The sequence below is a fragment of the Candidatus Thiodiazotropha endolucinida genome, assembly GCF_001715975.1.
Lineage (GTDB): Bacteria > Pseudomonadota > Gammaproteobacteria > Chromatiales > Chromatiaceae > Thiodiazotropha > Thiodiazotropha endolucinida.
In genome coordinates this window covers 1-57,671 of the sequence record NZ_MARB01000011.1, presented here as the reverse complement: position 1 = coordinate 57,671, position 57,671 = coordinate 1, and the positions used below count along the sequence as shown (strand labels likewise).

Annotated in this window: 41 protein-coding genes (1 of these 41 running past the window's edge); 16 read left to right on the top strand and 25 right to left on the bottom strand. The window is 53.8% G+C overall.

Features of this window, described 5'->3' with window-relative positions; genetic code table 11:
• The 3 genes from CODIS_RS10675 to CODIS_RS10665 form a co-directional block, all read left to right on the top strand.
• Positions 1 to 636, top strand: the 3' portion of a protein-coding gene (locus CODIS_RS10675; protein WP_069124809.1) for a DUF4126 domain-containing protein. The gene continues 69 nt to the left of window position 1, outside the view; 636 of the gene's 705 nt are visible here — the last part of the coding sequence; its start codon lies off the left edge, out of view; it ends in the stop codon at positions 634 to 636.
• Between the two features lie 84 nt (positions 637 to 720).
• A complete protein-coding gene (locus CODIS_RS10670; RefSeq protein WP_069124808.1) occupies positions 721 to 975 on the top strand; it encodes a type II toxin-antitoxin system Phd/YefM family antitoxin in 255 nt (84 codons plus the stop codon).
• Positions 976 to 997: 22 nt separating this feature from the next.
• Positions 998 to 1,252, top strand: a complete 255-nt coding sequence (locus CODIS_RS10665; protein WP_069124807.1) for a Txe/YoeB family addiction module toxin — start codon at positions 998 to 1,000, stop codon at positions 1,250 to 1,252.
• A 161-nt stretch (positions 1,253 to 1,413) separates the two neighbouring features.
• Here the strand turns inward: CODIS_RS10665 and prpF are convergent, their stop codons facing one another.
• The 6 genes from prpF to CODIS_RS10635 all read right to left on the bottom strand — a co-directional run bounded on the left by prpF (position 1,414) and on the right by CODIS_RS10635 (position 10,512).
• The gene (prpF, locus tag CODIS_RS10660) at positions 1,414 to 2,592 is read right to left on the bottom strand and encodes a 2-methylaconitate cis-trans isomerase PrpF (RefSeq protein ID WP_069124806.1); all 1,179 of its coding nucleotides are present in this window, start codon (positions 2,590 to 2,592) and stop codon (positions 1,414 to 1,416) included.
• Between the two features lie 95 nt (positions 2,593 to 2,687).
• Positions 2,688 to 5,273, bottom strand: coding sequence for a Fe/S-dependent 2-methylisocitrate dehydratase AcnD (gene acnD, locus CODIS_RS10655; RefSeq protein ID WP_069124805.1), 2,586 nt, complete (start codon positions 5,271 to 5,273; stop codon positions 2,688 to 2,690).
• 142 nt (positions 5,274 to 5,415) lie between these two features.
• The gene (gene prpC, locus CODIS_RS10650) at positions 5,416 to 6,570 is read right to left on the bottom strand and encodes a bifunctional 2-methylcitrate synthase/citrate synthase (protein WP_069124804.1); all 1,155 of its coding nucleotides are present in this window, start codon (positions 6,568 to 6,570) and stop codon (positions 5,416 to 5,418) included.
• A 180-nt stretch (positions 6,571 to 6,750) separates the two neighbouring features.
• Positions 6,751 to 7,641 carry a methylisocitrate lyase gene (gene prpB, locus CODIS_RS10645; RefSeq protein WP_069124803.1) on the bottom strand — a complete coding sequence of 297 codons (891 nt, stop codon included), beginning with the start codon at positions 7,639 to 7,641 and terminating at the stop codon, positions 6,751 to 6,753.
• Positions 7,642 to 7,763: 122 nt separating this feature from the next.
• Entirely contained in the window at positions 7,764 to 8,432 is a 669-nt protein-coding gene (locus tag CODIS_RS10640) for a GntR family transcriptional regulator (protein WP_235615194.1), read from the bottom strand.
• A 208-nt stretch (positions 8,433 to 8,640) separates the two neighbouring features.
• Positions 8,641 to 10,512 (bottom strand): propionyl-CoA synthetase, encoded by a 1,872-nt coding sequence (locus CODIS_RS10635; protein WP_069124801.1) that lies wholly within the window; start codon positions 10,510 to 10,512, stop codon positions 8,641 to 8,643.
• A 452-nt stretch (positions 10,513 to 10,964) separates the two neighbouring features.
• Between CODIS_RS10635 and CODIS_RS10630 the strand changes: the two genes are divergently transcribed.
• Positions 10,965 to 11,252, top strand: a complete 288-nt coding sequence (locus CODIS_RS10630; RefSeq protein ID WP_069124800.1) for a hypothetical protein — start codon at positions 10,965 to 10,967, stop codon at positions 11,250 to 11,252.
• Between the two features lie 256 nt (positions 11,253 to 11,508).
• Here CODIS_RS10630 and CODIS_RS10625 read toward each other — a convergent pair whose 3' ends face one another.
• The 4 genes from CODIS_RS10625 to CODIS_RS10610 form a co-directional block, all read right to left on the bottom strand.
• The gene (locus tag CODIS_RS10625) at positions 11,509 to 12,519 is read right to left on the bottom strand and encodes a porin (protein WP_069124799.1); all 1,011 of its coding nucleotides are present in this window, start codon (positions 12,517 to 12,519) and stop codon (positions 11,509 to 11,511) included.
• A gap of 499 nt (positions 12,520 to 13,018) precedes the next feature.
• Positions 13,019 to 14,008 (bottom strand): aminoglycoside phosphotransferase family protein, encoded by a 990-nt coding sequence (locus tag CODIS_RS10620; RefSeq protein WP_069124798.1) that lies wholly within the window; start codon positions 14,006 to 14,008, stop codon positions 13,019 to 13,021.
• Between the two features lie 86 nt (positions 14,009 to 14,094).
• Entirely contained in the window at positions 14,095 to 17,238 is a 3,144-nt protein-coding gene (locus tag CODIS_RS10615) for an efflux RND transporter permease subunit (RefSeq protein WP_083220687.1), read from the bottom strand.
• Positions 17,235 to 18,416 carry an efflux RND transporter periplasmic adaptor subunit gene (locus CODIS_RS10610; RefSeq protein WP_069124797.1) on the bottom strand — a complete coding sequence of 394 codons (1,182 nt, stop codon included), beginning with the start codon at positions 18,414 to 18,416 and terminating at the stop codon, positions 17,235 to 17,237. Before CODIS_RS10610 ends, CODIS_RS10615 begins: the two co-directional genes overlap by 4 nt.
• 164 nt (positions 18,417 to 18,580) lie before the next feature.
• Here CODIS_RS10610 and CODIS_RS10605 point away from each other — a divergent pair, with 164 nt between their 5' ends.
• The 3 genes from CODIS_RS10605 to pdxA are packed head-to-tail and all read left to right on the top strand — an operon-like array spanning position 18,581 to position 23,149.
• Complete coding sequence (locus CODIS_RS10605) at positions 18,581 to 20,830, top strand: LPS-assembly protein LptD (protein WP_069124796.1); 2,250 nt, start codon at positions 18,581 to 18,583, stop codon at positions 20,828 to 20,830.
• A gap of 5 nt (positions 20,831 to 20,835) precedes the next feature.
• Complete coding sequence (locus tag CODIS_RS10600) at positions 20,836 to 22,134, top strand: peptidylprolyl isomerase (protein WP_083220686.1); 1,299 nt, start codon at positions 20,836 to 20,838, stop codon at positions 22,132 to 22,134.
• Between the two features lie 10 nt (positions 22,135 to 22,144).
• A complete protein-coding gene (gene pdxA, locus CODIS_RS10595) occupies positions 22,145 to 23,149 on the top strand; it encodes a 4-hydroxythreonine-4-phosphate dehydrogenase PdxA (protein ID WP_305782108.1) in 1,005 nt (334 codons plus the stop codon).
• Positions 23,150 to 23,210: 61 nt separating this feature from the next.
• On the opposite strand, the gene pmbA is transcribed toward pdxA, so the two are convergent.
• From pmbA to rlmH, 7 genes are all read right to left on the bottom strand, one after another.
• Complete coding sequence (gene pmbA / locus CODIS_RS10590) at positions 23,211 to 24,536, bottom strand: metalloprotease PmbA (protein WP_069124793.1); 1,326 nt, start codon at positions 24,534 to 24,536, stop codon at positions 23,211 to 23,213.
• Between the two features lie 5 nt (positions 24,537 to 24,541).
• Positions 24,542 to 25,984, bottom strand: a complete 1,443-nt coding sequence (gene tldD / locus CODIS_RS10585; RefSeq protein WP_069124792.1) for a metalloprotease TldD — start codon at positions 25,982 to 25,984, stop codon at positions 24,542 to 24,544.
• A 188-nt stretch (positions 25,985 to 26,172) separates the two neighbouring features.
• Positions 26,173 to 26,991 (bottom strand): carbon-nitrogen hydrolase family protein, encoded by an 819-nt coding sequence (locus CODIS_RS10580; RefSeq protein WP_069124791.1) that lies wholly within the window; start codon positions 26,989 to 26,991, stop codon positions 26,173 to 26,175.
• Between the two features lie 162 nt (positions 26,992 to 27,153).
• Positions 27,154 to 31,029, bottom strand: a complete 3,876-nt coding sequence (locus tag CODIS_RS10575) for a YhdP family protein (RefSeq protein ID WP_069124790.1) — start codon at positions 31,027 to 31,029, stop codon at positions 27,154 to 27,156.
• Between the two features lie 24 nt (positions 31,030 to 31,053).
• Positions 31,054 to 32,508, bottom strand: a complete 1,455-nt coding sequence (gene rng / locus CODIS_RS10570) for a ribonuclease G (protein WP_069124789.1) — start codon at positions 32,506 to 32,508, stop codon at positions 31,054 to 31,056.
• Positions 32,505 to 33,116, bottom strand: a complete 612-nt coding sequence (locus CODIS_RS10565; RefSeq protein ID WP_069124788.1) for a Maf family protein — start codon at positions 33,114 to 33,116, stop codon at positions 32,505 to 32,507. The genes rng and CODIS_RS10565 overlap by 4 nt, the downstream gene beginning before the upstream one ends.
• A 134-nt stretch (positions 33,117 to 33,250) precedes the next feature.
• Positions 33,251 to 33,724 carry a 23S rRNA (pseudouridine(1915)-N(3))-methyltransferase RlmH gene (gene rlmH, locus CODIS_RS10560; RefSeq protein ID WP_069124787.1) on the bottom strand — a complete coding sequence of 158 codons (474 nt, stop codon included), beginning with the start codon at positions 33,722 to 33,724 and terminating at the stop codon, positions 33,251 to 33,253.
• Positions 33,725 to 34,135: 411 nt separating this feature from the next.
• Here rlmH and rhlB point away from each other — a divergent pair, with 411 nt between their 5' ends.
• The 3 genes from rhlB (at position 34,136) to CODIS_RS10545 (ending at position 36,881) form a co-directional block, all read left to right on the top strand.
• Positions 34,136 to 35,497 carry an ATP-dependent RNA helicase RhlB gene (gene rhlB / locus CODIS_RS10555; protein ID WP_069124887.1) on the top strand — a complete coding sequence of 454 codons (1,362 nt, stop codon included), beginning with the start codon at positions 34,136 to 34,138 and terminating at the stop codon, positions 35,495 to 35,497.
• Between the two features lie 5 nt (positions 35,498 to 35,502).
• Positions 35,503 to 35,865 (top strand): YkgJ family cysteine cluster protein, encoded by a 363-nt coding sequence (locus tag CODIS_RS10550; protein ID WP_069124786.1) that lies wholly within the window; start codon positions 35,503 to 35,505, stop codon positions 35,863 to 35,865.
• Positions 35,866 to 35,999: 134 nt separating this feature from the next.
• Complete coding sequence (locus CODIS_RS10545; RefSeq protein ID WP_069124785.1) at positions 36,000 to 36,881, top strand: ion transporter; 882 nt, start codon at positions 36,000 to 36,002, stop codon at positions 36,879 to 36,881.
• A 90-nt stretch (positions 36,882 to 36,971) separates the two neighbouring features.
• On the opposite strand, the gene CODIS_RS10540 is transcribed toward CODIS_RS10545, so the two are convergent.
• The 3 genes from CODIS_RS10540 to yrfG all read right to left on the bottom strand — a co-directional run bounded on the left by CODIS_RS10540 (position 36,972) and on the right by yrfG (position 40,844).
• Positions 36,972 to 37,598, bottom strand: a complete 627-nt coding sequence (locus CODIS_RS10540; protein ID WP_069124784.1) for a hypothetical protein — start codon at positions 37,596 to 37,598, stop codon at positions 36,972 to 36,974.
• 171 nt (positions 37,599 to 37,769) lie between these two features.
• Positions 37,770 to 39,812, bottom strand: a complete 2,043-nt coding sequence (locus CODIS_RS10535) for a putative bifunctional diguanylate cyclase/phosphodiesterase (protein WP_069124783.1) — start codon at positions 39,810 to 39,812, stop codon at positions 37,770 to 37,772.
• A 363-nt stretch (positions 39,813 to 40,175) separates the two neighbouring features.
• Positions 40,176 to 40,844 carry a GMP/IMP nucleotidase gene (yrfG, locus tag CODIS_RS10530; RefSeq protein WP_069124782.1) on the bottom strand — a complete coding sequence of 223 codons (669 nt, stop codon included), beginning with the start codon at positions 40,842 to 40,844 and terminating at the stop codon, positions 40,176 to 40,178.
• A gap of 17 nt (positions 40,845 to 40,861) precedes the next feature.
• Here yrfG and CODIS_RS10525 point away from each other — a divergent pair, with 17 nt between their 5' ends.
• Genes CODIS_RS10525 through cysQ form a run of 3 tightly spaced genes read left to right on the top strand, consistent with a single transcriptional unit; the run spans position 40,862 to position 42,909 of the window.
• Positions 40,862 to 41,533, top strand: coding sequence for a hypothetical protein (locus tag CODIS_RS10525; RefSeq protein WP_069124781.1), 672 nt, complete (start codon positions 40,862 to 40,864; stop codon positions 41,531 to 41,533).
• A 16-nt stretch (positions 41,534 to 41,549) separates the two neighbouring features.
• On the top strand, positions 41,550 to 42,116 hold the full coding sequence (gene nudE / locus CODIS_RS10520) for an ADP compounds hydrolase NudE (protein ID WP_069124780.1): 567 nt from the start codon (positions 41,550 to 41,552) through the stop codon (positions 42,114 to 42,116).
• A gap of 1 nt (position 42,117) precedes the next feature.
• A complete protein-coding gene (gene cysQ, locus CODIS_RS10515; protein WP_154723091.1) occupies positions 42,118 to 42,909 on the top strand; it encodes a 3'(2'),5'-bisphosphate nucleotidase CysQ in 792 nt (263 codons plus the stop codon).
• Between the two features lie 19 nt (positions 42,910 to 42,928).
• Here the strand turns inward: cysQ and CODIS_RS10510 are convergent, their stop codons facing one another.
• Entirely contained in the window at positions 42,929 to 43,483 is a 555-nt protein-coding gene (locus CODIS_RS10510; RefSeq protein ID WP_069124778.1) for a hypothetical protein, read from the bottom strand.
• A gap of 258 nt (positions 43,484 to 43,741) precedes the next feature.
• Between CODIS_RS10510 and CODIS_RS10505 the strand changes: the two genes are divergently transcribed.
• Both CODIS_RS10505 and CODIS_RS10500 read left to right on the top strand, forming a co-directional pair.
• On the top strand, positions 43,742 to 44,773 hold the full coding sequence (locus CODIS_RS10505) for a thioredoxin family protein (protein WP_069124777.1): 1,032 nt from the start codon (positions 43,742 to 43,744) through the stop codon (positions 44,771 to 44,773).
• 58 nt (positions 44,774 to 44,831) lie between these two features.
• Entirely contained in the window at positions 44,832 to 45,959 is a 1,128-nt protein-coding gene (locus CODIS_RS10500) for a GGDEF domain-containing protein (RefSeq protein ID WP_069124776.1), read from the top strand.
• A 30-nt stretch (positions 45,960 to 45,989) separates the two neighbouring features.
• Here the strand turns inward: CODIS_RS10500 and CODIS_RS10495 are convergent, their stop codons facing one another.
• On the bottom strand, positions 45,990 to 46,235 hold the full coding sequence (locus tag CODIS_RS10495) for a CDGSH iron-sulfur domain-containing protein (protein WP_069124775.1): 246 nt from the start codon (positions 46,233 to 46,235) through the stop codon (positions 45,990 to 45,992).
• A gap of 463 nt (positions 46,236 to 46,698) precedes the next feature.
• Here CODIS_RS10495 and bioA point away from each other — a divergent pair, with 463 nt between their 5' ends.
• The gene (gene bioA / locus CODIS_RS10490) at positions 46,699 to 47,988 is read left to right on the top strand and encodes an adenosylmethionine--8-amino-7-oxononanoate transaminase (RefSeq protein ID WP_069124774.1); all 1,290 of its coding nucleotides are present in this window, start codon (positions 46,699 to 46,701) and stop codon (positions 47,986 to 47,988) included.
• A gap of 43 nt (positions 47,989 to 48,031) precedes the next feature.
• On the opposite strand, the gene CODIS_RS10485 is transcribed toward bioA, so the two are convergent.
• The 3 genes from CODIS_RS10485 to CODIS_RS10475 all read right to left on the bottom strand — a co-directional run.
• A complete protein-coding gene (locus CODIS_RS10485; protein ID WP_162420192.1) occupies positions 48,032 to 49,066 on the bottom strand; it encodes an FAD:protein FMN transferase in 1,035 nt (344 codons plus the stop codon).
• 203 nt (positions 49,067 to 49,269) lie between these two features.
• Positions 49,270 to 52,278: a diguanylate cyclase domain-containing protein gene (locus CODIS_RS10480; RefSeq protein ID WP_069124773.1), complete on the bottom strand. Its 3,009-nt coding sequence runs from the start codon at positions 52,276 to 52,278 to the stop codon at positions 49,270 to 49,272.
• A partial coding sequence (locus CODIS_RS10475; protein WP_154723090.1) for an Ig-like domain-containing protein occupies positions 52,275 to 57,671 on the bottom strand: 5,397 nt, incomplete at its 5' end. The genes CODIS_RS10480 and CODIS_RS10475, both read right to left, overlap by 4 nt.

The window sequence follows — 57,671 nt, the reverse complement described above, 5'->3', positions numbered from 1 at the left end:
GCAGTCCTGGTCTTGGGCTATCTGGGTATGACCGGCCATGTGACATTGCCCCCCGGACTCGAAGTACTGAGTGATCCGCTGGTAATGGGCATCGCCGGCATCATGTATTTCATCGAGTTTTTCGCCGACAAAACACCAGGGGTCGACAGTGGTTGGGATGCCTTGCATACTTTTGTGCGCATCCCGGCGGGCGCCCTGCTGGCAGCCGGCGCAGCCAGTGGTTTTGAGGTCAACCAGGCCGCTGAACTCGCCGCCGCACTGGTCGGTGGAACCATGGCAGCCGGGAGCCATTTCACCAAGGCCGGCACCCGCCTGATGATCAATACCTCACCGGAACCGGTAACCAACTGGACCGCCTCCATCGCCGAGGACCTGGCGGTCATCGGCGGACTCTGGGCAGCACTGAACTATCCGCTGGCGTTCATTATCCTCCTGGTGCTGTTCGTCGCCCTGGTGATCTGGCTGCTGCCGAAAATCTGGCGGGCACTGAAATCCCTTTTTCGTCGTATAGGTGCGCTTTTCGCAAAAGAGCCACCTCCCGCTGATTCCTCCGTAGGAAACCAGTCAGAACAGCCCGATGTACTGAAGTCACTCTTTCATTCTGCAAATACAGGCGATCAACGCACAGAGAAATAGACTTCAATGACACATCATTGTGATACTTGATACACCCAAGTTTTATTGTACAATATATTGTACAACTTAAAACTGGAATCACCAATGGACGCCATCGCCTACAGTATCGCCCGTGCCAAATTAGCCAGCACCATGAACCAGGTTTGCGAGGACCATGCACCAGTCATCATCACACGTAAGGGAGCGGGATCAGTGGTGATGATATCGCTGGATGATTATCAGGCCCTCGAAGAGACTGCCTACCTGTTACGCAGCCCGAAGAACGCCCGTCGTCTGCTTGAATCGATTGCTGAACTGGAAAGTGGCGGCGGTAGCGAACGCTCACTATCACAGGAATGACGAATCTGACAGGGACGTCGGAATGAAACTCATCTTTTCCGAACACGCCTGGGAGGATTACCTCTTTTGGCAGCGGGCAAACAAGAAAACTTTACGCCGTATTAATCAACTTATTCAAGCCATCCAAAGGGAACCCTTTTCAGGGATCGGTAAACCTGAACCTCTCCGCCACGGTCTTTCGGGCTACTGGTCGCGTCGTATCGATGAGGAGCATAGAATCGTCTACAAAGTGGCGGACGATAGTCTTCTGATCGCTCAACTGAGATATCACTATTAAGATTTTCCGATCTCTTTTCCAGTTCCGAAAATCTGAAACAAACACTTTTAATTCCTGCACACGCCCCACCTATCTCATTGTATTTAAATAAAATAATTGAAAGGGTGTCTGCCGAAATGAAGTAAGTCCAGAGGTAATGCTTATAGCAACAAGGGACTGTCTTAAAACGCATCTCCCGGAATCCGCACCCAGCCCTCCATCAATATCCGTGCACTGCGGCTCATCACCACCTTTTCAACAATCCAGTTGCCGTTCTGTTCGCTGGCTGTGGCGCCTACCTTGAGGGTGCCGGAGGGATGGCCGAAGGTGACCGCTTCCCGCTCGCCGCCACCGGCGGCCAGGTTGACCAGGGTGCCGGGGATGGCCGCCGCGGTGCCGATGGCGACAGCGGCTGTACCCATCATGGCGTGGTGGAGTTTGCCCATGGAGAGGGCGCGCACATTGAGGTCGATATCGCCCGCATTGATCGCCTTGCCGCTGGAGGCGGTGTAGTCTGCCGCCGGTGCGACGAAGGCCACCTTGGGGGTGTGCTGGCGAGCGGCTGCCTCTTCCACCCTGTCGATCAGTCCCATTTTGATGGCGCCATAGGCGCGGATGGTCTCGAATCGCTCCAGGGCCGCCGGATCACCGTTGACCGCCTCCTGCAGCTCGATGCCGCTGTAACCGATCTCGTCGGCATTGAGAAAGATGGTGGGGATGCCGGCGTTGATCATTGTGGCCTGGAAGCTACCGATACCGGGTACTTCCAGCTGGTCCACCAGATTGCCGGTAGGAAACATGGTCTCTGAGGGGTCCACAGGACTCATGAACTCGATCTTCACCTCCGCTGCCGGGAAGGTGACGCCATCGAGTTCAAAGTCGCCGGTCTCCTGCACCCGGCCGTCAGTGATGGGTACATGGGCAACGATAGTCTTCTCGATATTCTTCTGCCAGATGCGCACCACTGCGATGCCGTTGTCGGGGATGCGACCGGTATCCACCAGGCCACTGGCAATGGCGAAGGCGCCAACGGCAGCGGTAAGGTTACCGCAATTGCCGCTCCAGTCGACAAAGGCTTTGTCGATGGCGACCTGACCGAAGAGGTAGTCGACGTCATGATCGGGCTTATTACTCCTTGCCAGGATCACCGTCTTGCTGGTGCTGGAGGTGGCGCCACCCATGCCGTCGGTGTGCTTACCGTAGGGGTCGGGACTGCCGATCACTCGCAATAACAATTTGTCCCGGGCCTGGCCCGGCACCCGGGCGGGTTCTGGCAGGTCTTCCAGATTGAAGAAGAGGCCTTTGCTGGTGCCGCCTCGCATATAGGTGGCGGGGATGCGGATCTGGGGTGCGTGTGACATATGTTTATCGTCCTGTCGAAACGGTAATCGATATCGTTAACCGCCAGTGACAAATGAGTGGGCCTCCCCTTCGGCTTGGCCCACCCTAGGTTTACCTAAGCCGTGGCGAGGAAGTCCTGGGCGAAGCGCTGCAGTACGCCGCCTGCGCCGTAGACCGATACCTCTTCGGCAGTGTCCAGGCGGCAGGTAACCGGTATCTCGACCGTCTCGCCGTTGCGCCGGCGCATGACCACCGTCAGTTCAGTACGCGGTTTGGGCTTGCCGACGACATCGAAGGTCTCGGTACCGTCGATGGCATAAGTATGACGATTCTCGCCCCGCATGAATTCCAGCGGCAGCACGCCCATGCCCACCAGGTTGGTGCGGTGGATACGCTCGAAACCTTCGGCCAGGATCGCCTCGACGCCTGCCAGGCGCACACCTTTGGCGGCCCAGTCACGGGAAGAACCCTGACCGTAGTCGGCGCCTGCGACGATGATCAGCGATTGTTTGCGTTGCATGTAGGTCTCAATCGCCTCCCACATGCGCATAGGCTCACCCTCCGGTTCCAACCTGGCCAGGAAGCCCTGTGTCACTTCACCCTGGTCGTCCCGGCACATTTCGTTAAGCAGCTTGGGATTGGCGAAGGTGGCGCGTTGTGCGGTGAGGTGGTCGCCCCGATGGGTGGCATAGGAGTTGAAGTCCTCCTCCGGCAGGCCCATCTTGGCCAGGTATTCACCCGCCGCGCTGCTCGGCAGGATGGCGTTGGAGGGCGACAGATGATCGGTGGTGATGTTGTCGCCCAACACCGCCAAAGGACGCATACCGCTCAGGCTGCGCTCACCCGCCAAGGCACCCTCCCAGTAGGGAGGACGGCGTATGTAGGTACTTTGCGGCCGCCAATCATAGAGCGGGCTCTCCGCCTGCTCCCGGTCACCCAGGTCGAACATGGGCTGGTAGATCTGGATAAACTGCTCCGGCTTCACCGACTGCTTGACAATAGCGTCGATCTCCTCGTCGCTGGGCCAGATGTCGTTGAGTGTGATCGGGTTGCCATCCTTGTCGCGACCCAGGACGTCCTGCTCAATGTCGAAACGCACGGTGCCGGCGATGGCGTAGGCCACCACCAGCGGCGGCGAGGCGAGGAAGGCCTGCTTGGCGTAGGGGTGGATACGGCCGTCGAAGTTGCGGTTGCCGGAGAGCACCGCGGTGGCGTAGAGGTCCCGGTCGATAATTTCCTGCTGGATCTTCGGATCGAGGGCGCCGCTCATGCCGTTGCAGGTGGTGCAGGCGTAGGCAACGATACCAAAGCCGAGTTTCTCCAGTTCCGGCAGCAGGCCCGCCTCTTCCAGATAGAGCTTGGCGACCTTGGAGCCCGGCGCGAAAGAGGACTTCACCCAGGGCTTGCGGGTGAGTCCCAGTTGATTAGCCTTGCGCGCCAGCAGGCCGGCGGCCACCACGTTACGCGGGTTGGAGGTGTTGGTGCAGCTGGTAATGGCGGCGATGATCACCGCCCCGTCGGGCATCACGCCCGGTTTTTCCTCCCAGGTACCGGCGATGCCACGCTCCGCCAGGGCAGAGGTGGGCAGGCGGCGGTGGGGATTGGAGGGTCCCGCCATGTTGCGCACCACGCTGGAAAGATCGAACTCCAGCAAGCGTTCGTAGTCGGCTGTTTCAAGGGCATCAGCCCAAAGACCTGTGGTCTTTGCATAGTTCTCCACCAGGGCTACCTGCTCGGGCTCGCGACCTGTCAGCTTCAGGTAGTCGATGGTCTGTTGATCGATATAGAAGAGGCCCGCCGAGGCACCGAATTCCGGTGTCATGTTGGAGATAGTGGCGCGATCGCCGATGGTGAGGCTCTCTACTCCCTCACCGAAGAATTCGAGATAGGCTGAAACCACCCGCTCCTGACGCAGGAACTCGGTCAGGGCAAGCACAATGTCGGTGGCGGTGATACCCGGCCGGCGCTGGCCGGTAAGATTGACGCCGACGATCTCAGGCAATCGCATCATTGAGGCACGGCCCAGCATCACATTTTCCGCCTCCAGACCACCGACACCGATAGCAATGACACCGAGGGCATCCACATGGGGGGTATGACTGTCTGTGCCGACGCAGGTATCGGGAAAGGCCACGCCGTCTCGGGACTGGATCACCGGTGACATCTTCTCCAGGTTGATCTGATGCATGATGCCGTTACCGGCGGGGATCACGTCCACATTGTCGAAGGCGGTCTTGCACCACTCTATGAAGTGAAAGCGATCCTCGTTGCGGCGATCCTCGATAGCCCGGTTCTTCTCGAAGGCGTCCGGCTCGAAGCCGGCGTGCTCCACCGCCAGTGAGTGGTCGACGATCAGCTGGGTCGGCACCACCGGATTGACCTTGGCCGGTTCTCCCCCCTTGTCGGCAATGGCGTCGCGCAGGCCGGCCAGGTCGACCAGGGCAGTCTGCCCCAGGATGTCGTGGCAGACCACCCGTGCCGGATACCAGGGAAAGTCCAGATCGCGCTTGCGCTCGATGAGTTGCTTAAGGGCGTCCGTCAGCAGGTTCGACTCGCAGCGTCGCACCAACTGCTCCGCCAGAACCCGTGAGGTGTAGGGGAGTCGGTCGTAGGCGCCGGGCTGGATCGCTTCGACCGCCATGCGCGTATCGAAGTAGACCAGGTCGCTACCCGGCATGGGCTTTCGATATTTTATGTTCATTGAGCTCTCGTTCGATGCGATAGCAGGGTAGTTATGAGTTTTTAGTTTCGGTGTGCGCTGCACGCACGGTTTTTTTAAAAAACCACGCGCGTAGCGAGTACCGACAACTCAAAACTCATCACTTAAAACTCAAAACTAATCCTCAGCCTCTTTCGTTGATCGGCACCCAGGCCCGGTTCTCCGGTCCGGTATAGTTGGCCGAGGGGCGGATGATCTTGCCGTCTTCGCGTTGTTCGATCACATGGGCACCCCAGCCGCTGAGGCGGGATATGACGAACAGGGGGGTGAACATATCAGTGGGCACACCCATCTGGTTGTAGGATACGGCAGAGAACCAATCCAGGTTTGGGAACATCTTCTTGATCTCCCACATTACCGACTCAAGGCGGTCGGCGACGCTGAACATGGTCATGTTGCCCGCCTCCTCGGAGAGCTCCTTGGCAACCTGTTTGATCACATCGTTGCGGGGGTCACCCACAGTGTAGACCGGGTGACCGAAGCCGATGACGATCTCTTTGCGTCCAACCCGCTCGCGGATATCAACCTCCGCCTCGTCTGCAGTGCGGTAACGGCTTTGGATACGGAAGGCTTCTTCGTTGGCGCCACCATGCTTGGGGCCGCGCAGTGCACCGATAGCCGCGGTTATTGCCGAGTACATATCGGAATTCGTACCGGCCACCACGCGAGCAGTGAAGGTTGAGGCGTTAAACTCATGCTCGGCGTAAAGTACCAGCGAGGTGTGCATGGCGCGTACCCAGGACTCTTTCGGCTTCTCACCATGCAACAGGTGGAGGAAGTGACCGCCGATGGAATCGTCATCGGTCTCAACGTCAATACGCTTACCGTTGAACGCATAGTGATACCAGTAGAGCAGGGCCGAGCCGGAGCTTGCCATCAAGCGGTCGACGATATCCCGCGCCTCTGAGGCGGGGTGACTCTCCTTCTCCGGCACACAGCTGCCCATTACCGAACAGGCGGTGCGCATCACATCCATCGGATGGGCGGAAGCCGGGATCGCCTCCATAGCCTGCTTCACCGCCTGGGGCAACCCGCGCATCGACTTAAGTTTGGTCTTGTATGCGGTCAGTTCAGCGGGGGTTGGGAGGGCGCCATGAATCAATAGGTAGGCGATCTCCTCGAATTCCGCCTTTTCGGCGAAATCGAGAATGTCGTAACCGCGGTAGTGCAGGTCATTACCGGTACGGCCAACGGTACAGATTGCGGTGTTACCGGCGGCAGTGCCGGAGAGTGCGACCGACTTTTTCGCCTTGGGAAGGATTTGATTGGGTTCGCTCATTGGGAAACCTCCTCTGATGCGATTGATAATTGGATAGTGTTTTACAAAACTGGTTTAAGAGAGTGGCCGCAAATGGACACTAATCACCGCGAATAAGCGCAAATGATATGATTGCTCAGAAAAATTTTTTTTGTTTTCATTTGCAGTAATTAGCGTTATTTGCGGCATGAATCGTTTACGTTAAGCCGTCTCCTCTGAAGCAAACAGATGGTCCAGCTTCTGTTCGAAATCGTGATAGCCGAGATAGTCGTAAAGATCGGCACGACTCTGCATCAACTCAACAACGCCTTGTTGGGTCCCTTCATCGCGCAGGGTTTGATACACCTTCAAAGCTGCAGCATTTGCCGCGCGGAATGCGCTCAGAGGGTAGAGAGCAATACTCACGCCCACAGACGCCAAATGTTCCGTGGTAAATAAGGGTGTGGCGCCAAATTCAGTGATGTTAGCCAATACCGGAACCTTGACCGCTGCCACAAACTCCCGATACTGATCGAGCTCGTTCATCGCTTCCGGAAAGATCATATCCGCCCCAGCCTCGACACAGGCAGATGCCCGGTCAATGGCTGATTGCATACCCTCCACAGCCAGCGCATCAGTACGTGCCATAATTACAAAATCATCATCCAGTCTTGCATCCACCGCCGCTTTGATGCGGTCAACCATCTCACTCTGGGTGACGATCGCTTTATTGGGACGGTGGCCACAACGTTTTTGTTGCACTTGATCTTCGATATGTACTGCAGCCGCTCCGAACTTGTTCATATTGCGAATAGTCCGCGCGATATTGAAGCCCCCCCCCCATCCTGTGTCGATATCAACCAATACAGGCAGGTCAGTCACTTCCGTCATGCGTCGCAGATCTGTCAGGACATCTTCCATCGTCGTGATACCCAGATCGGGGATACCGCATGAACCCGCAGCGACACCGCCACCCGAGATGTAGAGGGATTGATATCCCGAGGCTTCCGCCAGCCGGGCATGGTAGGCGTTGATTGCACCCACACACTGCAATGGTTTCTCTTGTTCGACGGCAGCTCGAAAGCGGGCGCCAGGATTTTGATGATTGGTCATTTCATATCCTCAACATAAAAAAGTCTTGAGTTATGGGTTTTTAGTTTTGAGTTGTGGCGTTCACTACACACACTTATTTCTAACTCAAAACTTATAACTAAAAACTCAAAACTCACGTATCGTTAGTTTTCCAGCAACATTCTTTCCACGTTTCTACGTGAGGAACGAATATGCTGACGCATCAAAAGCTCCGCCATTTCAGGGTCTCGAGAGGAAATGGCATTCAACAGATAGTGGTGCTCATCATAGGCCTGACTGGAGCGCTTACTGCGCATCCCGAACTGGTAACGGTACATACGCAACAGATGATAGAGATCGTTGCAAAGCAGACCGATCAGGTGGTGATTTTTGCTACCTTGAACAATACGGTAATGGAAGTCGAGGTCACCCTGCTTTTGGAAATACGCCTCACCATGCTGTTCTTCAATCTGCCGTCCATGCTGATCCAACAGCAGCTGTAGCTCCTCTATCTCCTTATCACTCATATTTTGTGCCGCCAATCTCGCAGCCATCCCCTCAAGGGCTTCACGTACCTGATAGATTTCAATCAACTGTTCGTATGAGAGCGTCACCACTCGAGCACCCAGATTGGGTTTACGCTCAACCAGCTTCCTCGCTTCAAGTCGTCCGATCGCTTCTCTCAATGAACCTCGACTGACGCCATGCTGTCGAGCAAGTTCCGGCTCACTGATCTTACTTCCAGACGGAATATCTCCTTCAACGATGGCACGCTGAATCGTATCGAAGAGACGATCTGTTAGTGTGATAGTGATCGGATCGTTCTTTTCCACTCGCGACTGACTCCGTATAAATATCTCAGTATGTCGACACATTGATTCAAATAAAGCAAATATTGACCAAAATATAGCCTATACTGCTTAATATGTCGACACTTTATTGAATTTAGTGATTTTGGTGCCCTACCCGATTGCCTCCTTGGCGAGGTAGAGCACCCTCTCTAAGCCAATCTATCCCGTTTTATTTTGCATAACCCAGGGTTTATAAGGAGGACGAGATCTCGTCCAAAATCGCAGGATCATCGATCGTAGCGGGCATCTTCCACTCCTGACCGTCGGCGATCTTCACCATCGTTCCCCGCAGGATCTTTCCTGAGCGTGTCTTGGGCAGACGTTTAACAATGGCGATGTGCTTAAATGCCGCGACCGGACCAATCTGCTCTCGAACCCGCTTCACCAATTCAGCAGCCAACTCATCTGCAGAACGTTCGACACCCGACTTCAAGACAACAAATCCCAAAGGCAATTGCCCCTTCAAGGTATCGGATACGCCGATGACAGCACACTCCGCCACATCGGCATGGCCCGCCAATACCTCTTCCATCTGCCCCGTGGAGAGGCGATGTCCCGCAACGTTGATAACATCATCGGTCCGGCTCATGATCCACAGATAGCCGTCTTCATCCTTGTATCCGGCATCACCCGTCAGGTAATACCCGGGATGAGCGCTCAGATAGGAGTCGACGAATCTTTGTTCGTTATTCCAAAGAGTAGGCAGGCACGCGGGAGGCAATGGCTGTTTTATTACGATATCTCCCATCTCTCCTGCAGGTTTTTCGACGCCCTGGTCATCGAGCACACGCACGTCATAACCCACCATGGATACCGTTGGAGAACCGGCCTTTATCGGAAGCGGTTCAATACCCATGGGATTCGCGGCAATAGCCCAGCCAGTCTCGGTTTGCCACCAATGATCGACAACCGGTTTATCGAGCATGGTTTCAGCCCAGTGAAGCGTATCAGGATCGCAACGCTCACCCGCAAGAAACAAGGCATCCATACAGCCGATATCATACTTCGACATATAGGCGCCTTGCGGATCCTCCTTCTTGATTGCCCGGAACGCGGTTGGCGCAGTAAACAGCACTTTGACTTTATACTCACTGATCATTCGCCAGAATGCGCCGGGATCGGGGGTACCGACCGGCTTGCCTTCGTATATGACGGTGGTGCAACCGGCTAACAGGGGACCATAGACGATATAGCTGTGGCCAACCACCCACCCGACATCGGATGCCGCCCAGTAGACATCACCCGCCTCGACATTGTAGATATTCTTCATCGACCAGAGCAGTGCAGCGGCATGTCCACCGTTGTCACGCACCACGCCCTTGGGCTGGCCTGTAGTACCAGAGGTATAGAGGATATAGAGAGGATCTGTTGCCTCAACCGGAACACAATCGACGGGATCGGCCTGTGACAATGACCCTTCCCAATCGAAATCCCGTCCGTCCTGTAATTCAGCCGCCAATTGAGTCCGCTGTTTGATGATGCACGTGGTAGGCTTATGCCGGGCTATATCAATCGCCTCATCAAGCAGTGGCTTGTACGCGACCAAGCGACTGGGTTCGATACCGCAGGATGCGGAAAGTATCATTTTAGGTTGGCAATCATCGATCCGTGTTGCCAGCTCTTTTGCCGCAAATCCACCAAAAACAACCGAATGAATAGCACCGATCCGGGCACATGCCAACATGGCAATGGCCGCTTCCGGTATCATCGGCATATATATAATGACCCGATCGCCCTTTCCCACACCGTGGGACGCTATCACACCGGCCAGCCGGGCTACCGTATCCCGCAGTTCGCTGTAGCTGTAAGTGCGCTTCTGCTCTGTTACCGGACTGCCGTAAATCAACGCCAGGCGATCACCATTTCCCGCTTCCACATGGCGATCCAAAGCGTTATAGCAGGTGTTGAACATTCCGCCACTAAACCAGCGTGGCGAAGGTTTGGCCGATTCATCCAAAACCTTATCCCAATGCTCGTACCAGTGCAGACCCTTGGCGACTGTACCCCAGAATACCTCAGGGTCATTCAACGACTGTTGATAGATCTCGGCATAACGTGACATGTGTGGGAGCTCCTCTGGTGTTGTCTATCTGATTAAGTGTCGACATATTTTGTTGTATTATGCGATTAGAACCTATTTTATAGTAAAATTTTTCTAAATTGTCGACACATTTCTGTAAATTTCTTTTTTTTACCCGACATGACTATGCACATAAAAGCCCCAAACAGGTCAGGGCCTGAGATGCTCGGAAAGCGATATCCGTTTGATTAAATTAAAAAAAAGAAAGAATATCCCGGACTCAACTTAATATGCCCCAATCATGGCGCGGTGAGAGAAATTTGGTGATTCCAAATGAACGACGAGCAACACAGAGTGACGCTTTTTCTGGCGCAACGCGTCGGTTTATGACTACTTCTCCGCCCAGCAACGTTACCATTCGTACATGCTTGGTTTACAGGACGAAAAAATGTCCGTGCGTGGAGAATTCGTGTTGAAAGGGCCTATATAAACCCATGGAAACGCATAAAGTCGTGGCAATGGCCATCTATATCAGCGTGGCGCTCTACTCCGTGTATAGAGATGACGTCGATGAGGCTCTTCCCGGCCTAATCATCCTTTTGGCTTTTCTGCTGCCTATTCTGTTTTATCGGATCATCGCGTTTTTTTCAGGCTTCGGTTTTCCCGAATATTTCGCCAAAGACTTCAAATCCGAGAACCATCCCGGACCCTACGCCCTTTTTTTCTGGATACTCTATCTGATTGCCTGTGCTTTTATCGTATTTGATTGGCAACTCTATTGAGTGCGTAAATTGTAATTTGACTGCAATACACGAATATCCGCCAATCGCGCAAAGACATTAAGCCTGTGATATGGGCCTAGGGCCTGTTAACACTAATCCAATACGCCCTGCTGGGGCGTATTGGATTAGTGTTAACAGGCCCTAGAAGAGAGGTAGTTTTTATATGAAACAGCGGGGATTGGAAGTATAAAAACCTGAAAAAAAAAAACGGGGCCGATAGGCCCCGTTTCTCAACTCGAAATAGTCTTGTGAACTATTAGAAGTTGTGGATCAGACCAGCGAAGAATGCATCAGATTCAACATCGGTCTCGTCTTCTTCATAAGAGGTGAAGCCAACGTGAGCTACGGTGCGCTTGCTCATTGCATGCTCGTAACCAACGCTGAACTGAGTGACTTCGTTCTCAGGATCGGCAACAGGCATACCAACGTTTACATTCGGTGAAAAACCAGGTACCAGCGCAGTAACACCACCATTGGTGGAATCACCCATCAGGTACTGAGCCTTGATCTTGCCAGCGCCGCCAACTTTGACGTGACCGCTCAGACCGAGGTAATCAGGATCGTCCACACCGTCGAGGTCCAGATCCATGGAAGCAAACATGACACCAGCCTGCCACATTCCGCCATTCCAGACAGCGGTAGCGCGCAGCAGTGAAGGTTCAGCGTCTACTGCAGAACCGAGGTCATAGCTGTTGTAGGCCAGAGATGCGAAGAGCGGGCCATTGCTGTAGAGACCGGCCAGGGAGATATGATCGGCAATACCGTCCAGATCGAGGTCACCTCTCTCACCGGGGACCAGAGCGCCGACGAAGGTCAGACCGCCCATGGCAGGAGAGACGTATGCGATGACGTTCTCAAGGCGGTCATCGCCAGGAATCACGTTGGCAAGGTCACCATTCGGCAGATCGCCGAACTCGTCGAATTTACCCTGGGACATCTTCATTGGGGTGTCATGAGTACCCAACAGAGCGGTACCGAAACCACCGGACAGGCCGATGAACTGATTACGATCGCCAAGACCGTCAGCGCCGTCATCATTGTGTACTTTGAATTCGAAGTGATAGAGAGCCTTGAGTCCGCCACCCAGGTCTTCGCTGCCTTTCACACCAACGCGAGAGTGGATGCTGTCCACGCCCCAAACGTCTTGATCACCATCATCAACATTTTCGATGATGAAGTGTGCTTTACCAAACAAAGTGGCATCAGCCATGACTGCGGCAGGAGCCACCAGTGCAGCTGCAATTGCCAGAGAGAGTACTTTTTTCATTGAGTTAACTCCGAGAATTGATGGGTAGAAAATTGACTACGATGCGAATATTAGTCAACAGCGTGGCAAATTGCAAGTGTTTCTTTGCAAAAAAGACACAGAAAAAATAGCTGTTGTAAATTTACGACACCAACGATAAGGCAAGACTCAAAAAACAGAACATCAATGGGTTATAAAAATTAGTTTAAAGAATTTCTAGGAATTTACCGGTTTATTCCTGAGTGCATCACTCAGTTATTGTTGCGGTAATTTTAGGCCGGAAAGAGCAACAACAACACACGCCGTAACACCCTGTCAAGTCACAGAAAATCAGAGGATTAGATTATGATCGTAACAGGCAACATAAAAAACTGGCATGAATTGTCTGATTGATAGGATAACCTTGTAGCCTGTTACCACTAATCCAAGCCTCTCTGGCGCAGCTGAAAAGCGCTTCCCAAGGTGCGGGGAGTGAAGTTGCTGATACAAAATGAACAATGGCAACGCACAGTGGCATTTTTCAAGCGGCTTTCAGGTATGGCAAGACCCGGACCTGGATAAATTCACCAAGCTCTTGCAGCGGTAGGGACTCGGTTTTCAGTTGGGTGATATAGCCGAGTGTTCGCGGAATCTCTTTCAAATAACCCGGTTTGCCGTCACGCCTGTATAACCTGGCGAATATCCCACTCGCTTTGAGATGACGCTGTACGCCCATCAGATCAAACCAAGTCAGAAACCGCGCTTCATGCTCGGAACCTAATATTCCGGACTGAACCGCAAGCTCGTAATACCCTATCGCCCAGTCACGAACCCGCCCATCCGGCCAGCTTACATAGCAATCACGCAACAGCGACACTAAATCATAGGTAACCGGGCCTATCACCGCATCCTGGAAATCGAGAATACCTGGATTATGCCTTGCCGTTACCATCAAATTGCGCGAATGGTAGTCACGATGCACGCAGACCTGCGGTTGCTGCAGAGCACTATCCACCAGCAGTTCGAATACCCGTTGCAACATCGAGTGTTCTTCATGTGTCAAAGAGAGGCTCAGTTCCTGCAGTAACAGCCAATCCCGAAACAGCGCCATCTCCTGCATCAACAGGGCCCGGTCATATTTCGGCAGACCATCACGCGGCCCACAGGCCTGCAGCGTGGCCAATGCACCCAGGGCATCACCGTAGAGCCTGTCGACGGTTTCCGATGACAGCCTGTCAAGATAGAGCTCAGTGCCGAGATCCTCGAGCAGCATAAATCCCTGGGTGAGATCCCGCGCATAGATATGCGGTACGTTAAGACCGATTGACTCGAGGGCTTCCGCCACTTTCACAAAGGGCCTGGAATCCTCTCTATCCGGAGGGGCATCCATGGCGATATAACTTTTTCCATTTTCGATTAAGCGAAAATAGCGACGAAAACTTGCGTCGTTGGAAGCAGGTTCGAATGAGTAATCCGATAACTCTGGCAACGACACCAACCACTTTTTCAATTGTTCTATTCGTTGTGGCATCGTTTTCTAATTAATCTGTGACTTTGAAATGAGGCAATCCGGCCAGTCTGGGCCTGATGATTGTACCAGAAGAGGGTTTAATGAAATCAGTTATCTGTTGCCAGGACCGCATTATCCTCCCCGGCTCCGAAACGGGAAGTGACACGTATCCTCATATCATCCGCAATGAGATAGAAACAGGGGAGCGCGAGCAGGATCAACACCGTCGCAAACAACAGCCCGAATCCAAGACTGACCGCCATCGGCGAGAGAAATGCCGTCTGCCCGGTGGCGAAAAAGATTAACGGAGAGATACCGAGAAAGGTGGTTGCGCTGGTCAACAGTATCGGTCTGATACGCACCCGTCCCGCTTCCACCAGGGCTGCTTTGCGTTCCCATCCCTCACGTCTCAAGCGCTTGGCGAAATCGATCAGGATCAATGAATCGTTAACCACGATTCCTGTCAGCGCGAGAAAGCCGATCAGGGACAGGAATTGCAGATGAAAATCGAACATCACATGTCCCACGATGACGCCGATTGCACCGAAGGGGATTGCGAACATCACCACCAACGGATCAAGCAGCGATCTAAACAGCGCGGCCAATATGAAAAAGATAATCGCCAAAGCGATCACGCCCGCACGCTGCATGCCGATAATCGACTCTTCGGCCTTTTTCTTCTCTCCGAGGAAGATGAGGCGCTGACCTTCAGCGAGCCGACTGAACTCGGTGGTTATCCGTTCCAACACCTGATTGGGCGTGGTGACCTTCGGATCGACTTCCGCAGTAATGGTGGCCAATCGATGAAGATTTCGCCGGTTGATACTGTTGTAGCCTCTCGCCTCCACGATATCCGCCACATCACCCAGGTAGAGGGTGCGTCCATCATCCAGGGTAATGGGCAATCGCTCCAGGGCGCCGGCATCGCGGCGCAGTTCGTCATTGTAGATCAGGCGAACGGGTATGCGTTTGTCGCGCCAGCTCACGTGGGCCAGCTTCAAACCGAGAAAACCGGTGCGTACCGCATTCGAGAGTTCGGTCTGGGTGAGTCCCAGGCGACGTCCTCGCTCATTCAGCTGATAGCGATACTCAAGTTTGCCCGGGTCCATATCCTGCCTGGCATCAGACACGCCCGGCATACGGCTCAGATAGGTGCGAATCGTCTCTGCGGTTTGACTGATGCGATCGACCGATTCACCCACAACGCCGATCTCAATATCAGCACCTGCCGGCCCGCCCTGGGTACGCAGGATGGACATGCGCTGTATACCCGGTATCTGCTGCAAGGCCTGGCGTACATCTTCTATGACCGCTTTTGAACTTCGCTCGCGGCTGCCTTCCCAGGAGAATTTCAGACTCACCAGCGGCGATATCCAGCGCTCGATAAAGCCTCTGGGTTTCTGCTGTTTCAGGTCGACAATCAACTGAATATAACGGCTACCGATCTTCACCCGGTGAAAGTCTATGAACATCACCCCCACATTGCTCAGCAAAGTCTCCAGTTCGTCTTCTTTCAGTGTTTGCATCAGCGTCTCTTCAAGCTTGTCCGCCAGACGCGATGCATCATCGATGCTATAGGTACTGGGTGCTTCCACATTAACGAAGAACTGTCCCACATCCACATGACTGAAGAGGAGAAAGGGAATACGGGTCTGGGCAAATACAATCGTGATCGCCAGCACACCGATGCTCAACATGGCCACCGGATAGCGATAGTCGAGGCATCTTCTCAATAGCTGGGTATAGCGGCGATTCAATGCACTCCAATCGATTCGTCCCGGTTTTCGCTCTCTGGTGGCACGCAAAAACTCCTTGGCGTGAGAAGGCAACACCCCGAAGGCCTCCAGCAGGGAACCCGCCAGGGAGGCGCTGACCACCACCGGTATCACCGCAATGAATGCACCCATGGTGCCGCCGATGGCAAACATCGGCATGAAGGCGGCAATAGTTGTGGTGGTCGAGGCCACCACAGGCCAATAGACCTCCTTGGTGCCCAGAGCAGCCGCCGCTGCCGGTGACTCGCCCATCTCCAGATGGCGATAGATATTCTCATTGACGATGATGGCATCATCTACGATCAAGCCTAGCGCAATCAGAAATGCAAACAGAGAGACCATATTGATGCTGTAACCCAGCATATGCAAGGCTATCACGGCTACCAGGAAAGAGACCGGAATACCCAGCGCAGTGATGAAAGCGACCCGGAAATTGAGCATCAGGTAGAGCGCCAGCAGCACCAGGGCAAGCCCGACAATCCCCGATGACTTGACGGTGTCTAGACGGTTCTTCACATACACCGAGAGATCGTTGAAGAGCCCCAGACTGACCCCCGCTGGCAGTGTCCCTCTATGCTCCAAGACGAATTCGTTCACCAGATTCGCCACATCGATGGTGGATGCCTGGCTGGTCTTGTTGATGGTCATGTTGACGGACGGCTTGCCATTGAATCGACCCAGAGTCTGGGACTCCTCCAGACGCAGCTGTACCTGCGCCAGATCACCCAATCGCAGCTGCCCGCCCTGTTCATCATGACGCAATACGATCGCTGCCATCCGGTCGGGGTCGGGAGGTACTCCCATGCCCCGCAAGCGTATATCGCCTCCGGATGATTTAAGGGTGCCGCCGGGCAGATCGCGCAGGTTGTTCCGCAAGGCATGGGCTATCTGATTGAGTGAGACGCTCAAGGCCGCCATCACCCGGGGATCGACAACCACCCAGACCTCCCATTCGCGATCACCGGCCATACCCACGGATGCAACACCCGGCAATTGGATCAGCTGATCCTTGATGTCCGTGGCGATGCGATACAACTCGCCCCGGGATATGCTACCGAACAGGCTCACCGAAATGACCGGAAAGCGGGTCTCGAGCCGTGCCAGTTCAGGCTCCTCCGCCTCGTCAGGCAGATCATCCACCTGATCGAGAGCGGTTCTGACCTTGCGCATGAAATTGTCCACATCGGAACCGCTTTTCAGCTCGATAAGGATACTTGAACTACCCTCGCTGCTGGTGGAGCTGACGACATCGATGTCGGCCAAGCCATCCAGTTCCTGTTCGATGGGGAGAGTGACCTGACGCTCCATCTCTTCCGGCGAGGCACCCTCGAAGACGGTGGTGATCCTGACCTTATCCTGTTCCACCACGGGAAACATCTCTTGCGGCATGGCGTACCAGGAGATCACTCCCGTCAATAGTATGATCACCAGCATCAGGTTGACCATCAGGGGATTTCGGATGGAAAAATCGATCAAGGTACTTCACCGCCGGGTTCGACCTGAACCTCGATATCGTGGCTGAGCACTTCTACATCCCGGGCAACCAGCAGATCACCCTGTTTCACCCCCTGCAGTAACAACTGCAAATCACCCTGGCGTATACCGGTCACCACCTGCCGACGCACCAGACGGCTCCCTTGCACCAGAAAGACATAGTGCTTACCCTCCTCCCGCATCACGGCGGAGACAGGCACCACCAGGGCATCCTTTCTGGGACGCAGGGGCAGATCCACCCTGCCGAGCTGTCCAGGCAGCAATCCCTGCCCCGGTATCCTGATTCGCAGGGGATGAGTATGGGTCTGAGGGTCCGGATCGATCTGCAGGGCTACCAGTTCACCACCCACATCACGACTATCCACTTTCACACTCAACGGTTGCCCCAGAGACAAAGCGGCAGCGACATCGCCGCTGACCGCCATCTCAAGCTCCAACATGGCGTCATCGATCAATTCAAGCACCGGATTGTTGCCCTGAACATAGTCGCCCTCCTCAACCATGACACGGTTGACCCGCCCATTGAAGGGTGCCAGTAAATGGGTGCGTTGAAGATTACGCCGAGCCCGGTTGTTTGCCGCCTCCTGACGGGCGAGACGGGCCTGATTGCTCTGCTGACTGAAGACTAGCCGGGCCTCTTCACTCTGCAGATTGATCAACTGCTGGCGCGCACTCTCCCGGGTTGAGACCGACGCCAACGAACCCTTACCCAGTTTCTCCAGGCGCTGATACTCCCGCTCAGCCAGCTGTCGGTTCTCCCGAGCCAGTTTCAGCAATGCCCCATCCCGCTCCAATGTGGCCCGTGTCTCGGTCAACCGGGACTCTGTCTCGCTCAATGCGTCCCGATAGTCCTCGTTATCCAGTCTCAGCAGCAGATCCCCCTGGGATACGGACTCGCCGGGTTCCACTTCGCGTGCACTCAGTTCACCCGCCACTTCGAAACGCAGGGACGCAATCTGCCGTGGACGCAACACACCGGTGAAGGGCACCTTCGGCAGCAGATCCCGCCGTACCACTTCCGCCACCTCGACACGGGTAATACCCGGCTGCTTCATCTCCACATTGGCTTCGGGACGGGTCATAAACAGCGTCACGACGATGACCACAGTGCTCATCAGGATAGCCAGGGTGATTAGAAAACGTCGTCTAACTGAGGTCACAAGTGTTACCAACGAACAGGTGTAATTTGAAGTAATGCAGATTCTATGCGATTTTGTGCAGGGTCGCGTGATGAATTATCAATGCCTTCCATAAGTGAGTTCCTAAAACACTATTGGTTCCCTGACCCGCATCACCAGAACAGAAACACCAATCAGCCAACTCGATGTCACCTCGATTACGCCCGCTTTACCTTTATCTCGGCCTGTTGATACCCCTGGTTACGACAGCGGAAGAACCGATGCGTATCGACCGGGGACTCAACTGGGATTATTGCGAACGGTCGCCTGGCGTAAGCGATCTCTCGCTACCCGCACCACCCCTGGAAAACCAGTATCTTCAGCTTGCGGCCGACCGTATGGAGTTCGACCAGACGACAGGCTCGAGTCGGCTTGCCGGATCAGTACAGCTGTGGCGTCCGGACGGCTATGCGGAGGCAGACAGCATCAGCTTCGACCACGAAAACCGAGTCGCTGAACTATTTGGCAATCTGTTCATTCAGCAAACAGGGCTGCGCGCCACCGCGCAACAGGGCTACCTGGAACTTGATGATGATCGGGGTTGGTTAAGTGACAGCGAGTTTCGTCTGACGGAGAATAACGCCCGAGGCAGCGCGGCATTGATCACCCTCACGAGCAAAGATCAGTCACACTATGAGAAGGTTGTCTACTCAACATGCCCCCCCGACAGAAACGACTGGAGCCTTGTTGCCTCTGAACTGGAGATCGATATGGCCGAAGGCTGGGGTAGCGCACGCCACGCCCGACTGCAACTGGCCGGCCTGCCGGTACTCTATATACCCTATTTCACTTTCCCGGTGGACGAGCGTAGAAAAACCGGCCTTTTAATACCCTCGATCGGATCATCCAATCGTCTGGGGAGTGAACTCACCCTGCCCTATTATTTCAATATCGCACCCAACTACGACGCCACCCTGACACCGCGATTGATGAGCAAGCGTGGCGTTATGCTGGGTGGAGAATTTCGCTTTCTCGGTGAACGGCAGCGCGGGGAGATCAGTGGTGAAATACTCCCGGACGACAAACAGAGCAGTCCGCACCACGACGACCGGCGCAGCGCCTTGCGATTTAATCATGTCAGCCGACCCATACCCGGTCTCACCACCCGCATCGAAACCAATGCGGTGAGCGACAATGAATATCTGGAGGATTTCGGTACCGGTCTGGCCATCACCAGCACGCGCCACCTGGAGCGTGTCGGAGAAGTCCGTTACAACCTGGGCAGTTGGAATCTGCTGGGCCGCCTACAGAAGTTCCAAACGGTGGATGACTCCCTGAGCGAGAGTCAACACCCCTACCGCCGTCTACCCCAGTTGCTCGCCCGTTATCGGGGATCGACCAACCCATTGGGCATGAAGATCGGCTTCGGTGGCGAATACACGCACTTCAAGCATGATACCCTGATCAATGGTGAACGGCTCACGCTTCGCCCTTCGCTGAGTCTGCCGTTGCGTCGAAGCTGGGGTCATCTGACCCCCAGGCTGAGCCTCAACTATGCCACCTACAGGCTGGATGAAGATGACAATCCGACTGATGATAGACCAGACTATTTTGTACCGGCCTACAGTCTCGACGGCGGCCTGGTATTTGAACGCGACACCCATTGGTTCGGCATTCCAGCGTTACAGACGCTTGAGCCGAGACTGTTTGCCCTGTATGCGCCTTTTGACGACCAGTCAGATATCCCCGACTTCGATAGCGCCGATCTCAATCTCAGCTTTACCAACCTGTTCAAAGAGAACCGCTTCAGCGGCAAGGACCGCTTCGGTGACGCCAGACAGATATCTGCAGGCCTGACTACCCGTTGGTTCCAGAGCGGCAATGGCATGGAACGACTGCGTGCCAGCATCGGTCAGATCTACTACGGCAAAGAGAGGGAGGTACAATTGACCGGGGCCACGGAGGATGAACCCTCATCCGCCATGGTGGCGGAACTCTCGTCGAGATTGGGAAACCATTGGCGCACCACACTGACCCTGCGTCACAATCCCCACCTGGAAGATGATCGGATCGATAGAGGCCGCTTCACACTTCGCTATAGCACACCCGAGCAGGAACACATCAATTTCGATTACAATTTCAAACGTGACACCATCGAAGATCTGGATTTCTCCTTCTATTGGCCCTTCAATCACCAATTCAGCCTGTTTGGGAAATGGAAACACTCATACCTTTATGAGCGAAATATGAATAGAATACTTGGCCTGGAATATGGCGGTCGATGCTGCTGGAAACTTCGGGCCCTTATCCAGCGCTATGTGGCCAATGAAGATAGAGACGAGGAAGAAGAGACGAAATTCATGCTGCAGCTCGAGCTGCGGGGTCTGGGAACCCTGGGCCATACGGTGGACAAAACCATGCAGGAAACGATTTATGGCTTTCACAATGAACGGTAAATTCAATGTATCTTAATCAGTACCTTGTCAGCACAATTACAGGGCTGGTGATGCTGCTGCTCGGTCTGCCCCTGCATGCAGCGGTGAAAGAGCTTGACCACATCGTGGCGCTGGTCAACGACGATATCATTGCCAAGAGCGAGCTTGACAGCCGAACCAGGGAACTGCTTGCCCAGCTTGCGCAAAAGCAGACCAATCTGCCTCCGATGCGCATCATCCATCAGCAGGTGTTGGATCGAATGATCACCAAGCGACTGCAGTTGCAAGCCGCGCGCCGACTCGGCCTCAGTGTCGATGACGCCACGGTGACCAAGGCGATCACCAATATTGCAGAGACCAACCGGATATCACTGTTGCAGTTGCGCGAGACCCTTGAAGCCGACGGCATCAACTTCCCCCTTTTTCGCGAACAGCTTCGGGAAGACATACTGATCAACCGCTTGAAGCAGAAAAAGGTCATCAACAGGATTGTGATTACCGAGCAGGATATCGAGAACTTCCTTGCGCGTGAGGTGGGTACCAGCCGACAGCGCTCCGCTGTCCGCCTGTTGCATATCCTGATCGCCACACCGGAAGGCGCATCGCCGGAGGATGTGCAACAGGCGAAGCAGAAGGCGCAGTCTGTCTATGACGAACTGTCGCAAGGCGCTGATTTCAGTGAACTGGCGATACGTCTGTCGGACGGCCGACAGGCCTTGGATGGCGGTGATCTCGGATGGATAGAGGTATCTAGAATCCCCAGCCTGTTCACCGGTTTGATCGATGATATGGAGGTCGACTCTACCAGCGAGCCGATACGCAATGCCTCCGGTTTCCACATCATAAAGCTGGCGGATGCGAAAGGGGGCAATAAGCTGATCATCAACCAGACCCATGCCCGTCATATCCTGGTAAGCACCAACGAGATCGTCTCTGACAATGAAGCCCGGCAGCGCCTCGAAACCCTGCGGGAACGTATCATTGGCGGTGATTCATTTGAGGCACTGGCACGCTCCCACTCCGATGACAAGGCATCCGCGATCAAAGGCGGCGACCTGGGATGGACCAGCCCGGGCGATCTGGTAAGCCAATTCGAGGAGCAGATGGACGCCCTGGCGATCGGTGAAATCAGTCAGCCCTTCAAGACCCCGTTCGGATGGCATATCGTTCAGCCTCTCGAGCGGCGTCAACATGACAACACTGAAGAGGCCTTGAAGAACAGGGCTCGTCAGGCAATTCAAAAACAAAAATCGGAAGAGGCCATCGACCTGTGGTTGCGCCGTTTGCGCGACGAAGCCTATGTCGAGGTTTATCTGGAAGAGTAGGAAATATCCCTTGATTTCACGTCTAGCACTCACCCCTGGCGAGCCTGCCGGCATTGGGCCGGATCTCTGTGTCATGCTGGCACAGAAGCCATATCCGGAAACCGAGATCATAGCCATTGCCGATCCGGTGCTGCTGCAGCAACGCGCCGAACGCCTGGGTATATCTCTGGAGCTGATCCCTTTCGATGAGCTAAAACCGGCTTCCTCCCTGTCACCGGGCAAGCTCAGATTTCTACCCGCCGGACTCAATCACGAGGTTGTCTGCGGCCAGCTCAATCCCGCCAATGCAGAGTACGTACTCGACACATTGCGGATAGCAACCGATGGCTGCCTCAAAGGGTATTTCGATGGCATGGTCACAGGCCCGGTGCACAAGGGGATCATCAACGATGCCGGCCTCTCCTTTACCGGGCATACCGAGTATCTGTCCGCCTTGTGCGAAGATGCATACCCGGTGATGATGCTTGCCACACCCGATCTCAGGGTCGCCCTCGTCACCACCCACCTCCCCCTGTCCGAGGTGAGTCAGGCCATAACCAAACAGCGGGTTCAACAGGTCGCCAGCACACTGCACAACGATCTGCAAAGGTGTTTCGGCATCGCGCAACCACGCATAATGGTGTGTGGACTCAACCCGCATGCGGGAGAGCAAGGATACCTGGGAAGGGAAGAGATCGAGATCATCCAGCCGGCATTGGCTGAGCTGAACAGTCAGGGAATGCAACTGATCGGCCCGCTTCCCGCCGATACCATCTTCACGCCTGTTCATCTACAGCAGGCGGATGCGATCCTGGCCATGTACCACGATCAAGGCTTACCGGTTTTGAAACACCTGGGATTCGGCAATGCAGTCAACATCACACTGGGATTGCCTATTATTCGCACCTCTGTCGACCACGGCACCGCACTACCGCTGGCAGGCACCAATCAGGCAAGCCTTGGAAGCCTTCAATACGCCGTCAAGATTGCGGAGACAATGGTTAAAAGCCGACTCAGGGAGCGATCCGGGAATTGACGCATGGGGTACCGGCGCAGTCGTCGGTATTGTTAGGCTGGGTATCGATGTATTCGATCCCCTACTCGCCGGCGATCATCATGCGGTCGATCAGCCAGGAGCCGGTCTGAATACTGCTGCGGGTCTCTACATCGCTACCCACTTCCAGCAAACCCATCAGCATTTCACGCATGTTTCCGGCAATGGTGATCTCTTCCACAGGGTATTGTATTTCGCCACCCTCCACCCAAAAGCCGGCAGCTCCCCGGGAGTAGTCGCCGGTTACCATATTGACGCCCTGCCCCATCAGTTCAGTGACTATCAATCCCTTGTCCATCGTCCTGAGCAGACCCTCCCGGTCTAATTCACCGCTGTTTATACGCAGGTTCCTCACGCCTCCTGCATTGCCTGTGGTCCGCATGCCGAGCTTTCGTGCCGCATAGCTGTCGAGTACATAGCTGTCGAGCACACCCTGGCGCACGAACTCCCTGTTGCAGGTCGCCACGCCCTCATTGTCATAGGCTGCGCTGGCCAGCCCTCTGGCCAGACGGGGTTCTTCATGGATTGTGACGAATTCGGGAAACACAGGTTTACCCAGATGGTCGAGCAGAAAACTTGCTTTGCGGTAGAGGGCGGAACCCCGAATGGCGCCAATAAAACTGCGTAACAGCCCCACCGCCACATCCGCCTGAAACAGCACCGGCGCCTGTTGTGTCGGCAGCTGTCTGGCATTCAACCGCGCCAGGGTCCGTTCCGCAGCCATCCTGCCAACCGCCTCTGGTGTATCCAACCGTTTCGATTGGCGAGACAGGGTATACCAGTAGTCGCGCTGCATGCTTTCATTCTGTTTGCCGACCACAGCACAGCTCAGGCTGTGTCTGGAGGAGGGATAGCCACCCATGAAACCGTGGGTATTGCCGTAAACATGCAGGCCGTCATGGGAGTTCAGCGAGGCGCCTTCCGAATTGACGATACGCGGATCATAATCACGCGCTGCGTCTTCACAGCGGATTGCCAGCTCAATCGCCTCCTCTACGTTCTGCCGCCAGGGATGATAGAGATCGAGGTCGGGGTTGTCGGACGCCATCAACTCCGCATCGGCCAAACCGGAGCAGGGATCCTCCGAAGTATAACGGGCAAAATTGCAAGCCGCCTCCACCGTCTCATTGATCGCCTGCGGACTCAGATCAGATGTGCTCGCGCTGCCCTTGCGCTGGCCGAAATAGACCGTCACACCCAGGCCGTTGTCACGGGTATGTTCGATGGTCTCCGTCTCACCGAGACGCACCGTCAACGAAAGACCGGCATTACTGCTTACCGCTGCCTCTGCGGCCGTTGCCCCAAGGCGCTCAGCCTCACTCAGCAGGTCCTCGACCAATTGCTGCAATTCCGCTTTGCGCTGTTCCATATCGATCACTGCTCAGTACCCCCGACAATCAACTCATCCAGCTTGAGTGTCGGTTGGCCGACACCCACAGGCACACTCTGTCCCTCCTTTCCGCAGACACCGACCCCGGTATCCAGTTTCAGGTCGTTGCCGACCATGCTGATACGGGTCATGGATTCCGGGCCATTCCCTATCAGGGTCGCACCCTTCACCGGCCTGGTTGTCCTGCCATTCTCAATCAGATAGGCCTCACTGGCGGAAAAGACGAAACGGCCGGAAGTGATATCGACCTGGCCCCCACCGAAGTTGACTGCGTAGAGCCCCCGGTCCACAGAGGCGATGATCTCTTCCGGGTCATGGTCACCGGGCAGCATATAGGTGTTGGTCATGCGCGGCATCGGCAGATGGGCATAGGACTCGCGCCTACCGTTACCGGTCGTGTCGACCTTCATCAACCTGGCATTGTGCTTATCCTGCATATAGCCCTTGAGGATACCATTCTCGATCAACACCGTGTTCTGACTCGGCGTGCCCTCGTCATCCATATTCAGCGATCCCCGCCGTCCCGGAATGGTGCCGTCATCCACCACGGTACAACAGGATGCCGCCACCTGCTCTCCGATCCGGCCGCTGAAGGCGGAGGTTCCCTTGCGATTGAAGTCACCCTCAAGGCCATGGCCCACGGCTTCATGCAACAGAACGCCCGGCCAACCCGGGCCCAGCACCACAGGCATCGTACCGGCGGGCGCATCCACCGCATCAAGGTTGACCAACGCCTGTCTGACTGCCTCCCGGGCATAGTCCAAGGCACGATCCTGATACAGAAAATAGTCGAGACCCTCACGCGCTCCGCCTCCACTGCTCCCCTGTTCCCTTCGCGAACCCTGTTCCGCAATCACATGGACATTGAGGCGAACCAGCGGCCTGACATCAGCACTGAGGGTACCGTCAATGGCAGCCACCAGCACCACATCATGGGCACCCACCAGACTCACAATAACCTCTTTTACCCGTGGATCCTGCTTTCTCGCCTCCTGATCCACTTGTCGTAACAGATCGACCTTCTCAACCTCACTCAGCGTGGGCAGGGGATTGACCGGCGCATACAACCGGCGTGGCATCGGCGTACCCACAATACGCACTGACTGATCGGCACCACTGCGCATGATCGCCCTGGCTGTTCTCGCCGCCTCCTGAAGCGTCGGCAGCTGCAGTTCATCGGAGTAGGCAAAACCGGTCTTTTCACCGCTGATCACCCGGATACCCGCACCCTGTTCTATATTGTGCGCCCCCTCTTTGATAATCCCGTCCTCAAGCACCCATGATTCCAACCTGCTGGATTGAAAATAGAGGTCCGCCGCATCGATACCGGTCCCCGTCAATTCCCCAAGCATGCGGTCAAGATCCTGTTCGGCCAATCCCACCGGGGCTAAGATTGTCTCTTGCGCTATTTGAATCAGATCGGACATGTTATTCCTGGCCCCGCGGGCCAATGTTTAGTCTGGTTTAAGTCGTTGCAGAATACCGCTCCCGACTCAATCCTGAATCGAACCGGACAGCTTCGTATCAGGCTTATTTCATTGTATGTCGGGAGTATGGGTGTGCTGTGGTTTATGCAATCTGCTCCGTCATCGGGGCAAACGATCCTCTACGTCCCTTACAAACGTAGATGGTCAATTGTCGGAAAAGTGCGACGTATGGTCTTCTGGTATTCTTGATCAAGTTCCACGCAAACAAATCCGGTTCCTCTTGGCACCTGGGTCAGTACAGTACCCCAAGGATCCACAATCATGCTATGGCCATGGGTTTCGCGACCGTTGAGGTGATAACCGCCTTGTGCAGCCGCCGCTATAAAAGCGAGGTTTTCTATCGCCCTGGCCCTGACCAGGGTCTCCCAATGCGCCTTGCCGGTCATCGCGGTGAACGAAGCCGGCACCACAAAGATCTCCGCACCCTTTTCCATCAGTTGACGGAACAGCTCAGGAAAACGCAGATCGTAGCAGACCGCCACCCCCAATATGCCGAAGGGTGTATCCACCGTCACTACCTCTTCACCTGGTTCTATAGTATTGGATTCCACGTAGCGTTCATCCGTCTCCACTATATGGACGTCGAACAGATGTATCTTGTCGTATCGGGCCACCTGATTGCCGTTACTATCCATGATCAGACAGGCCGCCCGAACCTTGCCCCCCTGGCTCGCACGCATGGGAATGGTGCCTCCCACAACCCAGATGCCATACCGTTGCGCCATCTGACTGAGGAACCCTTGCAAGGGACCGTCATCATCCTCGCACAAAGTCAGCATATCCCGGTCGTGCTCCCCTTTAAAGGCGAAATTTTCCGGCAATACCACCAATCCGGCACCCGATTCGGCTGCTTCACCGATCAGTCTCTCCGCCTCCAGCAGGTTAGCGCTGACGTTGGGGCTGGAGGCCATCTGTATCGCTGCAACTTTATTCTTCTTACCACTCATGTGAAAACTCTTCGGTCAGTTTCTGGCCATCCTGAATCTATGCTCCATTCTCGAGGATAGCATCATGAACCTTGATGCTACCAGCGATGTCTTGCGTAATCCGCCGCCACACTGAGTGCCTCTACCACGCATTAGATGTGGTATTCAGTACGGCTCACCCACTCATTCACCCGGCATCTCCGGCATTAACGCCCTTCCGCGCGTGTCCTCTTGACTCTTATTGACTTGGATAAACTGGGGCTCATCCCAGCTGCCGGTGACCTCATAGGTGCGCATGGCAATCCGATCAAACAGACGGCCTATCAACTTTTGAGTCATTGCCAACGCCACACCTGCGGTAGGGTTGATCGCCAGTGTACCCAGCAGTGGCAGGGTGGCACTGACATTAGGTGTGACTACAACCTTTTGGTCGTAGGACCGGGTCGCCAAGCCGGTGCGTCCACGCACATCGACAACCGCAGCGGTACTCTTCATGACCAGGTCCGAGGTATAGGCATCACCGTCGTTGATCGTGAAATTACCTTCGATTGAATCGAACGCCAACCCTTTGGAAAAGAGATCTGAGAAATCAAGCGCCAGACGCTTGCCTAAGGCATTGAGACTGAACAGGCCGATTAATCGGCCAACGCCAGGATCGACATTATTCACCAGTCCTTTATCCACCTTCAGCGATATACTGCCGTAGAGCTTTTCCGCCCCCATCTCCAGTGGCGACGTGGGCCAGTAGAGCTCTGCCTTGACATCAGTGGGGGCCTGCTCGATACCGGTAGCGATTCCCAAGGCATGCTGGAGGTCACCCAGGCTGTTGGTATGCAACTTCAGATTCAGTGAGGTACTGTGACCCTTGGGCGTCAGGCGCCAATACCCCTGTCCGGTGAGATCAACCATGTCTCCGACCAAGGCCAGGCTGTCGACAGTGATGCCATCGGCCTCCTTTCTCCAGGCGACATAGCCTTTACCCATAGGATTATCGTTGATGTAGAGGTCTTCCACCGTGAGATTGACGGCGGGCACATCCCTGGGATCGAGGTCCGTCACCTGGCGCTGCTCATCCACTTGCCCGGTAATCCCTCTCGCCAGCTCCTCAAGATCGAATTTAATATAATCAAAATGACCGAAGATGGGTTGCTGATCGAGTTGACCCGGCACCTGCATCATGCCCTGAGCTGTCTCGGATGTCAGGTTGATCCGATAGCCGTCTGCATAGTTTTTGTATGTGAATTGGGTATCGGGACAGGCTGTGCCCAGTGCTATGAGCTCGTCCACCCGCAAATCCATGGTAATGGTTGGCGGACCACCCCGGCCCGAAGCAGCTTGCTGTGCGACCCAGCTGATCCAGCTGTCCGCATTCAGCCTCTCCAGATGACCGCTCATGTGGAAGCCTTCCACATCCTCCAGCGACAGTGCTTCCTGGGAAAATCCGATAGCGGCAATCCAGGGTTTTTCCCGCGCCTCGAAAAAACGGAACAAGGCATGGGTTTTTTCATCAAACCGAATCCTCAACTCCGTGGATTCGTCACTGCGCAAATCGGCGCCCATATCGAATTTCACTTTTGATTCGGCTGGTTTACCGAGGGGTTTCGGCATCGTTATCGATATTCCCTGCAGATCAGAAGTGAGATTCAGCCTGACCGGCACCTGGCTCTCATGATGGGCAATCCTGACTTCAACATCGCCCTCACCGACACCCAGAAAATAATCAAGTTTCCACTCCGGAAACTGTTGTTTCAGGCGCGCCAGATTGACAGGCATGTGGGCCTTCACCCGGGTCCAATGATCGCCCTCGTGACTATAGGGCATGACATCCAGGTCAATTTCGTCCCCCAACAGCCTGGCCCTAATGCCTTTCCCCATTACTCCCGTTCGGTTGAACTGAAGTCTGCCGCTGATCCGGTCGATCGTGAGATCGGCCTTCTTGATGGTAAACGCGGATTGATCAAAACTGACCGCACCTTCTATCTTCAACTGATCCCGCTTGTTGAGCGGAATCGCCAGATCGACCCAGGTCTTGGTCGCCCCATCCACCTCCACTGCATCGACGAAAGCATGAAAATCACTGCGTAGCGGGGTATCGCCCAGAATCGCCATCAGGTCCTGCAATGATCCAGTTGCCATTCCTTGAATCTTAACTGGAGAGGCCTCCTTCAATCTTTCGATTTCAATTGCCACATCCTGCAGCTGACTGTTGAGCAGCATGCCCTCCTGCAGAAACACCTGCAGTCCATTATTGACAAAATGGACCTCTGCAACCCCCTCCGACAGCCGCGGCCATTGGCTCATATAGTCGAGAATCAGGTCCTCGACACCGAACCAGACCTCGAATCGGCCTTGATGCTGGAGGAAAGGAAACTCACTGAGTGGACCATAGAGTAGAAAGCTACCCGATTTCACATAGCCGCTCACTACCGCCTTATCGAGCCAGGAGACCAGTTCGTCAGGCATAATCCCTACAGGAAGATAGTCACTTTTTCGCGAACCATCCGCATCCCAGAAATCGGATTGCATATCAATGAACAGGTCCTTGCCGGTGAAGGGTATCTGCAGATCGATGCGGGAGAGCGTCTTAACATCCGGGGAACTCATCTGCACATGATCGCTGTTCAGATGCAGCCCCTTTTCGAGATCAAATTTCCATGCGAAGTCACCCATTGCGCGTCGTGCATGCAGGGGCTTGCGGAACAGATTCGGTGAATCGAGCATCAGATTGTTGCTGTCGACGCTCAACCAACCCCCTGCCTGGTCACCATCGAAGGCCAGTTTCAATCCGCTCACACCTGGTACATCCTGCCATGGCTGGTGCGCATAGCCATCGACCTCCCCTTTCAAATGCCAGGTGAGGTCACCCTGACGGGGCTTGAGAAATCCAAACTCGAGATGACTCAGTCTTCCCTGAGGCGACAGCCCTCCAAGTGCCGCATGCAACGCTGGATTGGGTAGTTTCTGAATCGCTAAAAAGTCATTCAACTCCTTCAATGACAGGGCATCCGCACTCAGTTCAAAACGCGTCTGCTGCTGTTCCAATAGCTGCCAGGTGATGCGCAGCTGCTCGGTTGGCCATTCCCCATGGGCCTGTTCTATATCAAGCTGGTCGAGCTCCAGATGCCAACCATCATGCAAGCGTTTCCATTCAAGCCCGGTGGAAAGCCGTGCCAAAGCGAAAGGCTCGGTGCGTCCCGGTCCCGTAATTCGAAAGTCGCTCAGCTTGCCTTTTCCACTCAGATTCTGCAGCTCGCCATGCTGGAGATCACCCCAGAGCTCAACCTCAAGTTCACCCTCGTCAATGGTATAGGAGGGAGGCATCCACTCAGGCAGCCGCCCCCCTATCACCAGCCCTTCGCATCTGAAATAGAAATCACCGCTCATCGCCAGCGATGCCGCATCCTTTTGCACCAGATCGGCGATCAGTCGAACCGACTCCTCTCCACGTTTACCGATACGCGTGCTGAGTGAGAGTTGGTGGCGCAATCCGTCGTTGCGCAGTTCCAAATTAACGCCGGAGAGTCTGAGCGGAGGCTGGTCTGGGATGGCGCTTTTCAGGTGGATCTCGGTATCCAGCAAACGCAGTTGATTCTGCCCCAGCAGGATGGCCGCCACGGTATCCGGATCCCCCTCGCTCACACCACCCATACCCTGTAGTGCCACGCTGCCATCCGAGAATCGCTCAAGCTTTAGCTTGGTCCCTATGACAGTAGCATCACCCAGTCGTAGGCGACCTGAGATGAGGCTTTCCAATAGCTGTATGTTGACCAATACCTCCGGGGCATACAGCAGGGGTTCACTGCTCTTTTCATCGAGCACGCTGACATCGGTAAAATTGAGCGCCAAATGAATGCCCTTCACCTGGGCCTTCATATCGCCGATCTTCAGATCAACACCCGCCCCCTCTTCGGCGACACGCTCTATCTCCCGCCGATAGGGATCAAGATCGATGAGGGGTACAATCAGGCGCAATGCGCTGATCAACAGCGCAACTACGATCACCAGCCAAGCCAGGGATTGCCAGAACCTGGCGTGAAGGTATTTAGCGACAGTCAGCATCTGATGGGTAGATGGTGACAGATATCACACCAGCACGACGTCATAGTGCTCCTGGGTGTAAAGCATCTCCACCTGCAGCTTGATTGGATGTCCGATAAACTGCTCCAGCTCCGCCAGATGAGTAGATTCCTCGTCCAGGAGCCTGTCTATCACTTCTTGCGATGCCAACACCAACAGTGACTCCACATCGAATTGGCGTGACTCCCGGAGAATCTCCCTGAAGATCTCGTAGCAGGTTGTCTCAGCCGTTTTCATGGAGCCCCTACCACCGCAGCAGGGACAGGGTTCACAGAGCACATGTTCCAGGGATTCACGAATGCGTTTACGGGTCATCTCCACCAGCCCCAGAGAAGAGACCTCGGTGATTTGCGTACGCGCATGATCATGAGCCAGGCACTTCTCCAGGGCACGCAATACCTGTCGTCGGTGTTCGGGATCGAGCATATCGATAAAATCGATAATAATGATGCCACCCAGGTTTCTCAGACGCAGTTGTCGGCAGATGGCTTGCGCCGCCTCCAGGTTTGTCTTGAATATGGTCTCCTCTAGATTTCTGTGGCCTACGAAGGCCCCGGTATTGACATCGATAGTGGTCATCGCTTCGGTCTGATCGATCACCAGATGGCCACCCGATTTGAGCTGCACCTTGCGTTCCAGGGCCTTCTGAATTTCATCTTCGACCCCGTACAGATCGAACAGCGGCCGCTGACCCGGGTAATACTCGATAAACTGTTTGATATCGGGGATGAATTTCTGCGCGAAGGTGATCGCCTTTTGGTGGGTCTCCTTGGAATCGATGCGCACCTTCTCCACATCGGGACCGACCAGGTCGCGAAGTGAACGCAGGGGTAGAGAGAGGTCTTCATGGATCAACTCGATACCATTATGCAACTTACTCTTCTCCTGAATCGACGACCAGAGACGCGCCAGGAATCGCATATCCGCTTGCAACGAGAGCTCATCGACTCCCTCGGCCGCGGTACGGGCGATGTAGCCACCGGATATCTCCCCCGCCTCGGCCACTTGGTTCAACAGTTCACGCAGGCGCTGGCGCTCATCCTCGGCCTCGATTCGCTGCGAAATGCCCATATTCCCCAGCGAAGGCATAAACACCAGATGGCGTGAAGGTATGGAGATATTGGTCGTCAGGCGGGCGCCCTTTGTGCCGATGGGATCCTTCAGCACCTGCACAATCACATAGTCTCCTTCGCGCAACAGTTCATGGATGTTGTCGGTCTTGGGCTTGTCGGTTGTCTCCCCTATATCGGAAACGTGCAGGAACGCCGCCCGCTCCAGACCGATATCGACAAATGCCGCCTGCATACCGGGCAACACCCGGCATACCTTACCCTTATAGACATTGCCGACCAGACCACGCTTGCCGTAGCGTTCGATGATCACCTCTTGCACCGCACCGTTCTCGATTACCGCAACCCGAGTCTCGGGCGGTGTCACATTTATTAGAATCTCTTCACTCATACATCAATTACGCTCTTATTTTCATTATCAAATTGGATGCCGTTGCGGCTAAGTAATTCCGCTGTCTCGAACAGAGGCAATCCCATCACCCCCGAATAACTCCCATGCAACATACCGATAAAGCGCGCCCCAACCCCCTGGATGGCATAACCTCCCGCTTTATCGGCAGGTTCACCCGTAGCCCAATAGGCTGCCATTTCCGCCTCGCTCAGCACCCTGAAGCTAACCTCGCTGTGACTTAGCTCCATTTCAATACCCCGCCAATCCAGCGCCACCGCGGTATAGACCTGATGGGTCCTGCCCGACAACTGTTTCAGCATCCACAACCCATGGTCTCTGTCCATTGGCTTACCCAGCACCCTGTTCTCAATCACAACGCTAGTGTCAGCGGCCAGCACCGGCAAAGATTCACCCCCTGCTACCAGGCCTGCCCCCGCCTCTGCCTTCTCCCTCGCCAGGCGCAACACATAGGCTATCGGCTCTTCATCAGGCCGCTGCTGTTCATCAATATCGATCTCGAGCAGGGCGTGGCTGATGCCGATCTGGTTCAGCAACGCCCTCCGGCGAGGTGAGCGGGATGCCAGGTAGATGACAGGATTCTCCTTCATAATGGGCAGTTTCCTCTTGATGACATCCAATTTTTTATACTTTTTATCTTAATCCCGAACGGCCGCAGCTGTTCATTTCGGGATTTTTTATTGCGACCGCCCTCTGCAACCGGGGTTGCATACACTTCAGACCACTACCCTGCCCGATGGTATGGATGGTTGCGTATCATACTCCAGGCCCGGTACAGCTGCTCGGACACCACCACTCTGACCAGGGGGTGGGGAAGGGTCAGGGGAGACAAGGACCACCGTCCATCCGCCCGTTGCAGACACTCATGCGCCAATCCTTCAGGTCCACCCACCAGCAATGCGATATCGCGGCCATCCGACATCCACTGCTCAAGCTTGCCCGACAAGCGCTCCGTACTCCAGGCGCTACCGGTGACATCCAGCGCCAGTACCCTGCAGCCTTTGGGGATCGACTTGAGCATCCGTTCGCCCTCATCGCGCATCGCCCGTGCAATATCGGCGTTCTTACCGCGATGGCCCGGTGCGATCTCGATCAGCTGCAAGGTACATTCAGCAGGTAAGCGGCGTGCATACTCCTCATACCCGTCAGTAACCCAGCGTGGCATGCGGTTTCCCACGGATACCAGATAGATATTCATAGGTGTGAATTGTACGGGATTCTACGACATCTTGGGCGTGCAACCTCCGGAAACTGTTAAATGGTCGCTTATTTTAGTCCGCAAATGAACGCCAATGAGTGCAAATCTTCAAGAAGAGCCATTTGCAGGCATGTTGCGAGACGACTTGTTGTTTTCAATTCTGCTGACAACACACCAGAAATGAGGCCGCCTCATCCCACACAAGCGACTGATAAGTATAAGAAACTCTGTCATCACACATGCTAATATGGCGTACCCAACAAGCCAGAAATGACTCTACTCTGCGCTGCTAATCTATTTGCGTTTATTCGCGTTAATTCGCGGACTGAATTATTCAATCAACCACTCTCCCTCATGAGCGGAACAGGGAGCCATCGTGCCTGCGGACGATTTACTGTATCCTTGCCCGCCATGACTGATAAACACCTTACCAATATTGGCTTCGACAGCTTCGATCTACCCGATCCCGTCTTGCAGGGCATTCGTGAGGCCGGCTTCGAATACTGCACCCCTATCCAGGCCGAGAGCCTGCCCATCGCCCTTGCCGGCAAGGACCTGGCGGGACAAGCCCAGACCGGTACCGGTAAGACGGCTGCCTTTCTGATCGCCACGCTGAACCATCTACTGCGGCATCCGGCGCATGAGGAGCGTAGGGCCAACCAGCCCCGTGCCCTGATCCTGGCCCCGACCCGCGAACTGGCGGTACAGATCTACAACGATGCGCAAGCGCTTACCAAATATACCGATTTCACCTCGGCTGCAGTCTTCGGCGGCACAGGCTACGATAAACAGCGCAAGCAGCTCGAGGCAGGGGTCGATATTCTGATCGGCACACCCGGTAGATTGATCGATTACTACAAACAGCACATCTACGACCTCAAGGCGATCCAGGCGCTGGTGCTGGACGAGGCGGACCGTATGTTCGACCTCGGATTCATCAAGGATATCCGCTACATGATGCGCCGCTGTCCTCCGCCCCAAAAACGACTCGGCATGCTCTTCTCCGCCACCCTATCCTTTCGGGTGAACGAGCTCGCCTATGAGCATATGAACAACCCGCAAAGTGTGGAGGTTGCACCGGAGCAGGTCACCGCGGACAAGATCACTGAAACCTGTTACATGACCGCCAACGAGGAGAAAATTCCGCTCCTGGTCGGTCTTATGCAAACCATGACGGAAGCGCGGACAATCGTCTTTGTCAATACCAAGCGGGTGGCGGACAAGGTCTGGGGATTCCTCCAGGGCAATGGCATCGACACTGCCGTACTCTCCGGCGACGTGCCGCAGAAGAAACGGCTGAGTCTGTTAAAGCGTTTCCAGGAGGGTGAGCTGGCGGTGCTGGTAGCCACCGATGTGGCGGCCCGCGGTCTGCATATCCCGGATGTCACCCACGTGATCAACTACGATCTGCCGGAGGATGCCGAGGATTACGTGCACCGGATCGGCCGTACCGCGCGGGCCGGCGCCAGCGGCGATGCCATCAGTTTCGCCTGCGAGACCTACGCCTTCTCCCTGCCCGACATCGAGGCCTTTGTGGGCCATGCCATCCAGACCCAGACCGTCGACCCGGCACTGCTGGCGGAAATCGATCCCAACAGCAGGGTCTATCCCAAAAAGGGCTCGCGTCAACCCCATCGCGGCAAAGATGGACACAAAGGGCACGGTAAGGGGCATCACCATAAAAGCCACAAGCCCAAGGACGGCGAGAAACCGAAGAAGCGGCGCCGGCGTCGTCACGGTCCCAAACCGCCGCAAAGCGGCAATAGAGAATAACCCCCATGGACGGCAAATGCAGTCGTTGCCTCAACTCGAAATGCTGTACCTACACCACGGAGGCCATCGGCGTCGCCCCGAGATCGAAGGCGGACTTCGAGCACCTGCTGTGGCAAGTCTCCCACCAGGGGGTTGAAATCTACAAGGACGAGGATGGCTGGTTTCTTCTCTTTCAGGGCAGCTGCGAGCACCTGGGTCCGGGAGGCGCCTGCGGCATCTACGATCAACGTCCACAGATCTGTCGTGACTACGATAACGACTGGTGCGAGCTCGATGCCCCGGCGGAAAACGGCTTCCTACTCTACTTCCGTAGCTATGCCGAATTGCTGACATACTGCAAAAAACGCTTCAAGACCTGGGGACGTTGATTCCGCCGAGGGCCCAATGCGGGAACTCTCCCCGGTATATCTAAACTAAACGCACACTATCACTGTACTGTTTTTTCATCTGATGTTTGTATAATGCGCGCCTCATTATTACAGCCCTTTACCCGATATTCGTCATGACTCTCAATTCAGTGACCTTGCGCGACCGGTTCGAGCAACTGCGTTCCAACAAGCTGTTCGAAACCTTTGTCATCCTGGTTATCGTCATCTCTGCCCTGATGATCGGCGCCAAGACCTACCCCATACCGGCTGCCGCTGCACAGGTATTGCGTATCATGGATGTGGGGATCACCCTCTTCTTTCTAACCGAGATCATCATCCGCATGGTGGCGGAAAAGAATCTGAAGGCCTTCTTCAGCAAGGGTTGGAATATCTTCGACTTCCTTATTGTAACCGCCAGTCTGATCCCGGTGGATGATAGCGAAGCCGCATTGCTGGGGCGCCTGCTGCGGGTATTCCGCGTGTTGCGGCTGGTCTCCATCATACCCGAACTGCGCATCCTGATGAACGCCTTCGTCTCAGCCATTCCGCGCATGGGTTATGTATCGCTGCTGATGTTCATCATCTTCTACATCTATGCCGCCATGGGCAGCATGTTCTTCAGCGAGATCAACAGGGAACTCTGGGGTAACATCACCATCGCCATGCTCACCCTATTCCGCATCGCCACATTCGAGGACTGGACCGATGTGATGTACGAAACCATGGCGGTGCACCCCCTGAGCTGGTCCTTCTACCTCTCGTTTATCTTCATCGTCGCCTTCGTCTTTCTGAACATGATGATCGGCATCGTCCTGGAGACCCTGCAGCGGGAGCATGAGCAGTTCTCCCGTGACAGTGGCGAGGGGGAAGCGGGAGAGGTGCACCGGATCAATGCCCGTACCGAGGAGATGGAACAGCGGCTGATCCGAATGGAGGCGATGTTGAGCCGGTTAGCGCCTGCCACTGCTCAACCAAGCGGAGCGATACCGGATACCGGACGAAACAGCACCAAGTGAGATGCAAAGTTCTCGTTGATCTCCTGATACCAGTGATTCACCACAATCGAGCTGCTGCCATATTGTGCAGCAAATCAGTGTTAACAGGCCCTAAGGTATCGCTGGAATAATTTCACCATCGTGCGACGATGTCTCTCCGGAGCCTCCGATGAAGATCGTTTGGCTGTGCTCCGCACGATTGTTCGTCCCATCCAGAAATACCGCCCTGCTACCCAGACCGCCATTATCGAAACCGCTCAATATGGTTGAGTATGATCCATTGCCCTTATGGTCATAGCCGCTGCAGATGGTGACATGGGTTGCGTTGGCATAACATTCCTGGCCGTTAAGTATGGCGCCGTACTCACTCGTTAGGTTATTGTCAACGCCGTTGACGATTCCGCAATAACTGGCATAGTTGTGCCTGATACCCAATATGAGGTTATGCGATCCGCTACGGTCAACTGTCCCTTCCGTGGTGGGTTCGTTATACCCAAGAATAAGATTTCCTCTACAGTTGACACTCTGGGTGTTGCCCTCACCGTTAACAATCTGCAGGTTGATACCTGTCAAACGCGCGGTTATACATTCATTCTGATCGTGGAACGAAAGGTAGTCGTTAAGCCTACCGACGCCACCTGTTGACAACCCTTCGAGCGAGGACTCAAGCTCCTCGATACGCGCTTCCAATTCTCTAATTCGATTCCAGATTCCGGGAAACAGAATTTGTCCAAACATGATGATTCTCCTTTTGTTGACCAGTTATCATGTACAGAAAAACAGTCATCTTCCATCTTTAGATCAAGGGTCCGAGCCAATTATTAATATGAAATATACAAAGCACTATAGCAGGATTCCGCCACGCCTAGAAAATATTATGCACAGGTGTTTATTGGCATGATACACGAATCAAGTCGACTTGCGATTGTTGTTGATAAAACGCTTGAGTTCCTCTGTGTTTAACGGCTTTGAATAAAGATAACCCTGTATAATATGGCAGTTGTCTTCACGCAGTATTTCAGCCTGTCCCCCAAACTCAACACCTTCCGCAACAATCTTTATATCAAGCGTATTGGCGATAGCTATAATATTTTTGACCAACATATTATCTGCTTCGGACTGATGAATTCCATCTATGAACAACTTGTCTATTTTTACCTCATCCACAGGCAGTTTACTCAACATACTTAGAGAAGAGTAACCCGTGCCAAAATCATCCAGCGAAATCTTATGGTTCCTTGTATGTAATTCATCCAAAATATTCCTGATAACCTCCACATCTCCAGCATATATGCTTTCAGTAATTTCCAATGTTAAATGCTGTTTGGGAAATCCTGATGTTTCAACCATACTATCGAGTTCCCGTAACACATCAGTATTTAATAACTGATATAAAGAAAAATTAATTGATAAACCGAACACCTCTCTGGTTTCAGCCATCACGTCGACCATTTGCTCAAGCGCCGTCAATGTAATCAGTCCACCAAGATCGACAATCATGCCGGACTCTTCGGCAATATCAATAAATAGGTTGGGCGGTATATTACCCAGCACAGGACTATTCCATCGCGCCAATGCTTCCACACCTACGATTAAACCTGTTTGTGTATCTATCTGCGGTTGATATACAACATAAAATTCCCTGTTTTCGATTCCATATTCAAGCTGCTCTCTGATTAAACTGCGCTGGATTACCTGTTGGTGCGTTATTTCTGTATAGACATAACTACGACTGTGCTCTGTTTTCGCTTTCCATAGTGCCAAATCAACCCTTTTCAAAGCTTCTCTATAGGAAATTTCCGATAAATCGGCTGTATAGATTCCAGCATTGACTGTTAATTTGAGCACAACGTCTTCTACTTGTTTAGGTCTCTCCATCGCTTCGGTGAAAGCGTCAATCCAATTCATGGACTTCTCTGCATCGCGCCCAGGGGATATCAAGATAAAATCTGGCCCATTATCCCTTAACAAATGACAACCACTTCCACAGTGCGCCATAAGATCCCTGGCAGCGATTCGCAGCAGGGAATCCCCTACACTATGTCCATAGCGCTCGTTAATAAGATGAAATTGATCTATACTCAACGCCACCATGATATGGGAGCCCAGAAGGGGCTCCTCATCAATGAAAATCGATTCAGATGCCCGCCGGGTCAACAGACCCGTCAGATCGTCATGCATACTCCTGTATTCCAGCTCTTTGTTGTGTTTTTCGTTCAAGTTGTCGTAACGCCTAAACAACATAAATAGAACAACATTGAAAGCGAGTATCAGCAATGCCATACCGTATATATAGTCCAGGAAATGTTGCCAGATATCAGAATAGCGGTAACCTGAACCGAGAAATATATTGTAGTTGGGCATACCGCTCATAATAACCAGCATGTGTTCGCCAGTGCGTACATCCTGTTGATAGATGTGACTTCCCCCGGACGCAAACAACTCATCGAGTGATATGCCTATGCTCTCTTTAACAGACCTGGAGTGTCGTTGAAGGAGATTATTTAGCGCACTGGATTTCAGGTTTTCACCATACCACTGCACATTTTTGTTGGTGGTGACAAGGCTGTTATACATTACCCAATAATCCAGCGTAGCAATAACGTGGATCATACCGCGTTTTGAAGTTATTTCATCCAGGGATCGGGATAACTTAACAAAATCGACTACAAAACAACCAAAATCTCCTTCCTTGTAACGATAGCAAAACGGCGTTACCCAGCGTTGTTTATCTGCATAATAGAATGTGTTTTTTGCGAATAGTGTATTGTTTTTTTTAGTCTTGAGTTTATCCCTTTCGAAAATCAGTTCTCCATTGAAAAAAATGGGGCCTGGACCTCGATCATACCCGACAATATCGTGAAAACTCGCAACAATTTGTTCGATTTCACTCTTGTCTTCTTGTCGCCCCTTGTCCTGAATCAGTTTAAAGGCGGCTTCCCACCGATGCATTGTCTCAACTATAGTAGCTTTTTACGAGCTCATGCGAATGGATAAGGTCAGATTCGATTCCCTGATAGTTCTGTCGCCAGGCATAGTTTGCCAATGCCAAAAAAAGGATGAGTGATAAAAACGATCCAACACCGAAGAGCAGCCAAACATGTTGTCTGAGTCTGTGCAAAGGAATACCTATAACTGATGAGTGCCGGCCCTCCTTTGCTGTTTATTAAAAAATCATTATAGCTTAATTAGATGAGCCTACTGTCGACGTGATGAAACAGATGAACATGATTCCCAGATATCGTACATCATCGTCGGCTATGAACCGATGTTATACTCTGGGCAGTGCGACTTCAACCACACATTGAATCTGGACTAGATGGCGCAACGCAGGCCGTTGGTGATTTCAGAAAAATCATGGATAGAGGGATAGTCACCAACTACGCGCGGCGGCTCCTTTGAATCGGGTTTCAGCATCGCCAGCAGCCAGCGTATGCCATAACTTTTGGCGGATGCCAAAACGGATGCACTATCATCCACGAACAGGGTCCGTTCTCTGTCGAAGGGATGAAGATTCTGCAGCCGATTCCAGAACTCGGGATGCTCCTTGGGCAGTCCAAGCTGGTGCGACGAGATGACCTGGTTAAAGAATCCCGCCAGGCGCGTCCGTTCCATCTTCAACGCCAAGGTCTTTTGGTGGGCGTTGGTCACCAGGATACGCTCCTTGCCGGCACACATCAGTTGATCGAGGAAATCGATGACATGGGGATGCACCGCGATCAAATGATCCACCTCCTCCTTGAGCAGGGCGATATCGAGCTCCAACTCACGGCTCCAGTGATCGACACAATACCACTCCAGTGTCCCTTCCACACTTTTATAACGGGCCAGCAACTCATCCCTGGCTTGCCCCAAAGGTATGCCCTTAGCCTCGGCATAGCGTGTGGGCACATGTTCCAGCCAGAAATGGTTGTCGAAATGGAGGTCCAGCAGGGTACCGTCCATATCCAGCATGACAATATCGATTTGGTTCCAGTCGATCATCGTTTACAGTTATACCTATGCCTTTGATCTGTTTACTGCTCCTCTCTCTATTACCGTGGTTTGCCGCCGCGGAGGAGGAGCCGTTTGAATTTCCCGATGAGGATCTTGAATCTACCATCGAGGCAGTCAATGAGGGCGATTTGGAGTTCCTGTTGACACCACCCGCAGAATCAGTTCACCACCATATTAACCGGATTCGGATCAGTGAGGGTAGCCTGCATGACGGTTGGGTCGAGTTACAGCAGTGCCACAGGCATCTCGATGCCGTACCGCACCTCGAGATCGTCTACCACCCGCAGCGCATTCGGCATATCAAGCTGCTCAGGGCTGAGAATATCGGTTCAAGCCGGGTGATCGACGCAAGGATCGAGCTTCGGGATGTTCGCCAAGGCGCATCACTCTGTCTCCAGGCTGAGAGCCAATCGCTGCATCGGTCAGGCCCGCACGGTTATCAACTGCGCAACGGCCCTTATATGCGCAGGTTCCTCGACGGTTATTATCCCATGCAGCTGACATTACAGGTTGACTTTCCCACCGATAAGATCCGTTTCATCACCATGCGACCGCTTCCTCTCGATACCGGACATGCCCGACTGCGTGACGGCAGAGTCTATTGGAATGGCTGGTTCCAGGGTAAGCTGTTTACCGAAATGGATTTTCAAATATTAGAACCTGTCAATAAGCCATAGAAGACCACTGATAGCCATGTCCAAACTGCCCACTATCCACTCTCGGCAATTGATCGCTGAGACCCGGCTGTTCCGTGTCGAACAGTTGCAACTTGAATTCAGCAATGGTCAGCAGCGCCAGTATGAACGTTTGCTCGGGGGTGAGCGGGGTTCTGTTCTGATTGTGCCGATGCTTGACGATGATACGGTTCTGCTGATTCGCGAATACTCCGTCGGCAGCAATGACTACCAGCTTGGTCTTCCCAAAGGACGCATGGAGGCGGGTGAAGACCCGCTGCAAGCGGCAAATCGTGAAATCCGCGAGGAGATCGGCTACGCAGCCCGCGACCTGCGCCTGATAAAGACGTTTACTATCGCGCCTGCATATATCCGTCATCAGACCCATGTTATTCTTGCGCGGAATCTATATCCGGATAAACAATCCGGTGATGAACCTGAACCGATCGAAGTAGTACCCTGGGAACTGTCGAAATGGGATGAACTGATCGCCCAGGCGGATTTGAGCGAGGCCCGCTCTATCGCTGCCCTATATTTAACCAGGGATCTGTTAGGTTCTGTTGATGCCAACCCAAGCAGGCTGTAGCATGAGCATACCCGCCTCCATCAACGAATTGTTGCAACTGGCCCACCAGGCTGGTGATGCCATCCTGGCTATCTATAACACTGATTTCATGGTTGAAAAGAAGCAGGACAACTCACCATTGACCGCAGCCGATACCACGGCGAATCGACTTATTGTTTCCAGCCTTGAGCAACTCACGCCGGAAATTCCGGTGCTCTCTGAAGAGTCATCCGAGGTCCCGTTTTACACCCGCCGGCAGTGGCAACGCTATTGGCTGATAGACCCCCTTGACGGAACCCGGGAATTCGTCAAGCGAAATGGTGAATTCACCGTCAATATCGCCCTCATCGAGAGACATACCCCGATCCTGGGTATCGTTCATGCACCGGTCCTGGGTACAACCTACTATGGCATTCAAGGCAGCGGCGCCTGGAAACAGGAAGCCGACCAGCCGGCCCGGCCGATACGGGTCGTGGATCGATGCAGAAAACCTATCCGGGTTGCGGGCAGCCGCTCACATGCCGGCGATTCGCTGCAGCGGTTCCTGGAAAAACTGGGTGCGCATGAACTGGTGAGTATGGGCAGTTCATTAAAACTCTGCCTGGTTGCGGAGGGCAGGGCCGATATCTATCCGCGTCTCGGCCCCACCTCGGAGTGGGATACAGCCGCAGCCCAGGCCGTTGTGGAGGCGGCAGGAGGGAGGGTGACCACCCTCGACCTGCAGTCCCTTGAATACAACACCAAGGATTCACTGCTTAACCCACACTTTCTGGCTTTTGGTGATCCCGACCGGAAATGGTCCGATTATCTGTGATCACGTCACTGAGATCAGTTCATTGATCAATATCCTTCACGGGGAACGCCTTGGCGAAGGCCCTCAATTCTTCCACTGACGCATTGGTGGAAGATAGAGTAATCATGCCCGGCGTCATTTTGAGTCCGATCATGATCTCGTTGCGCGATCCCTGTTCCATCACCATGCCGGTGTAGCGGCCCAGCCGGATCTTCTTACCTCCGCCGGCCAGACCCATTTGACTGAACATGGCAGCCATACCCCCGCTACCGCTGTTGTAGCTGACTTTTATGGCTTTGCCGTCCTTGCTGTATGTGGTCTCGATAATGGAAAAACCCATTGTTTTTTGTTGATTTATCTCGCCACGCTTCCAACCGGCGATTTCCTTTGCGAACTTGTCGCTCTTGCGGCTTTGTTGGATCTGCTCGAGTGAGTCCAGACACCACTTGGCCTCCTCAACGGCACCCGCGATATCATCCTGTTGATACAGTTCAGCGGCCTGTTTGCAGTACTCGGCAGGATCGCCATCCACAGCCGCATATAGCGGAAACGCCAGCAGGCTCATAATTGCCAGATGCAAAAGGTACTTATTCATCTTACTCCCCCAAAAAGAGTTGTGTGGTGTGCAGACCGGAAAACGAGGTATATATTCTTCTCACAGCCAACCGGTGCGGTTTCAATTTACTATGCTGATCTTTATATTTATCCTGAAATATTGTAGCGTTTTATATATCAATATTATAACAACTGGCCGCTTCTCCAACCGGTTTACGCGTCTAAGCAGCTTTTTATGGCGGCTGGACCAATAAGATTAAGCTCCGGGCAACAACTATCACCCTGGTGAAACATGCCCATGAACAAGCTACTCCGCAACACCGCAATTGTTGTTTCGATACTGACGGCGGCATTCAAGCCAAACGCCTTTGCTATCGACTCCGAAAGTGACGTCTACGCTTTCGACGACTTCCCGCTCGAAGAGCTATTAAAATACCCCGAATGGTTCAAGAAAAGTTTTCTGGATCTGCCTGACGACCTGGAGGAAGCGGTACAGAACGACAAGCGTGGCCTGATTGTCTATTTCGGTCAGAAGCGATGCGCCTATTGCAAGATGTTGCTGGATGTGAATTTCGGCCTCAGCGATATCACCACCTATACCCGCAAACATTTCGATATCGTACCGATCGATATCTGGAGCACCGAAGAGGTCACAATCCTGAATAAGGATGTGATCACACAGCGGGAGTTTGCAATGCGGCAGAATACCAACTTCACCCCCTCACTGATCTTCTACGATAGACAGGGAAAGGAGGCATTACGCCTGCGCGGCTATTATCCACCCTACCAGTTTCGCGCCGCCCTGGAATATGTCGCCGATGGACATTACCTAAAAGAGTCTTTCCCCGATTATCTTGCACGGGGTGAATCAGGTACCGCTTTCGAACCGGGGGATTTAAACGAAGAGGACTATTTCATCCCGCCGCCGCACAATCTGGATCGCAGCCGCTTTCCGGGCCAACGCCCATTGCTGGTCTATTTCGAGCAGGGCAACTGTCACGCCTGCGACATACTGCATGGCCAACCGCTCCGTGACCCGGCCATCAACAGGCTGCTGCGAGGTTTTGATAACGTTCAACTCAATATTGGCGAGAAGACCCCCGTCATCACGCCCAACGGTGAAAAGACGACTGCCTTTCAATGGGCCAAGGATCTCGGGCTCTTCTACACCCCCTCACTGGTTTTTTTCGATGAACAGGGCAATGAGATCATTCGCGTCGACTCTGTCGTCCGTTTCTATCGTCTGCGCAAAGTCATCAATTTCATCACCAGCCGAGGATATGTAGCGGAACCCAATTATCAGCGCTGGCGCGTCAATAGCGACTTCTAGTCTCAAGATGCACACCGCTAAGCCGATATGACTGACCAGTTGATCTGTGTACAGCACAATGGACCTGAAAAAAGAGAATCGACTCCTCCATGCACGCCTACGGGAGTTAACCCAAAAGGCGCAGGAGAACCAGGAGACACTGGGGCGTTTTCATGCCCGCGAACTGGAGCTGTTGGGCGCCGAGACACTGCCTGAACTCCTTAGCTGCATGACTGAAGGACTCAAAACCTCCTTTGAGATCGAATCCCTTCATCTAATGCTGCACGATCCCAATCACGAAATCCGACATCTGCTATATAAAAACGGCCTGGATGAGAAGGCCTTTCCATTACTCGAATTCGTCGATGACATGGTTACAGTCAATCCTCGATTTCAGCGACTGCGCAGTCCCTGGCTTGGTTCGTTTTTAAGCCCTGAGTACGACTTGCTTTTCTCTGATCCTGCGGGTATCGAGAGCATAGCCATACTGCCCATGGTTCGACACAACAGACTGATTGGCAGCATCAATCTGGGCAGCAGTGAACAGAGCCGCTTCTCGCGCCAGCTCGCCACCGATTTTCTCGCCCGCCTTGCCACCATTTGCAGCGTCTGTTTGGAGAATACTGTCAACCGTGAACATATCTTGATCAGCGGCCTTACCGATCCTTTGACCGAACTTCACAATCGCCGCTACCTGGATCGGCGCCTCGATGAAGAGCTCGCCCGTGCTGGTCGCTATCGCCAACCATTGAGCTGCCTGTTCATCGATGCCGACCATTTCAAACAGATCAACGACACTTACGGCCACCAGGCAGGTGACATCGTTTTAAGAGAACTGGCAAACCGTATCCGTTCCCAGCTGCGTGCCAGTGATATCGCCACGCGGTTTGGCGGGGAGGAGTTCGCACTGCTACTTCCCCAAACCTGTCTCAACGAGGCATTGATGCTGGCTGAACGGATCCGCATGGAAGTCAACTCCCAACCGATCCCGTTGGACAATGGCTCAACACTGCAATTGAGTGTATCGATCGGAGTCAGTGAAACACTGCCCTTATCGAGCAAATCCCAACAGAAGGCCGATGGGCAACGGCTCCTGGCGAATGCCGACCAAGCCCTCTATACGGCAAAAGCCAATGGCCGAAACCGCATCGAATATCACCAGACCGACAAAGCGCTTCCCGATGAAATCAATTCCAGCGAAAGGTGAGCTTCAGGCCCTTTTTCGCATGATTGATGATCAATCATCGACCTGTTTATGACTGCCATCGCAATAGGGAGGATTTTTTGTCTGTTTACAGCGACAGAGCCAGGCCTCACCGTTCTTTTCCGCCTTGAATCCAAGTGGTTCGATCCCAGTACCCTGATGTGAGCCGTCACAGAAGGGTTGGTTGGATGAACGTCCGCATGCACACCACCAGTACTCTTTGCCAGCGACAAGATCCACATCGATAGGTTGCTTTGCGGCTACTACAGGTTTGCCCATATCATTCTCCTCTTATTTTCAGGCTCGAACCGATTTACTGGCTCATTGGGTCGTTATTTTGGAGTGTAAATCACCTGATTATTTATATCTTCATTGGTATTAACTCGGCAACATCCTTGATTATTATCTGTTAACCTCTTCCCCGCGACGGATTACACTAACCGATCGGCGACACTATAAATCGTTTACAGGCTCCCTGGAAGGGGTTTTGCAGCACCCGCACGCAGGCCTATAACCAACTGATTTTCATAAAAATCACCACTTAAAAAGCGTGTTGAATACGATTTGCGCATTTGCCGAAACGCACAATGACGCGATCTCGCCATAATGCTGTAACATGCAGCGTTAAACTATTAAGCCATTTGACAAGGGAAACGGTGAGTGACGGGGCAAGCCTTGGTTCGATCGCCTGTCGAGGCGATAAATCTGTCAAATACCCCCAGATGAGACCACTTCAGCGGACATGAGCGAAAATTTGGACTGGATCGATTTCGATAATCAACATGTATGGCATCCCTACAGCGCCGTCGGCTCCGACTTGCCGGTTTTTCCCGTTGTCTCGGCGGATGGGGTTCGGCTGCGCCTGGCTGATGGACGTGAACTGATTGATGGCATGTCGTCCTGGTGGTGCGCCATTCACGGCTATAACCACCCGGAATTGAAACGGGCTATACAACAGCAACTGGATACCATGCCCCATGTCATGTTCGGGGGCCTCACCCATCAGCCCGCCGTTGCACTGGCAGAAAAACTGATAGAAATCACCCCAGGCCCGCTACAGACTGTCTTTTTTGCCGATTCCGGATCAGTTGCCGTGGAAGTGGCAATGAAGATGGCCATTCAGTACTGGCGCGATAAAGCGCTGCCTGAGAAGCAGCGCTTTCTCACTATCCGCAGGGGGTACCATGGCGACACATTCGGCGCCATGTCCGTGTGCGATCCGGATACCGGCATGCACACCCTCTTCTCGGGAATCCTGCCGCAGCAGCTCTTTGTCGATGCACCCCGCTGTTACTTCGGCCACCCCTGTAAGGGGGATGGCGCCAAGGCACTGAGGAAAAAACTCAGGAAACACCACTCGCATATCGCCGCCGTTATCCTGGAACCTATCGTGCAGGGAGCCGGTGGAATGCGCTTCTACTCCAGTGAATATCTGAAAGAGGTTCGCAGTCTCTGCGATCAATATGGTGTGCTGCTGATCCTGGATGAGATCGCCACCGGATTCGGCCGCACAGGCAAGCTCTTCGCCTGTGAACATGCGAAAATAGCCGCTGACATCATGTGTGTGGGGAAATCGCTCACCGGCGGCACCATGAGCCTGGCGGCAACCCTGACCACTGAAGAGGTCAGTAAAACCATCAGCCAGGGTGATCCCGGCCTGTTTATGCACGGTCCCACCTTCATGGCCAATCCCCTGGCCTGCAGTGCCGCATTGGCCAGCCTGAATCTGCTGCTCGACTCCCCGTGGCAGGAACGGATCAAGCACATCGAAACCGGTCTGCAGCAAGGGCTGGCGCCCTGCCGGGAACTGCCACAGGTCAATGAGGTGCGTGTGCTGGGCGCCATCGGGGTAGTGGAGATGAAGAAACCTGTGGATATGAATCAGGTGCAACCCTGCTTCGTCGATGCCGGCGTGTGGGTCAGACCCTTCGGCAAGCTGGTCTACCTGATGCCTCCCTACATTATCGACCAGAATGATCTCAATACCCTGACATCGGCGGTTTTCAAGGTCGTTGAGAAGTGTCCGATCTAGGATCTGTTGACACTCTTCCTTGGCTTTAAACGGTACCGGCTGGTCAGGACCCGGCGTTGAGCCGGGGAGAGACGATAACCCGGTCGATGTGTTGCTGAAATTCGATACGGTCACGCATACTCGGGGAAAGGTGGACATCGCCGTTCTCGTCCACCAGCATCACCTCGTTTATACCCATCTGAACGGCAATGTTCTCCCACTGCCCGGGACCGGCGACACTCAAGGCGGTGGCCGCAGCATCGGCCAGCCCACCATCCATGCTGATCACCGTCGCCGAGGCCACGTGCTCCACCGGATAACCTGTTCGCGGATCGAGAATATGGGCATAGCGTATCCCTTCATACTCCCTATATCGCTCATAGTTCCCGGAAGTAAGCACACACTCACCATCTGACACCTTGACTGATGCGATCACCCCTTCTGCCAAGGGGTGGCGGATACCGATCGTCCAGGGCCGGTCACCATGCCTGCCGGAGACACAGAGATCCCCACCCGCATTGACGATAGCGTGGGCAATACCGGACCGCTTCAACTGCCGTATCGCCATATTCAAGGCATATCCCTTGGCGAAGGCACCCAGATCCAAAGCCACTGCCCGATTGGAAGAGAGGATGCGATTCTGTTCAAAGGTAAGTTGGGCCATGGAGGGTGCCGCCTCGATCAAAGACGCAATCCTATTGCCATCTGGCGGAGGCCCTCCCGGGGGTTCATCACTGTGAAAACCCCACTCCGCTATCAGTCCTCCAATCGCAGGATTGAAAAGATGACCACTCTGTTCCGCATACTGTTTGGCCCTAAGCAGCAATTCCACCAGCTCGGGGGAGACGGTTATGGCGTCGCCCCGCCCAATCGCCCGGTTGAGACGAACAAGCTCGCCATCTCCTTTCCAGGCATGCCACTCCCTATGCATATCCTGAAAGGTCCGCTCCAGACCTTTTACCGCGGTATCAAACTCTACCGGGTTATCGGTATAGGCCTTAACATCCAGCAAGGTGCCGAACACCAGCAGGGTCTGCTGATGATCCCGAGGGCCTCGTTCACAGCCGGCAATACCGATCAGCACAACAAATATCAGCAATATACGGCAGCTCGATTGCACTTTGTAACCTTTGGAAAGCTTGTCATCTGAAGCGCAACTATACTCATTCGAACGGTGCTTGTGCAGCTGTTTAACACAAGCCGAGATAAAGGGTATATGCCTGCCCCGACTCAATCTTCGTATCTTAGTACCCGAAATCGCAAGACTGTATCCCAAGACTCTGCGGATACAAAAGCAGAACGCTATTCACCGGCACCAGTCTTGTTATAGGTTTGCAGCAGGGATAGTGCCTGTTCAGACGAAACCGGCTCACAATAGAGCGTACCTTGGACTTCGTCGCATCCAAGCCTGGTCAATACCATTTTCTGGTTTTCGGTCTCAACACCTTCGGCGGTGACTTTTAGGCGCAGCCCCCTGGCCAGGGAAATGATGCCATTGATGATGGTCTGGTCATATTCAGTCGGCAGCGTCTCTTCGATAAATGAATGGTCTATCTTGATTGCTTCGATTGGCAATACTCTGAGATAGCTGAGCGATGAAAAACCTTTGCCGAAATCATCCAGAGTGAAATGAATACCCGCCTCGCTCATTGCCTGCATAACAGGCGTGGTTTGATTGTAATTTTCCACCAATGCGCTTTCGGTTATCTCGAGTTCCACAAAGCTGGGATCAATTCCTGTTTGTTCACAGCTTTCAAGCACCTTTTGAGTAAGTTTCGTTTTACGTAACTGTACGGCTGAAAGATTGACGGCAATTCGGAGATCGGTATAACCGGCGTCGTGCCAATGTTTCAGATCCAGGATTGCCTGTCTCAACACCCATATTCCCAACTTATGTATCAACCCCGTACTTTCAGCGACCGGTATAAACTCAGATGGAGGTATCAAGCCGACCTTTGCATGTGGCCATCGAGCCAGCGCCTCCATACAAACGATGCGCCCGCTCTTCAGATCGAACTTCGGCTGGTAGACCAGTTCAAAGTGAGAACGAACGATCGCCTTGTGCAACTGGCTCTCCAACCAGACCTTGTGATAGGCATCCCGGTTGATATCGGGTGAGAAGAAGTGGATGTGGTTGCTTCCCTGTTCCCGTTTGGCGGCAAACCGGGCCGAACTCGCCTTTTGCATCAGACCGGCAGGGGTGTCGTCATCATGCGGGTAGAGTGCGATACCGACACTGAATGAAACAAACAACTCCTGGTCATTGATTTCGATCGGCTTTTTCAAACCTTGCAGAATACGTCGGACAACCCAGGTAATCGATTCGATATCGGTTACATCCGTCAGAATCAGTGCGAATTCATCATTATTCACACGGGATATGGTGGATGACTCTTTATCATTCTGTTCATCGATGACCGCGACAGTATCGGTAATCCGCAAGGTATCGACCAACCTGGCCGAAATGACCTTAAGTATTCGATCGCCATTGGTGAAACCGAACTCTTCATTGATACTACTGAAATCATCAATATCTATGAAAACCAGAGCAGCTGATTTCTCATAACGTTTACACCGGGCAAGGACCTGAAGAATGCGATCAGAGAATATAAACTTATTGGGCAGCCCTGTGAGTTCATCCTTTCCTTCACGGCGTTTTATCTCATCCCGGCTGTATTCGAGTTCCGATTCGAGATTACGCACCACGTCCTCCAACCTGTGCAGCTCACTCCGAAGAATCTTTTCCGCCTGCCCATCGGTCAGGCTTACACTCAGCTCCTCATTATCACGCTCTGCTTTTTCCCTCGCCCGCTCCTGATCCGTCAGATCCGGATCCCAGGCGATAACACGGTTGCGTCCCTGTTCCTTAGCCAGGTAGAGGGCATCGTCTGCATTATTGATCAGTAGCATCGGATCATCCGTATCTTGCGCCCTCAATGCGAGACCAAAGCTTGCTGTCACTGTCCGTTTGTCGGTAAACAGGTCATGACCCTTCTGTTGAATCTCATTTCGCAGCCGTTCCGCCAGCACCATCGCCTCTTCCTGATCCGCATGCGGCATGACCAGTGAAAACTCCTCACCGCCATAGCGGCCGACGACATCTTCAGGCCGCGAGTTGACGATTAGGGTTTCGGCGATAAATTTAATCACCTTGTCGCCATTGGCATGACCATATTGGTCATTGATCGATTTAAAGTTGTCAATATCGATCATCATGAAGACCAACCCGGTTCCCTCTTTAACAGCGGACTCGAACAGTGCATCGTACTTCTCGAAGAATGCGCGTCGGTTGTAACAACCGGTCAATGGATCGCGAGTGGCCAGCAGTTCAAGTTCAACGGTTTTGTCCCGTAACGCCTTTTCGGAAGTGCGTAGTTTCTCAAGGGTCGATTGGAGTTCCCGGTGCTTTTTCTCCAAGTCGGTCATGTCATCGAAGGTCGCCAGCACTCCACGCGGCCTGCCTTTGCCATCGAAGATCGGGGCGGTGTTGACAGAAAATGTTCGTTCGTTTTTGTTCGTCAACTGCAGATGCATCGGGATTCCGGTTTTTCGTTCCATATTCTGCATGCTGGTGCGCCATGGAAAGACATCAGCCCTAATCCCCTTCTCCCTTTTACGCCAAGCCAATTCGTCCGCCCGCCGACCTATCAAGGCATCTTCTTCGATGTTGACTTTCTCGGTAAAGGAATCGTTGGCCAATATGATCTGATCTTTCTCATCCAGGATAATCAGCCCCTCGGAAAGCGCATTGAACGCGGAACGGACCCGTTCAGGTATCACCGCTTTGGGATCGAGTTCACGCAGGGTCCGCTTGATAAAGATCATGTAGAGGACAAACCCCATCAGGGCAACGAACAGTAACAGTCCGCCAAGTGTGCCAAATGAAAGATCGTATTCGCTGTTTAAGGGAGTAAATGCCACCTCCAGGGTGCCCCAGCGGCTCTCGTTGGCCATGATTGGCACCCGCACATGGGTCGAGGTGGATTTATCCAGAGGCACGTTCACCCAGTGTTTCTCGTGATCGCCTGAAATCAGGGAAACACCCCGATTATTGCTCAGCGAGACTGAGAGGACATCATCATTCCTCTCCACCACCGTATCAAGGGTTGCGCGCAGGATCTCGAGGTCATTTTTAGAAGCGGCGGAGGAAACCTGCACCGCCAGCGACTCACAAAACTGTTTTCTTGCCTGCAGGGCCGTCTTGTCTTCATCTGGAACAATACCGATCAAACGCCCGAGTAAAAGAATGCTCAGGGTGAGCATTACCAATCCAATAGTGATCTTGATCGTCGGACTGATTCGGAACATCATGAATCCTTTCTAAAAAAGATGAATCGATTTTTTCTTGGCTTTTTCTTTCGATCAAACAGTTTGGCCAACCGTTTCTCGTCAGGATCTTCCTCTGGCGGATGATCCTGATCCTCGTCACGCCGCTTGGCATGCGCTGAGAGAACAGGCAGCGGATCGATCTGCCGCCACAGCGGCGTAAACGAAAGCAGGCTGGCAGAAAGCACGCCGGCACGTAACAGCCAGGCCACATAACCGGCGGACAACGCCAGGGTACCGAATGTGGCGGTTTGCACCGTTATCCTGTCAGTCGATACCTGCTCCCTCTGGTGTTCAGACATCTCACTGTTCATGGAATCAAGCAGATGCCATATTGCCTCAGGCACCTCGATCAACTCACCGATACTGGTATCGAATACTGGTAACTCCTCGGGCGCAACCGGTAGCGGAGTCAAACGGGCTTGGTAATAGTCGTAACGATAGCTATTGCGACTGTCCTCTGGAAACAGGGAGGGGGAAAGACGTTTGATGGCAGGACGTTCAATATCTTCAATGATAACCCGAGTCCGCTCTTCGATTCCGGTCGAATGCGATGCCTCCTGATCCTCACTGCTCAATTCCTCTGAAACAGTATCGGCATCAGTGGGGGGCTGCTGCAGCGGTCCGGTTTTATCCGTTGTAGCCTGAGATTCAACGGGTTCCTCAGGATCCAGATCAAAGATAATATCGTCAAGATAGGGCGGTTCCGGCTCGGGGGTGGTGTCGATCACCCTGTTGAAGGCGATATGGAAGGTATGCAAGGAGTAGGAGCCGTCTTCACTGGTGGCGCGCACCGTGATCCCAAACTGCGAGGCATCCCGGTTCTCAACGGTTGATGCCAGGGTAATGGTGCCGCTGGCCGGATCGATAGCAAAAAGTCCGTTTGAATCGTCGTCCAGGCTGTAGGTGATTCGATTGTTGCTACTATCGGGATCTTCTGCCCAAACAGTGATGCCGACACCGTCACTGAGCGAACCCGAAAGCGGGATCGCATCGGGCGTATCCTCTACGTCTATCAGCAGACCCACATCGAATTCATCCACATCCGTAACCTCGATCGTGAAGGATTGGCGGTCCGCTCCCCCATTGTCGTCCGATACCAGCACCTGAACCTGATACAGGTTATCCTGATCGGCATCGAGTGGATTCTCCATGTCCGGTGCATGGGTAAACACCATTTCACCACTTATGGGGTCGATGCTGAACAATCCCAGATCGGCACCCCCATCGATAGCGAAACTGATGGCATCATTCTCAGGATCATCGGCGGTGACCATGGTCACCAGGGTGGCATTCTCCTCCAATGAGAGTAGTACATTTTCATTCTCATCATGACTGGTTATGACTGGCGAGTCGTTTACCGAAACAACGTCAATCTCCACCAGGTAACTGTTGTTCCCACCATTGCCATCACTCACGCTATAGATAAAGCTGTCGGCGCCATGATAGTCGGCATCAGGCGTATATCTGAATCCGCCATCCATATCTAAAGTGATACTGCCGTGAACAGGATTGCTCTCTAATCGATAGGTAACCGTATCCCCATCACCATCAACGGCAGCCGGCAGATTGCCCGTGTAGACATTATCCTCTAACACACTGATGTTAGTGTCTGAAGCCTCCGGGGGATTATTGTTTGATATTACATTAATCGTCACTATGGCATCGGCGGTCTCGCCGTCGTTATCCATCACCCGATAGGTGAAAGAGTCGGTAAAGTTTTCCGAGCCGTTGTGAGTGTAACTGAAGGTGCCATCACTGTTCAGTGTCAGGATACCGTTGGTCACATCAGTAATCAACGAGACTGTCACCGGGGTATCACTCAGACCGGTATCGTTGTTCAGGACAGTTGACGAGCCACCCACCAAGGTAGTGGCCGTGGCACCTTCAGCGACGGTGATGCTGTCGGCATTCGCCACTGGCGTTTGATCGGAAACTGGGGTGATATTGATGGTGACCGTGGCGTCGGCCGTTTCACCATCGTTGTCGGTGACTCGATAAGTGAAGCTGTCAGTAAAGTTCTCGCTACCGTCGTGGGTGTAACTAAAAGTCCCGTCACCGTTGAGGGTCAGGGTGCCATTCGTCACATCGGTGACCAGTGAAACCGTCACGGGGGTATCACCCAAACCGGTGTCATTGTTCAGGACAGTTGACGAACCGCCCACCAGGGTGGTCGCCGTGGCACCCTCAGCGACCGTGATACTGTCGGCGTTGGCCACCGGGGTTTCATCGGAGACCGGGGTCACGTTGATCGTGACCGTGGCATCGGCTGTTTCACCATCATTGTCCGTCACGCGGTAAGTAAATGAATCGGTGAAGTTCTCACTACCGTCATGAGTGTAACTGAAGGTGCCGTCGCCATTGAGGGTCAGCGATCCGTTCGTCACATCGGTGACCAGACTTACCGTCACCGGGGTATCACCCAGACCGGTGTCATTGTTGAGGACAGTTGACGAACCGCCCACCAGGGTGGTCGCCGTGGCGCCTTCGGCGACCGTGATACTGTCAGCATTCGCCACTGGCGTTTGATCGGAGACTGGAGTGATATTGATGGTGACCGTGGCGTCGGCCGTTTCACCATCGTTGTCGGTGATGCGGTAAGTAAATGAATCGGTAAAGTTCTCGCTACCGTCATGAGAGTAACTGAAGGTACCATCACTGTTCAGTGTCAGGGTGCCGTTGGTGACATCCGTAACGAGTGAGACCGTCACGGGGGTATCACCCAGGCCGGTGTCGTTATTGAGCACAGTTGACGAGCCACCTACCAGGGTGGTCGCCGTGGCGCCTTCGGCGACCGTGATGCTATCCGCGTTGGCGACCGGCGTAGCGTCACTCACCGGCGTGACGTTGATCGTCACCGTGGCATCAGCCGTCTCACCGTCGTTGTCCGTCACGCGATAAGTGAAGCTGTCGGTGAAGTTTTCACTACCGTCATGGGTATAGCTGAAGGTCCCGTCCCCGTTGAGGTTCAGGGTGCCGTTCGTCACATCCGTCACCAGACTCACCATCACCGGCGTGTCACTCAAACCGGTGTCATTGTTCAGGACAGTTGACGAACCGCCCACCAGGGTGGTCGCCGTAGCACCTTCGGCGACCGTGATGCTATCTGCGTTGGCGACCGGCGTAGCGTCACTTACCGGCGTCACATTGATCGTCACCGTGGCGTCAGCGGTCTCACCGTCGTTGTCGGTCACGCGATAAGTGAAGCTGTCGGTGAAGTTTTCACTACCATCATGGGTGTAACTGAAGGTGCCATCGCCGTTGAGGATCAGTGACCCGTTCGTCACATCGGTGACCAGACTCACCGTCACCGGCGTGTCACCCAAACCGGTGTCATTGTTCAGGACAGTTGACGAGCCACCCACCAAGGTAGTGGCCGTGGCACCCTCAGCGACCGTGATACTGTCGGCATTCGCCACTGGTGTTTGATCGGAGACTGGGGTGATATTGATGGTGACCGTGGCGTCGGCTGTTTCACCATCATTGTCCGTCACGCGGTAAGTAAATGAATCGGTAAAGTTCTCGCTACCATCATGAGTGTAACTGAAGGTGCCATCGCCATTGAGGGTCAGCGACCCATTCGTCACATCCGTCACCAGGCTTACAGTGACTGGTGTGTCGCCCAAACCGGTGTCATTATTGAGGACCGTTGACGAGCCACCCACCAGGGTGGTCGCCGTGGCACCCTCAGCGACCGTGATACTGTCGGCGTTGGCCACCGGGGTTTCATCGGAGACCGGGGTCACGTTGATCGTGACCGTGGCATCGGCTGTTTCACCATCATTGTCCGTCACGCGGTAAGTAAATGAATCGGTGAAGTTTTCACTACCATCATGGGTGTAACTGAAGGTGCCATCGCCGTTGAGAGTCAACGACCCATTCGTCACATCCGTAACCAACGAGACTGTCACCGGCGTGTCACCCAGGCCGGTATCGTTGTCCAAGACAGTTGACGCGCCACCCACCAGGGTGGTGACCGTACCGCCTTCGCCGACAGTAATACTGTCGGCGTTGGCCACCGGCGTAGCGTCACTCACCGGCGTGATATTGATCGTCACTGTGGCGTCAGCGGTCTGACCATCATTATCGGTGATCCGATAAGTAAAGCTGTCAGTAAAGTTCTCGCTACCGTCGTGGGTATAGCTGAAGGTGCCGTCACCATTGAGGGTCAGCGACCCATTCGTGACATTCGTAATGAGTGAGACTATCACCGGGGTATCACCCAGACCGGTGTCGTTATTGAGGACTGTTGACGCGCCACCCACCAGGGTAGTGACTGTACCGCCTTCGGCGACGGTAATACTGTCGGCGTTGGCCACCGGGGTTGCATCGCTTACTGGGGTGATATTGATCGTCACCGTGGCGTCAGCGGTCTGACCGTCGTTATCGGTGACTCGATAGGTGAAGCTGTCGGTAAAGTTTTCACTACCGTCGTGGGTATAGCTGAAGGTCCCGTCACCGTTGAGGGTCAGCGACCCATTAGTGACATCCGAAACAAGTGAGACCGTCACTGGGGCATCAACCAGGCCAGTATCGTTATTGAGGACAGTTGACGAACCGCCCACCAGGGTGGTCGCCGTAGCGCCTTCGGCGACCGTGATACTGTCAGCATTCGCCACTGGCGTTTGATCGGAGACTGGAGTGATATTGATGGTGACCGTGGCGTCTGCGGTCTCACCGTCGTTGTCGGTCACGCGATAAGTGAAGCTGTCGGTGAAGTTTTCACTACCATCATGGGTATAGCTGAAGGTCCCGTCCCCGTTGAGGGTCAGGGTGCCGTTCGTCACATCCGTCACCAGACTCACCGTCACCGGCGTGTCACCCAAACCGGTGTCATTATTGAGGACCGTTGACGAACCGCCCACCAGGGTGGTCGCCGTAGCACCTTCGGCGACCGTGATGCTATCCGCGTTGGCGACCGGCGTAGCGTCACTCACCGGCGTGACGTTGATCGTCACCGTGGCGTCGGCGGTCTCACCGTCGTTGTCGGTGATGCGGTAAGTAAATGAATCGGTAAAGTTCTCACTACCGTCATGGGTATAACTGAAAGTCCCGTCACCGTTGAGGGTCAGCGACCCATTCGTGACATTCGTAATGAGTGAGACTATCACCGGGGTATCACCCAGACCGGTGTCGTTATTGAGGACCGTTGACGAACCGCCCACCAGAGTGGTCGCCGTGGCGCCTTCAGCAACGGTAATACTGTCGGCATTCGCGACTGGGGTCGCATCACTCACCGACGTCACATTGATCGTCACCGTGGCGTCGGCCGTTTCACCATCGTTGTCGGTGACTCGATAGGTGAAGCTGTCAGTAAAGTTCTCGCTACCGTCGTGGGTGTAACTAAAAGTCCCGTCACCGTTGAGGGTCAGGGTGCC

Coding starts and splice junctions, on each gene's coding strand:
- CODIS_RS10605 (WP_069124796.1), top strand. CDS start 18,581: ATGTCACCTCGATTACGCCCGCTTTACCTTTATCTCGGCCTGTTGATA.
- CODIS_RS10620 (WP_069124798.1), bottom strand. CDS start 14,008: ATGCCACAACGAATAGAACAATTGAAAAAGTGGTTGGTGTCGTTGCCA.
- acnD (WP_069124805.1), bottom strand. CDS start 5,273: ATGAACATAAAATATCGAAAGCCCATGCCGGGTAGCGACCTGGTCTAC.
- CODIS_RS10535 (WP_069124783.1), bottom strand. CDS start 39,812: ATGCATCGGTGGGAAGCCGCCTTTAAACTGATTCAGGACAAGGGGCGA.
- CODIS_RS10510 (WP_069124778.1), bottom strand. CDS start 43,483: ATGAATAAGTACCTTTTGCATCTGGCAATTATGAGCCTGCTGGCGTTT.
- CODIS_RS10500 (WP_069124776.1), top strand. CDS start 44,832: ATGGACCTGAAAAAAGAGAATCGACTCCTCCATGCACGCCTACGGGAG.
- CODIS_RS10575 (WP_069124790.1), bottom strand. CDS start 31,029: ATGCTGACTGTCGCTAAATACCTTCACGCCAGGTTCTGGCAATCCCTG.
- CODIS_RS10550 (WP_069124786.1), top strand. CDS start 35,503: ATGGACGGCAAATGCAGTCGTTGCCTCAACTCGAAATGCTGTACCTAC.
- CODIS_RS10480 (WP_069124773.1), bottom strand. CDS start 52,278: ATGATGTTCCGAATCAGTCCGACGATCAAGATCACTATTGGATTGGTA.
- rhlB (WP_069124887.1), top strand. CDS start 34,136: ATGACTGATAAACACCTTACCAATATTGGCTTCGACAGCTTCGATCTA.
- prpC (WP_069124804.1), bottom strand. CDS start 6,570: ATGAGCGAACCCAATCAAATCCTTCCCAAGGCGAAAAAGTCGGTCGCA.
- CODIS_RS10505 (WP_069124777.1), top strand. CDS start 43,742: ATGAACAAGCTACTCCGCAACACCGCAATTGTTGTTTCGATACTGACG.
- nudE (WP_069124780.1), top strand. CDS start 41,550: ATGTCCAAACTGCCCACTATCCACTCTCGGCAATTGATCGCTGAGACC.
- rng (WP_069124789.1), bottom strand. CDS start 32,508: ATGAGTGAAGAGATTCTAATAAATGTGACACCGCCCGAGACTCGGGTT.
- CODIS_RS10540 (WP_069124784.1), bottom strand. CDS start 37,598: ATGTTTGGACAAATTCTGTTTCCCGGAATCTGGAATCGAATTAGAGAA.
- yrfG (WP_069124782.1), bottom strand. CDS start 40,844: ATGATCGACTGGAACCAAATCGATATTGTCATGCTGGATATGGACGGT.
- pmbA (WP_069124793.1), bottom strand. CDS start 24,536: ATGGAACAGCGCAAAGCGGAATTGCAGCAATTGGTCGAGGACCTGCTG.
- CODIS_RS10580 (WP_069124791.1), bottom strand. CDS start 26,991: ATGAGTGGTAAGAAGAATAAAGTTGCAGCGATACAGATGGCCTCCAGC.
- CODIS_RS10665 (WP_069124807.1), top strand. CDS start 998: ATGAAACTCATCTTTTCCGAACACGCCTGGGAGGATTACCTCTTTTGG.
- CODIS_RS10670 (WP_069124808.1), top strand. CDS start 721: ATGGACGCCATCGCCTACAGTATCGCCCGTGCCAAATTAGCCAGCACC.
- CODIS_RS10545 (WP_069124785.1), top strand. CDS start 36,000: ATGACTCTCAATTCAGTGACCTTGCGCGACCGGTTCGAGCAACTGCGT.
- bioA (WP_069124774.1), top strand. CDS start 46,699: ATGAGCGAAAATTTGGACTGGATCGATTTCGATAATCAACATGTATGG.
- CODIS_RS10600 (WP_083220686.1), top strand. CDS start 20,836: ATGTATCTTAATCAGTACCTTGTCAGCACAATTACAGGGCTGGTGATG.
- prpF (WP_069124806.1), bottom strand. CDS start 2,592: ATGTCACACGCACCCCAGATCCGCATCCCCGCCACCTATATGCGAGGC.
- tldD (WP_069124792.1), bottom strand. CDS start 25,984: ATGTCCGATCTGATTCAAATAGCGCAAGAGACAATCTTAGCCCCGGTG.
- CODIS_RS10625 (WP_069124799.1), bottom strand. CDS start 12,519: ATGAAAAAAGTACTCTCTCTGGCAATTGCAGCTGCACTGGTGGCTCCT.
- cysQ (WP_154723091.1), top strand. CDS start 42,118: ATGAGCATACCCGCCTCCATCAACGAATTGTTGCAACTGGCCCACCAG.
- prpB (WP_069124803.1), bottom strand. CDS start 7,641: ATGACCAATCATCAAAATCCTGGCGCCCGCTTTCGAGCTGCCGTCGAA.
- CODIS_RS10635 (WP_069124801.1), bottom strand. CDS start 10,512: ATGTCACGTTATGCCGAGATCTATCAACAGTCGTTGAATGACCCTGAG.
- CODIS_RS10630 (WP_069124800.1), top strand. CDS start 10,965: ATGGAAACGCATAAAGTCGTGGCAATGGCCATCTATATCAGCGTGGCG.
- CODIS_RS10495 (WP_069124775.1), bottom strand. CDS start 46,235: ATGGGCAAACCTGTAGTAGCCGCAAAGCAACCTATCGATGTGGATCTT.
- CODIS_RS10565 (WP_069124788.1), bottom strand. CDS start 33,116: ATGAAGGAGAATCCTGTCATCTACCTGGCATCCCGCTCACCTCGCCGG.
- rlmH (WP_069124787.1), bottom strand. CDS start 33,724: ATGAATATCTATCTGGTATCCGTGGGAAACCGCATGCCACGCTGGGTT.
- CODIS_RS10525 (WP_069124781.1), top strand. CDS start 40,862: ATGCCTTTGATCTGTTTACTGCTCCTCTCTCTATTACCGTGGTTTGCC.